Here is a 57,671-nt window from a genome sequence, read left to right as displayed (position 1 = left end):
AATCATCAATTGCACCTGCATTTGCTTCCAGGGTGACGCCTGTTTTCTTACCAAGAGGGAACTGATATAACAGCGCATCTATCACAACTGCATTATTGTTGTTACCACCAGCAAATCGGAGATCACCTTCTGGTGTAAAGGTAGCAGTCTGAGAAAAGGGATCTAGGTTTGTTGCCTGAAGTCGCGTTCTGAGTAAATCTTGACCTGTGAAACTGGTGTCGAGGTTCAGACGCACCCGATCTGCAAGGACGGTATTTTGGTTGACTTTTTGACCATTAACTGTATTTCCACTAATGACACTGGCGATCGCCATTACCACTTCCCCATTCAGCTTGGTTGTGGTCGAAAACTGATGTGCTTCCAATTCAGCAGTGTGTGTTTCTACTGAGTCTACACGACCTCGGAGTGTCGCCAGTTCGGCTGAAAAGTCTTCTCGCAGCTTTTGCAATGTGGCTAAATCTTCTTTTTTAACTAAATCGCCAGTGGCTGTAGCAATTAGTTCGTTAACGCGGTTAAGACAAGCATTCAAACCAGCAGCAAACTCATATCGCGTTAATGCCCGATTACCCCGATAAGTGCTATTTGGGTATCCTGCAATACAGCCATAGCGCTCAACTAAGGACTGCAATGCTTGGAATGCCCAGTCGGTGGGTTGTACGTCGGAAAATTGAGACACGGAGGTAACTTGCGCCATTGTCTGATTTGGCACTATGTTCGTAGCTTTTGTGTCTGGATTAGCTAAAACTTGCGGTTGATTGATTTCAGACGTGCTGGATGTTTCACCTGCAAATGCAGCAGTATTCACAAATAGCATTACACCGCAGACTGCTGGACTAAATAGCAGATATTTACAGAATTTTTGCATTTTTTTCCTCACACCGAATCTCCAATTCACACCCAAACCACGTTTTTTTAAACGTGTGCTTTCTAAGAATATTTGTCAGTAATTTTATCAGAAGTTAGGAAACTTTTTCACAAAAAAAGTCAATAAATCCTAATTATTCAGGGAAAACTAAATTTCAGAGAGCTGTACCGTCTGAAAAAGTTTTGTTGTTACTCATTACACAGCAAACCCAGAATGATATTATATGTCTAGAATGAGAATGAGAATTATTATAGTGTAAAATGCCGAATAGAAATTGTGACAGAGGTAGACTTGCATCCGTTTTGAGGAGAAAACACCGTGATTGTGAATTGCAGAGGACTTAGAACAAGCAGACAAGGAAGCGGCATCTTGCCCATAGTTGCTTTGCTAATGTTGTCAATGGCTACTGGCTGTAGTCAATCGAATCGGAATCAGGGAAAAACTTCCGAACAGTCGCCGCAAGCACAGGAAGCTGCATCTACCCCACGGTTGCAGCCGGGAAAAACTAAAGTAGTGACGACATTTTTACCGATATATTTGTTTACTAAGGCAGTGGCTGGAAATGTGGCAGATGTAGAAATTCTAGTGCGACCTGGTACGGAAGTACATGAATACCAAGCGACACCAGAAAATGTCAAAGCGATCGCCACTGCGAATGTGTTAGTCAAAAATGGGTTAGGTTTGGAGGTATTTCTGGAAAATACTGTCAAAAATGCCCAAAATTCCAAATTAACTGAAATTGATGCTAGTAAAGGCATTAAACCCTTAAATGAAATTTCACCTGTTGTGAAAACGACGCAAGAGGAAAAAGACCACGAACATACTCAAGGTAATCCGCACGTTTGGTTAGATCCAGTTTTGGCGAAACAACAGGTAACTAATATTCGGAATGGATTAATTGCTGCTGACCCCGCGAATAAAGCTACTTATCAGGTCAATGCTGCGGCTTATATTAAAGAATTAGAAAGTTTAAACAGTGAATTTCACCAGACTTTGCAGAAAACTCCTAGTTGTACCTTTATTACTTTTCATGATGCCTTTCCATATTTAGCTAAACGCTATAACCTCAAGCAAGTTGCTGTGGTGCAAATTCCCGAAGATCAACTTTCACCAACGGATGTGCAAAATGCAGTCAATGCCGTGAAAAAGTACAAAGTTAAAGCTTTATTTAGTGAACCAGGAGTAGATAATAAACTGCTGGTCAGCCTCTCCAAAGACTTGAAATTAACTTTGCGTCCTCTGGATTCTCTGGAAACTGGCGAAACAGATCCGCAACATTATTTTCAGGCGATGAAAGCTAATTTACAAACTCTGCAAACAGCGTGTAAATAGGTTTGTCAGTTGTCCTTTGTCCTTTGCAAATGACCAATGACAAATACTTCTCGACGAGAGGCTGCGCCAACGGCTTCTCTACGAGACGCTACACGAACGCTCAGTACAAGTGCCCAATGACTAATCACCAATAACCAATGACCAATGACTAATAATATTTTGAAAGTAGAAGGATTAACTGTCTATCAAGGCAGCTATCTAGCTGTTCGAGATGTTTCCTTTGAATTGTTGCCAGGAACAGATACAGCCATCGTCGGCCCCAATGGCGCTGGTAAAAGTACTCTGGTAAAAGCGGTTTTAGATTTGATACCTCGAAGTGCTGGTACGATTGAAATATTGGGTCGTCCAATTGCAAGGCTGGGGTGTTTACGTCACCTGTTAGGCTATATGCCGCAAAACTTTATTTTTGACCGCAGCTTTCCCATTTCTGTTAGGGAATTAGTGGGACTGGGATGGACTAATGAAAGGAAAAGAAAGGATTCATTTTTCTTCGGGTTGTGGAGACAAGACCGAGAAAAATCGGCAGCAGTAACAGAAGCTTTACGGCGAACCGATGCTTATCATTTACAGCATCAAACTATTGGTACTCTTAGCGGTGGTCAACTCAAGCGAGTTTTATTGGCTTATTGTTTAGTAATGCCTCGGAAACTGTTGGTACTAGATGAAGCCTTTGCTGGTGTTGATGTGCAAGGGACAGCAGATTTTTATGCTTTGCTAAATGAATTGAAGCGGGAAGAGGGTTGGACGGTATTGCAAGTTTCTCATGATATTGATATGGTAAATCGCCATTGCGATCGCGTGCTTTGCCTGAATCAAAGCATTGTTTGTACTGGGAAGCCGGAAATTGCCCTTTCACCGCAAAACCTGTTAGCAACCTATGGCCCAGGTTTCAGCCGCTACCAGCACCAACATTAATGCCCATAAGTATGAATTTATTCAATGATTGTCAGATAGTTTGGCTTGCGATCGCCAGTAGTAATGATTTGCTACAGTTGTTAGAATTCCCCTTTATGCAGCGTGCGATCGTAGGTGCTGTGTTAATGGGAATACTTGGCGGTATGTTGGGCAGTTTTGTCACCTTGCGCCAGTTATCCTTTTTCAGCCATGCGGTTGGTCATGCAGCATTAGTAGGTGTGGCGTTAGGTGTGCTGCTACAAATAAATCCTACTTGGATGCTGTTACCTTTTACCTTGGTTTTTGGGGTTATTGTCCTCTACTTTATTGACAAAACCGACTTAGCTAGCGATAGCGTACTTAGCATAGTGCTATCTGGGGCATTAGCGATCGGTGTGATTCTCACTAGCCTGATTAAAGGATATCGTGGCAACTTGATGGCGGTGCTGTTCGGGGATATTCTAGCGATCGATACTACAGATTTGATTTTGACGCTGTTAGTACTTGTGGGAGGTAGCATATTTTTACTATCAACCCTGCGGCAGCAAATTTTATTGACCCTTAACCCCGATGTAGCGCAAGTTCAAGGCGTTCCCGTCCAATTGTACCGCTATGTGTTTGTGGTCTTGCTTTCACTCGCCGTTGCTGTGGCAATTAAAGCTGTCGGCGTTTTACTGGTGAACGCCTTTTTGGTTATTCCCGCCTCCACCGCCAAACTGATGAGTCACCACTTTAGCCGCTTTCTAGTCATGTCGGTGATTGTTGGTTCCATCAGCAGCATTGCTGGCATCATTGTGTCAGGTATTTTCAACTTTGCTTCTGGCCCAAGTATTGTTCTTGTGCAGTTTCTGATATTTGTAGCCGTTTTCATCTGGTTCAAGTTGAGGTTGAAGGTCGCATAAATATTTTTCTCCAAGGTCTTGCTATATTCTTTGAAGTTTGCTACATTTAGTAATCGTGGCTCACAAAAGCCCCAGCCGGGATAGCTCAGTTGGTAGAGCAGAGGACTGAAAATCCTCGTGTCACCGGTTCAAGTCCGGTTCCTGGCATACTTTAAATAGCTGAAAAGCCTTGATATATCAAGGATTCAAGAAAACCACCCCTACTAACGGGAGCAAAACTAGTGGTGGTTTTTAGATTTTTTAACTTGACTTTGACTATGAATTGACTATGACGATAGTAGAGCAGAGGATTTCCATACTCAATGGAGAATATGGTAATGAAGGTAGAACTTAACAATTCAAAATTCAAAATTCAAAACATTTTCAGATGGGGATTTTAACCCTTTGATTTAGGATAAAGTATCTAAAGGTTCAGTCGGTGTCGAATCATTTCAAGAAAGACTCAGACTATATTTAGCACGTCAGCTTTACAATGGGAAGCAAAAATATCTAACTCTGGAAATGGCAAATAATCCAGAGAATCGTCAGTTAGTAGAAGCTAAGGCAAAGCAAATTGAATCAGATTATGACACTATGCCAAAAGATGGTATCGGCCGACATCTGGTGCAGCAGTCACTAAACCTTCGAGTTTGGCTGCCAACGCTTGGATATGCGGTGAGTCTAGATGAGTATTCAAGGCTTCATCAGAAGTCCACTCCTCTACAAAAGTAAAGTCTGTTGGATCGTACTGGTTTTGCAAAAGTTCATACTCGATCGCACCTGCTTCCTGACGGGTTGGCTCAATCAGTTCCAACAGTACAGCTTTTAGTTCTTCTACTTTGTTAGACAAAGCAATAAAACGGGCAACTACGCGAATCGTTTGGTTAGTCATTTGTTATGGGGCATTGGGTATTGGGCACTTGTACTGACTTGTACTGAGCGATGTCGAAGTAGCGTTGTCGTTGGCGCAGCCTCTCGTAGAGAAGTATTGGGCATTGGGGAAAGACTTGCTGCTCCCCTACTCTGGTGTTTAAATAAATTTAAAACATTTGCTGTAAATATTGCTCATAGCCTAATTGTTCTAGTTTTGCTTGCTTTGCAATTACTGATTCAGATAGAGTTTGGCGATATTGTTGCACTTTTTCTAGTAATTCTGGTTGCTGAGTTGCGAGGATTTGTACTGCTAAAAGCCCAGCATTTTTGGCATTACCGATCGCCACTGTTGCCACCGGAATACCCACAGGCATTTGTAAAATAGAATACAATGAATCAACACCTTGTAAGTTACGAGTAGGTACAGGAACACCGATCACAGGAAGTGGAGTTAAAGACGCTACCATTCCAGGCAGATGGGCAGCACCACCCGCACCAGCAATAATCACCTTAATACCACGTTGGTGTGCAAATTGAGCATATTGCACCATACGTTCTGGGGTACGATGAGCAGAAACGATCGCTACTTCGCTCTCAACCCCAAATTCTTCACAAACTGCGATCGCATCTTTCATGGTGGGCAAATCAGAATCGCTGCCCATAATAATACCAACTAGGGGAGTCATAATAATTCAAAATTCCAAATGACGCTCTCTACGAGACGCTGCGCGTAGCTTGTCCTCCGCAGGAGTACGCGGACTCGCTAACGCTACGCTAACAAAATTCAAAATTGTTTGAGCTAGATATGAAAGCTGTGTAATGCCGATCATCATCTCATCTATTGGCGTTGCTTTATATTGATTCATTGATATTGGTTGCATATAAAATCAGATTTAGCTATCTTCTCGCCAGTGTGATGACCCAAGCAATACAAAATCCTGTAGCCATTATCAATGCTAGAGTACCAGGGTACAAAGATTTGCAGATGCTCTTGATTAATCAACAGGGCATAATTGAGCAAATCTTGCCAATGGGTACAGTAGGGGCGCACAATCGCTCATCCGTAATAGATGTAGCAGGTGACTGGATTTCTCTAGGTGGCGTTGATTTGCAAATTAACGGGGCATTGGGTTTGGCATTTCCTGATTTGACGGCTGAAAATGCTCATATACTCCAGAAAATAAGGCAATTTTTGTGGGATGTCGGGGTAGATGGATTTTTACCGACACTTGTGACAACTTCAGTCGAAAATATTCAGCGATCGCTTGCGATTATTGCTGATATTATCCCCACTCAACAAGCCGGTGCCAAGATTCTCGGAGTACATCTAGAAGGCCCATTTTTGAATTTCCAAAAGCGCGGCGCACACCCAGCAGAGTATCTGTTACCCTTAACAATTGACGAGGTAAAGCGGGTTTTGGGTAATTATGCTCATGTTGTGAAAGTCATCACCTTAGCACCAGAGTTAGATTTCACTGGTGAAGTAATTCCATATTTGCGTTCTCTGGGGATTATTGTCAGTTTAGGGCATTCTCAAGCAACAGCTGCCCAAGCGCAACGTGCCTTTGAACTCGGTGCAACGATGGTAACTCATGCTTTCAACGCCATGCCAGCATTACATCACCGCGAACCAGGATTATTAGGGACAGCAATTACTCATCCTGATGTAATGTGTGGTTTTATTGCTGATGGTAAACACGTTTCGCCCAGAATGCTGCAAATTTTACTTCGGGCTAGCTATCAAGAAAAAGGGCTGTTTCTTGTCAGCGATGCCCTTGCACCTTTGGGGCTACCCGATGGCGTGTATCCTTGGGATAGTCGGCAAATTGAAGTTAAAAACGGTACGGCACAATTGGCGGATGGCACCTTGTCGGGGACGACTTTACCGTTGTTGGTGGGAGTGCAGAATTTAGTAAAATGGGGAATTTGTGAGGTAGAAAGTGCGATCGCTTTAGCTACTAATGCACCTAGACAAGCGATTGGTTTACCAGGAATTGCCAACAGCCAACCCGCTAATTTATTACGCTGGCATTGGGATGAGACTACAAAAGAATTAACTTGGCAACGATTATTGACTGTAGCCTGAAATGTCGATTTGAGATATGAATGACTTCCCTTGTCTACGGTGTACACACAATTCATCTAATTACCCAAAACAAAAACCTCACCCTGTCCGTCAGGACAGGGTGAGATTTCTTTAGGCTATTGGATAAACCGTAAATTGCGTCAACAAAGACTTGTATTGGCAGTTGGTTCTCCTAATTGAACTATGCAGGGTTAGGTTGGGTTCGGCTTTGAAGTAGCTGGATAATTGCAGCTTTTTCTAAGATTCCAACTAGGACGCCATTCTCACGAATTACGGGGAGGACAGACAGCTTTTGTTGTTCGAGTAACTGCATGACTTCCAGCAGAGGTTGATCGGATTGGACTGTGGTAGATTCGGTAAGTGGTCGCATAACTTCTTTGATTGGAGTTTCTGACCACAGTGCTGTCGGGATGGTTCGTAAATTATCAACTGCGATCGCACCTACTAATTGTCCATGATCATCAGTCACTAAGAACCGATGCCAGTTTTGCCCACTTATGACTCGCTCATCGGCAAACTCTCTCAAGCTAAGATTAGCAGATACAATCGGGCTATCGTGAGTTACACCATCTTCGGCTGTCAAACCTGTGAGCTTTTCTTGCACTCTGGCAAATTGAGCTGCATTACCAGCATTTTGTAACAAGAAGAAACCTACTAACAAGTTCCAGAAGTTACCGAAGCTGCCAAATAATAGTAGGGGAACTATACCAGAAAGAATTGCTACCCAACCAAAGATTTGCCCAACTCGACTCGCAAAGGTGACACCTTTATAAGGATTACCTGTAATTTTCCAAACTATGGCTTTCAGTATATTTCCGCCATCTAAGGGCAAGCCAGGAATCAGGTTAAACAGCGCTAATGCCAAGTTAACAGAAGCTAGAACACCAAGAATTGCAGCTAACGGCCCTGATGCGGCAGTAGTAACACCAATAGCTGTAAAGATACCGCAGAGTAGTAAACTAACTATTGGCCCGGCGATCGCTACCCAGAAAGCTTCACCTGGGGTTTTCGACTCTTTTTCTAAGCTAGCCAAACCGCCAAATATAAACAGTGTGATCGATTTGACATCAATACCCTGACGAATCGCAACAAAGCTGTGGCCTAATTCATGGGCGACGACAGAGGCAAATAACATCAGTGCTGTCATCAGCCCTAGTAGCAAAGCTAATCCCGCAGACAATTGGGGAAATTGCGCCGCCAGTCCACTGCTATAGCTCCAAGTTACTAAGCCCAGAACTAAAAACCACGACGGATGGATATAGAAGGGAATTCCGAAGAGATTACCAACGCCAATTGTGCCATTCATGTCGTTCACCTTTGATTTCAGCTTCGAGAGGTTTGCTTTCGTCCTTCTCGATGTCTTTAGTGTAACGAAATGTTAAGAGGTTTTAATCTTGATAACGGTAGTGGTGTCCGTCCGTCAAGGTGCGGTTATTGGCTGCTGCGGTGAGTAATACCATCTCACACAAACCCTGATACATATAGATTTTTCGTAGAGAACATTGCTGTGCCCCTACCAACGTATCTGCCTTTTTCCGGTCAATAGTATTAGGCATCCACCTATGCTGCAATTATCTCCAGATGCTGAAAACTCTTCTCCAACATTGGGGCAATTATATCAGCAGGTACAGGACGACTGAAGTAGAAACCCTGACCTTCGTCACATCCACGCATTTGCAGATACTCAAGCTGTTCTTGGGTTTCCACACCCTCTGCCGTGATTTTTAATCGGAGGCTTTTTGCGAGGGCAATGATCGCATCGGTGATAGCGGCGCTATCAGGATTTGACATCACATCCTGGATAAATGACCGATCAATCTTGAGCATGTTTACAGGAAAGCGCTTCAAGTAATTAAGGGAGGAATAACCGGTGCCGAAGTCGTCTAGAGCCAACCATATACCCAGTTCTCGTAATTGTTTTAAGGTTTTAACTGATCGCTCAATATCACCCATCAAGAAGCTTTCTGTCACTTCAAGTTCCAGGTAAGATGCTTTGAGTCCAGTTTCCTCAAGGATTTGGCTGACGATCTCAACCAGATTCGGTTGTTCAAACTGTCGAGCTGACAGATTTACAGATATCCGAATTGGGGTAAATCCAGCAAGCTGCCAAGCACGGTTTTGGGCACAAGCAGTTCGCAAGACCCATTGATCAATTGGTACGATTAAACCATTGGCTTCGGCAATGGGAATAAACTTTGCTGGAGAAATCAAACCTAAAGTAGGATGCTGCCAGCGAACCAACGCTTCCATCGCTGTAAGTTGTCCACTGTGTAAATCAATCAGAGGTTGATAATAAACCAGCATTTCGTTGCGCTCAAGCGCCCCATGTAATTGATTTTCTAAACTTAGTCGCTCCTGCAACTGAGCATTAATTTCGGGCAAATAGTATTGGTATTGGTTACGCCCTTGCTGCTTCGCCTGGTGCAGTGCCATGTGAGCCTGTTGCAAGAGTTGAGCTACGCTATTACGATCATCTAGTCCATTAATTGTGATGCCGATGCTGACGGTGATATGAATCGAGTTACCCTCTAAAGAAAAAGGTTTTCTCAGCTTACTTAACAGCAGCTGAGATAGCTGAATCACACTTTCAAAAGAAACAATGTCTATGCGGGCAAGGACAAATTCATCTTTACTCAAATGGGCAAGAATATCTGTTTGCGCTATGCAGGTTGATAACCTCTGGGCAACTGCTCTTAACAACAAATCTGTTGTCTGATGCTCTAACCCATGACTTATAGCAGTGAAATCATCAATAGCCAGCAAAAAGACAGCTACAAGACGCTGGTTGTTTTCAGGTTGAGATAGAGTTTCATGGAGGCGATCGCGGAATAAATCACGATTGGGCAATCCAGTTAGATCATCATAATTAGTAATGTAGTGAATTAACTGATCTAATTTGTGAAGCGTTTGTGAGGTATCCGCCATTAATGTACCCGCTTCATCAGCAAATTCTGTGGGCAATTCAGGTAGGATTTTGGTGTTCAGATAATTTTGTAATGCAGCAGATGTCAAAATAACCGGTTTGAGCAGGTGGTTTAGCGCGTAGAGGGTGGCGGCCGTACCCGCTAACGTCGCCAACAGAGCAATGCTCATAACTCGGATCGTCATCTCCAAGGAATAGGAGTTTGAGATCACGAAACTCAAGAGTAAGGTCAGAAGTGGTACATGAGTGCCCAAAAATGCCACCAACATGATTTTAGCGGTGTAACTTTTCTTGAGCCATCTGAAATTAGCGAGGAATGAGTACAGGTAGAGATTGTGATTGAGCTTCATAAATTCTGTTCGATAGTTGGCAAATTAGTTCCGAGCTATCCTGACAAAAGAGTATTTTTGATTCATAATCCAGTGGAATTAGCTCTCATGGAACCCAACCCTGATCAGGTTATATATTATGCTTCCCAATATCGTTTTATACTCGATATCTCTAAGGATAAAGTTTCTGTAAAGCTTATTCCACAAGCAATTTCCGAACTAAAATTTAAATATATTTATTGTTACATTCTTTGTGTGTGTAGAAGAGGATATACACGTTTAATCACTTAGAATATGCTAAAAAAGTACGGATAAATCCGGGTAAGTTTCAGTGTTTATCTGTAGTTCGATTTCACAAATTTTGAAACCCAGAGAGTGATTAAAGCCTTATGTAAATAAGGTTTCTAAGGGACTTCCAACAAATAAATTCTCCATCTTGTGGCGTGGGCATCCTGCCCACCCTGAATATAGGACGGGTGAGGACACCCATCCCACAAGAAAATTTCGGATGCTTTTTTATTTGGAAGTCCCTAATAGGACTTACGCAAAACTAAACGCGGTAGGGGCAATACCCTGCGGTCAGCTAAAGCTACATGTATTGCCCCTACCTAAAAATCATTCTTTTCAGTTATTGTTTAGTTTTGTCTAAAATCAGTCAGCCACTGCCTTAGACGGATCGCGTTTTCGCAGGATAGCAACTGGCGTCTGATCTAGTGATTCCCCAACAGGTGATTAAAGATCAGCAAGTCACTCGCTTGGATGAAGCACTTCGGAATGTAAGTGGTGTCACATTCGCGGGAAATAATGACAATCGAGGTATTAGATTTAGTTTGCGAGGGTTTGGAGCACAGGCATATTCAGGTAGTGTTCCGGTGTTGCGAGATGGCTTCAGGGTATACGGAAGTCAGGGGTTTCCAGAACTTTCCAATTTGGAGCGTGTTGAAGTTCTCAAAGACCCTGCTTCTATTCTCTACGGTGAGATTGACCTTAATAATAGTGACGAGAGCGGCAAGACTAACTTTGGTGGCTCGGATACGATTAATATTTTTAATCCTGTTTATGGTTCTGAACCGTGGCATATCATTTGGAATTTCCACTATTTATCTCGCTACTGCTGTCAGGGACAATGGCGGCGGTATTGTTGTCGGCACTGAAATTGTGCATGACAAAGTTGTGCAAGCCAGAAAAAACATTACAGAAGCAGGGTTGGAAACTTATGTTGATATTCGTGAAGGGGATGCGCTAGAGACACTAAAAACCTTCAATCAAACAGTTGATTTGGTCTTGATTGACGGCTGGACACACTTAGCTTTAGATGTACTCAAAATAATCAATCCGCTAATTAGAATTGGCGGAATTGTTGTCTCTGATAATGTCAATACCTTTAAAGACGGGCTGAAATCCTATGTGGAGTTTTTACAAAACCCAGCTAACGGTTATCGAACATCTACTTTGAATTTCAAAGGAGGAACAGAATTTTCAGTCAAGGTAGCGTTTATTTGGTTGCGATTGCGAACTATTCTATAGTTTGGATAAAGCAGAACAGTGGTTTAAAACTCGTAGCCAAAGCAGATAATAGGGATTGGGAATTGGGACAGGGCAAACGTACCTAATTTCACCAAAAAGCCTCATTTTTCAATGAGGCTTTTTGAATTTTTAATTAGGAAATAAGTCAGCAGTAAGCTATTGGACATTTAACTTGCATATTACCTAGAAGTAAAACTCTTGTGGGGTAGGCTGGAAAGCTCGCTCTAGTTATGCAAATTAAAAGTACATTAGCTTACTAGCGTAGCGCTCTGAGGGTAACAGACCGTTGTAACTGAGCTAAAGCACGGTTGTAATTCAAAATTGCTGTTACCCGATTACCTTCAGCTGTTGTGAGGTCATTTTCAGAGTTAATTACATCAGTTTGAGTACCTACACCAGCTTGGAATCGCAAACGCGCTAAACGTAGAGCTTCCCTAGCCTCTTCTAAACCAGTATTAGCGGTTTGAACATTGGTCAAACTAGATTGCTGGCTAGAATAGGCTTGTTCTACCTGAAAGCGAATTTGGTTGCGCTGTTCGGCAAATTGAGTTTCGGCGATCGCAATATTAGCTTTTGCCTGATCTGCCCTTGCTACTGCTGCTCCCCCATCATATAAATTTAGGCTTGCCCTGACTCCTACCGCATAACCATCAGTGACGCTGATATTATCATTGAACTGATCTAGTAGGCTATAGCTGGCTACCAAACTAACTTGAGGGCCTAGTGATGAAAGTGCTTGCCGTCGCTGTTGTTCGCCAATGTTACGTTGCGCCAACTGCTGTTGCAGTTCCGAACGGTTTTGAAAAGCCAGGACAATAGTTTGTTCTAGTGACTGGTTCCAAAGACCAGCTAATTCTACAGGGTCAGCTGCGCTGATATTCACTGACTGCGACAAACTTATGCGAGTAGCCAACTGACGACGGGCAACTTGCTGCTGGGAGATAGCATTAATCAGGTTTTGTTGGGAATTTGCTAAATTCACCTGCGATCGCAACACATCAAACCGCGTACCAACCCCAGCTCGCTCTAAAGCTTGTGCATCACGCAAACTAGCTTCGGAGTTCTGCACAGCCGACTGGGAAATACGTACTTGTTCATCCGCTTGTTGCAGATTGTAGTAGTCAGTGGCAACATTCAAACGGATTGTCTCAAACTGAGTTTCTACAGCCAGTTGATCGGAGCGCTCCTGTTCCTCTGCCTGTCTGATGGTAGCTTCCCGATTCCCAGAAGTATAAAGGTTATATGTCAGTTGTGCAGATCCGTTGAAAGCTGTATTAGGTGCGCCTGCGTTAGGAGAGACTAAACCTTCCTGTTGGTATAATTTGTCCTCAAGCTGACCAGAAGCAGACTGACTGCGAGTGATATCACCACTAAGACCAAGAGTCGGAAGCAAGGCAGCTTGTGCCTCGCGGACAGAAGCGCGACTACGTTCTAGCTGCAATATCGACACTTGTAGATCGTGATTGTTCCGCCGTGCTAGCTCTAGAGCCTGTGCCAAAGTAATCGCCTGATTTCCCTGAAGTCTTACTTCCTCTGGCTTGCTGGGAAATTGCAGGGGATTTGCATTGGGAGTGAGGTTCTCTGGAACTTGCACCGAACCTACCGATGAAGGAATGACATTTCCTGGCACATTCTGAGGTTGCACCGAACCTGCCGGTGCAGGAGTTAAGTTTCCTGGAACAATTTGAGGTTGCACCGAACCTGACGGTGCAGGAGTATTACTCTGAGCTAAAAGTTCCCCAGACCCATTTTGTCCTAAACAGGTGCTTGATACTAGTAGCAAAGAAGCCGAGGAGTCAGTTTTGCTTTTCCCCAACTCCTGTGGACACCTCTGCGCTGACAACAGTTTTGCAGCTCCTGCACCTGTAGTTGAAGCTTGTAAAAATGTCTGCAACTGATTAACAGCATTTACCTGTTGAACCACTGGCGGCTGTAAAGAAGACAGCGACAAAATTTGTTTTTGGACAGAATGAGGTTTTGAAGTGTAGTTAGGAACTACTACGCTCTTTAATTTCTGCCCATTCGGGTCTGAATTACTGTTTTTTTGATCATTTTGAGCAGAACGGCTGACATCAGGCTGTTGGGAAGGATTAGAGGTAGGTATCAAACTGAAAAATCTACCTTTATCTTTCTTAATAACTTGTTCTATGGGTACACCAGTAGTTCCAGTGATTAACACTGGGATACTGTTATTCCTTAAAGGCTTCAGACTAAGTTTAGTAAAACCAAAAGCAGGTACTAGGATTGGAACACTAACATCTGCACTATTAGGCAGTTGCCTATTCATGGTGTCCACAGCCAAGTCTTGACCAGAAGTAGAAGTCAAAACACTAGGAGAAGACGCCAGTTGTACCCCTGTTAGTTTCACAGTATCAGCCCAGGCGGGCCCAGTTGTTAAGACTGCTGCTGTCAAACCAGGTAAGAAGCTATAAAATAATTGCTGTCCTTTCACCGCATCCCCTCACACGAAAATCACTCTAGCGGCAGAAAACCTTTCTTCACCACAGAATATAGCACGATACTAAACTTAGGAAAGAATATACTACGACACTAAATTTAGGGTTCGGAACTCTGTTTGTCTTCAAAACGTCTAACAATGCGAGAAAGTTCCGCCTTTTCATCGATATTAACGCGAGTAGGAGCACCGCTGATAATCCGTTCGTAGTTTCGGAAAGAATCTTTAATATCGGGACCATCAGCAGTAATATTATACTCACGAATGCCCTTGTCATGCCAAGAGCCTCTCATTTTGAAGACGTTAATTACGCGCGACATTTCTCCGCGAATTTCTACGTACTGTAACATCAGAATTGTATCGGTAATCGTGGAAATATGGGAATCAGTAATCAAATGCGCTCCCAGAAATTGCTCAGTTGTGTTGGTAAAGAAACCAGTAATTTCTTCTTGTTTAGCATAACCCGTCACACCAATTACAAACTGCCGAAATGCATTATGGCTGACTCCTCTCGCTAGTGCTGAAAGCGAATCAATGGCGATGCGAGCTGGTTTGAATGCAGCAATTTCTGATTTAATAATTTGTAGGTGGTCTTCTAAACCAGTTGATTCGGGATAGGTACAGATTATTTTCAGTAAACCTTGATGTTCTAATTCTTCAAAATCAATTCCCCAAGAGGAAGCATTACGAGATAGTTGGGCGCGTGATTCTTCATAAGCAAATAATATTACCTGTTCTCCATTCACGCAGCCCTCTTGAATAAACTTACTAACTAACAAGGTTTTACCAGTACCGGTGGCTCCTGTTACCAAAATAATTGAATCTTTAAAGAAACCACCACCGCACATTTCATCTAAGGTTTGGACACCAGAAGATACTCTGACATTAGAAGATCGTTGAGTTAAACGCATTGCCCCCAGTGGGAAGATGTTAACTCCTTGAGTAGTAATTGTGAAAGGATACTCACCTTTCATGTGAGTTGTGCCGCGCAATTTGAGGATTTCAATTGTGCGACGGCGGCGTTCTCCTTCTAAAATGTTGCGAACAATTACGACATTATCGGAAACAAATTCTTCTACTCCGAAAGAGGCAACCGGCCCATATTCTTCACTACGTTCAGTAGTAATTACAGTGGTGACACTTAGTAGTTTCAGACGTGCTACTAGGCGAAAAATCTCGCGTCGCACTACTCCCATCGCTTCATACTGCTGAAATACTGCTGTTATTGAGTCGATTGAAACTCGTTTAGCTTTGTATTTGCGGACGGCATATTGCAAGCGCTCAATCAGTGCAGAAAGGTCAAAATTCCCCACAATATCTTGACCTTCTGGATCTGGAGATGCATCAAGAATAAACAACTTGCCTTCTTCGATTAGGCGTGGCAAGTTCCAACCAAAAATATAGGAATTTTTAATAATATCAGTGGGTGATTCTTCAAAGGTAACAAATACTCCTGGTTCATCAAAGTAGGTGATACCGTTATAGAGAAACTGAAGAGAGAATAAAGTTTTGCCTGTGCCGGATGTGCCACTAATCAAGGTAGTTCTACCAATTGGGAAACCACCATGAGTAATATCGTCAAATCCTTCGATCATTGTCCGAATTTTTTCTACACCCCCAATTTTCGATGGTTGCTTTGGTTCTAGTTGCTCGTTTTCACTCATTGCTTGATCACAAAAGGGCATTAAACCCAGTTTTTTTATTACTAAAGTTTGGACTCAATTTTTTGATGATTAAAATTCTACTCTTCAAAATCTTCTTCACTGAGTTCTTCATAGAGCAAATCTAATCCAATCAATACTCTTTCTCGATCTGAAAGATCCCCAATAATTTTGCGAACGGGTGGAGGCAAAATTTTAGATAATGTTGGCGTTGCCAATATTTTATCTTCTTCTGCGAGTTGCGGGTTTTTCAGGACATCGATCACTTTTAAAGCATAAACACCTTCAAACTCCTCTTCTAAAATGTTTTTGAGTGTTTTTAATGCCCGGACTGAATTCGGGGTGTTCCCTGCTACGTAAAGCTTGAGAACGTAGGTTTTTCTGACTTTATTCATCTACTTAATCGCTAGTCATGCTCAGATAAATATAATATTTTTTCGCGGATTGGGAGTCACTAACAGCAGTAGCTTGTTCCCAGTTGAATATCGATAAATTTAATTTATTTAGAAGTTGAACTCCTATAGACTTCGCACAGGTGAGCCAGGATATCTATCAATGTTAGGCGGTAATCAAGTAAAGTTTCATTGCTCCTTCCTTCTAATTTTAGCTGGCGAGAAAATTCTTCAATTACCTCCATGTGAATTTCGATGATTTGGGGCACAGGAATATGAGCATAAAATATAGTATTGATAAATTTATCAATTTTTTCTGGGAGTGTTTTGTCTGTGGTAAAATAATATATAAGAATCAGGCTGTAATCTGATTTAAGCTGTTTTAATAATTTTTGCCTTTCTGGTGTAGTCATCTCCTGAAAATGCTGTTGGCTTTTTTGCGTGTGACTGGCAAATATTTGTATGTATTTACCAGTGTATGCCTTACTGGGATTTTGTCGCGGCCAATTTGGTAAGTAGTTGATTTTTCCCCAGGTAGTTGCAGCAACAGGTAAATAGCAAAATTGGGCAATAATTGCGTCAATCAATTTCCCCACCCAGGCACTCAAACCTTTTTGGTTGGCTAAGTGAACTCGATTATCTAAACATTTGTTAATATCAGGTTGCAGAATCAAGATCGGTAATAACATCTATTTTTGAATATATCCCTTTGATCGCCCTGACCAATAAACGTGGGTTGATAAGTTTGGTAAACGCTTCTAGGGTAATGCTGGGTGTGCAGTAAACTGGTGATTCTATCCCCAAAATACACTATGTGTTAGCAGATAGTGCTAGCCACTCAGCAACTTAGTTGGAGGACTTAGTAGGTCTTTGATGATCAGGTAGATGTCGGTATAGCAACACACAGGAGCTAATTTATTATTTACATATCTCTGTATCTTCTAAATAGATTTTTTTATTTTGCTCATTGATAAAATACTTAAACGAAGTTAAAGGTTTGTCGCATTCTAAATCATTATAATTCCTCAAGGTTCTAAAGCGAATCTTTGGGGTGATAATTGTTTTAACCGTCGCTATCGATCAGGAGTTTAAATACCAGTAAGAGATTGGGGAGGCTAGTTGCGAGAAATCAGAAACGTCGCCTCTTTGGAAAAATGCACTTGTCTGCAATTCCCGTGTCCATGAGGGGAAATCCCGTTGTTTTAATGGCGTTGAACTAACCAGAGTTGCTTAGATGAGTCTTCTGAGAGGATATGGCTTCAGGCGAAAAAACCATCAACTGGCAGATGGAAATGCCGGAGGTTTCCAGAGGAAGAATGACCCCCAAAGCCCTATGTTAATGCTACATTACCCGCTTTATGACTTTCAGGCAACCGTACCTAGCTGCCCCCAAACAAGTTCTCTGGCAGTGGTGTTGGAGATTTTTGAGCAGGAGCAGTGCGATCGCTTGGTAGTAGTGAATCAACAGCAATGCCCGATCGGATTGCTGTATTCTGCCCGTTTAATCCCAAAATTATTAGCAGATAGTGACGATAAAAATCTAAATTTACACCAATCACTCTCAACTTGGGGTCAAGCTCTAATTGAGCCAATACAAACAATATCAGCTTCTGAGTGTGTAGAGCAATTAAGCTTGCGTTTGGGTTATCTTCAAGGCGAAAAACACTCCTCCTTAGATTGGGCGTTGATTGACTCTGATGGTCGATATTTGGGACTGCTGGATAGTTCTCGCCTGTTGCGATCGCTGGCTAAGGAACGCATGGCTGGGTTACAAAATTCAGATGAGCATCGCCATGAACATGATCCTAGTGTGCAGACACCAAATGAACCCAAGTCATTGGGACACAAGCCACTAGTACACTTGCTGGAAAGACTGCCTTGGCCTTTGATGTTGCAAACGGGTAATGGCGAGGTGGTAGCACGAAATCCCGCCTGGTGGCAGCAATTAGGAGCCTTGAAAGATCCAGAAGGAGTTAGGGAACAGGTGGAGGCAATACTTGTTCCTAAACCCTCCGAAAAACCAGAATATACCACCCAAGGAGCAATCAAGGTTCATCGCAATGATCGGGAGAATCAGCTTGAGGGTGAAGAGGAACCGACTCAGCAAGAAGCATCACCACAGGCTGTATACAGTCGCTGCTATTTGGATAGTCAGGTGGGGACTTGTACCTGCGTTCTCGAAGTGCAAAATGGTCAGGAGCAAATCTGGCAATTTGCCAAAATTCCCTTAGATAGTCCTGAGTTTAAAGTCATGAGTGCTGAAGAGGAGATTGCACTCAGCAATGATTTGTGGTTAATTTTAGCTACTGATGTGACTGAGCAGCAACAGCTTTGTAAAGAACTGGCAGCAAAAAATGCCGATTTAATTCAACTAAATCGGTTGAAAGATGAGTTTTTAGCTTGTATTAGTCATGAACTCAAAACTCCCCTAACTGCCGTTCTGGGATTATCGCGGTTGCTTGTGGATCAACAGATGGGAGAACTCAACGAGCGTCAAGCCCGTTATGCGGGACTGATTCATCAAAGTGGACGCCATCTGATGAGTGTGGTTAATGACATTTTAGATTTGACCCGCATGGAGACGGGACAAATGGATTTGACGCTAACTCCGGTGAAAATTCGGGCTGTGTGCGATCGCGCCCTATCGGAAGCTAAAGCCATCCACACTCAAACTACCAAAGCTACATCTGCCTTGCCAACTCAAAATGCCCGTTTATCTGCTCCCCAATTCTGCCTTTCCATTGAACTAGGCTTAGATCAGATGGTGGCTGATGAATTGCGCTTACGCCAGATGCTAGTACACCTACTTTCCAACGCCTTTAAATTCACCGAAATATCTGGGGAAATGGGGCTGCGGGTGAGTCGTTGGGAAGGATGGATTGCCTTTACCGTTTGGGATACAGGCATTGGCATTCCTGAACACCAGCAACACTTAATCTTTCAAAAATTTCAACAACTGGAAAATCCCCTCACCCGCCAATTTGAAGGCACCGGTCTGGGGCTGGTATTAACTCGCGCCTTGGCTCGTCTTCACGGAGGAGATGTCAGCTTCTTATCTCGTGAAGGAAAAGGTAGCCAGTTTACACTACTTCTGCCGCCCAGTCCCCCCAAAACAGGCTTTTCGGAAGCAGATATGGGAATCAGAGAAGAGGAAGAAACACGACATCAACAGACACGGCAAAACCCCGTAGTATCGTCTACTTCCACACAGCATCATCCGGTTAGTTCGCAAGGGTTAGTCTTGGTAGTCGAGGCAGTAGCCCGATATATTGAAGACTTGACTGAACAACTCAAAAGTTTAGGATATCGCGTAATGATTGCGCGATCGGGGACAGAAGCAGTTGAAAAAGCTCGGCGCTTGCAACCAATAGCGATATTTTTGAATCCGTTGCTACCCCTGCTATCAGGCTGGGATGTGCTGACTTTACTAAAATCTGACACCGTGACCCGTCATATATCTGTAATTGTGACCGCGACGGGAGCAGAAAAGGAGCAAGCATTTGCTAACCGAGCCGATGGTTTCTTAAGTTTGCCAGTAGAGCATCAGGCTTTAGCACCACTTCTAGAAAAATTATGTACTACACAAGCCGTTTTGCAGCTAGGATTAACCAACAGCGCAATTATCCCAACTAAAACTCCACTGCGAATTCTCAGATTGGTGAATCCCCAGTTGGAATCGGTGAATCCCCATCTCTCACTTCGAGAACATCGGGTGATTGAAGTAGATGATCTAGATCAGGCAGAACTTTTGGCGCGGGTATGGCAGTTTGATGTCATTTTGCTAGATGTCGAAAGTACCACTGCCCAAATTTATCTGCAACAACTAATTGGGCATCCACGTTTGGCGGCTATACCACTGGTTACTTGCGATGTTGCAACTACCCTAATAGCTTCTAAAATACCAGAATTATCTGTATTTCCTTACTTAACACCATTTGCTAAAGACAACAGTAGTCGCACCGAGAAAACAGATGCCTTACTATCAGTACTGCAAATTGCCTCTGGTATTTGCTGCCCTCCGAACATCTTGGTAGTGGATTTGACAATGCTGCGTGATTTTCCCCAGGTAAGACGTAAGCAAGTTAAAGGTTATCAGACTGAAAAAAATTCCTTAATTAGTAGTGATGCTGTACGGGGTTCTGAGTGGTTCCAAGCTTTAATTCAGTATCTACAAACAGCAGGATTTAAAGCGGCGATGAGTCCCTGTTGGGCAGAAGTGTTACAACAAATTCGCCACCAAAGCGTTGACTTACTGCTAATTTGTTTAGGAGAATCAGCTATCCACAAAGACCTACTAAAAGCACTGAAAAGATTGGGAGATTCGCCTTTAAAGTTACCACCAATTTTGGTACTGAATCAGCGATTAAATCACCCAAAAACCAGTTTTCAGACTGGGGTAGCTTACAAGGAAATTGACAAGCAGAAGAAGAATATTTTGGAATCGATAGAAACTGTTGTTGGTGCGATCGCTACTCAAATATTACCGCGATCGATATCAATGGAAGACCTCTTAAATCAGATTAATCAAGCTTTAGTTGCCAATGGGTATGAAAAATGTTAATGAGGTCATTGGTCATTGGTCATTAATTATTTCCCAAGGACTAATGACTAATGACTAATGACAATTTACGATATGTCTATTTTTTCATTTTTCTTTTTCTTAAAAGGAACTCGAACCAAGTTATAAGCACCCTTGGTCGATAAATTCTTGTAATCATCTGGCTGTAAGTCCATTTGTAAAAACTTTTTCTGTTCTGCCAACAGCAGTAGTGAGCGAGGTTTTAGCCCCTTGGCAGCCTGTTTTTTAATATGCTCTACAGCCTCTTGGGGAAATCCTAAATAATTTACGTGAATGTGGCTGTAAAAGACTACACTAGGCTTTTTGAAGCCAAGCATGATCAATTCTTCATCTGGTTGTTTTGCTTCTAGGATGATCGCAGACAACTCTCTTAAGGGTAATTGACGTTCTTGATCAATGAAAAAGGAAGCAGGTGATAAAACAAAAATTAAAAACGCCGCAAATCCTAGCAAGTTAATACTGATAATGTAGTTCCAACGGCGATTTAGTAAAAAAACCGCAACCAAAACAGCACAAACAAACCAAATTACGCCGGCTATGACTGGTAAACCAGATTGTTGAATTACTTCGTGGAAGTTGGTTATCGCTGGATCACTACCTAATATATGGGTTATGTTAAACAGTGCTGTTGCCAAAAATGATAAAAACACTACATTCACCCAACCACTCCAGACGAGTAAGGGAGAGATGGAAGAAGACGCGGGGAGATGATCAAATACTCTCTCTGGAGCATTTTCATTCTCCATATTTGGTAAAAGGTCGCTCCACAAGAGGGCTACCAGGATTGCTGCTGCTGGCATTAAAGGCAAGACGTAACTAGGGAGTTTGGTAACAGCAATGGTGAAAAAGCTAAAGATGCTAGCAAACCAAAACCAGGCGAATAAACCAAACTGCTGAAAACGTTCAAGGGATCGCCAGTGCGATCGCTGCCAAAACTTTAGTCTAATTATAGAGGCTGGTAAATACACTGAGTAGGGCGTAAAACCCAGCAACACTACTATAAAGTAAAAATACCAAGGTGCTGAGTGACCATTAACTACTTCTGTAAAGCGTTCCAGGTTGTGATAACCAAAAAAGGAGTTAATGTAATTCCAGCCATTGCGCCAAATTACTAAAGCATACCAGGGCACTGACAAACCGATAATTATCAGTATACCCATGAAGAGGCGCATTTCCCGCAATACCTCTCGAAACTTTCCCACGTAAAGCAAAAAGGCACCAACAATTAGCCCTGGCAAGACAATTCCGACTGGACCTTTAGTCAAAATTGCGCCAGCAATCAGCACATAAAAAGCTAAGTACCATTTATTAGGGAATGGCGATTGGGGACTTGTACTGAGCGTTGCCGTTGGCGCAGCCTCTCGTAGAGAAGTATTGGTTATTAATTCTGTTCCCCCTGCTCCCCCGCTCGCTTCCTTCCCTGCGTACCCTAGAAAGAAACATAATAAAGCTGATGCCATGCATCCGGTGAGCAACATATCAGAAACACCCGTTCTCGCCCAAATAATGGTTTCGACATTGAGTGCCATCAGGGCTGCTGCTATAGAAGATGTTAAGTAGCGGCGAGTCGGACGTGAAACTTGCTCTAATTCGTCTTGTTTAGCCAAATACCAGTGTACGGTGTAAAAAGCTAAACAAATTAAGCCGAAGGCCGCGATCGCAGAAGGAAGGCGTACTGCCCACTCATTCACCCCAATAATTGCATAAGCGATCGCCTGACACCAGTAAATTAAAGCAGGTTTATCGAAACGAGTGTCACCATCAAAAAATGGAGTTATCCAATCACCTGTAACTAACATCTGGCGGGAAGCTTCGGCAAACAGTGGCTCTGTCTCATCAACCAAGCCAGTATTGCCCAAATTCCACCCAAAAGCTACCCAGGCAACCACTATCAACCACAAAATCGACACAGTTATACCAAGGGCTGGATTCTTTTCTATTTTGTGGAACCACTGATCAACAGTGCGCTTAACACTCAATTTCATTCTCATTAGTCAATAGTCAACAATCACTAATCAATAGTCGTTGGTTATCTATCTTTTGTTCTTCGGAGTTTTAAATTTAATAATTTTCCTCTACTCAGTACTTTATTGGACTTTGGACAAAAGTCCAAATTCTGGGAAGCTTGTAGCCGGAGAAAATGATTTGTTGTAGAGGGGATAATTGGTTCTATTGTAGACAGAGCGATCGCACATCGACGATCAGTTTTCAGTAACGCCACCCGCGCACCTTCGACTATCGAAGGCGGAAATCTCCACCACTTTTGTTTTAAGGGATGAAAATAGCCAAAACGCCACGTGATGAGTTGTCCGACAAATTATCTACTTAAGGAACAGTCTGCAAACTCAGGAACTGCGACTTACATACACAATTGTTCATACCACTTAAGCGATGAATTACTGCTTTCAAGGAATTATATTCTCGTGGCGTAATCTCTCGAAGAGATCAAGGAAGGACAGCAGCGTTTTTTGATAATCGAGAAATCCAAGGCCCCTGCTCTTCGACATATCGTGGAGGCATTCGATTTCCCGACCCAAATCTGCATCGGTATGCCACCAAGAGGCAAGTTGGGTCAACAAATGCGGCTTGAGACCGTATTGAGCAACAATACCATCCCACACTAGTCCAGCTTCTGTCATCTGCTTAGCCAAAGGAGTCGCATACCCTGGGTAAGGTGCGGCCTCGATGCCAAAGAATGCCGCGAGCTCTGGCCACAGCCAGCGCCAGCGGAAGATATCACCATTGACGATGTTGAAAGCCTGGTTGGCGGCTTCAGGCGTAATCGAAGCCCACTCAAGATGCCGTGCGAGCAGATGTGCGTCAGTGACATCAACCAAGCCGTTGTACTGCTGAGGCGAGCCGGGGAAGAGAAAGGGGCGTCCGGTTTCGCGGCAGATAGTCGCGTACACTGAGAGTGTGACGCCCATGTTCATCGCGTTGCCGAGTGCGTAGCCAATGATCGTTGATGGCCTGTGAACACTCCACTCGAAGCCTCGCTGCGCGGCCTTTTCAAACAGAATGTCTTCCTGCACATAGTAGAAGTTAAGACCGGGGACGCGAGGCTGCTCCTCCCGGAACGGCGTGTCCAACGTGCTTTGTCCATAGGCCTCGAAGGAGCCTAGATAGTTCTTCCCGCCGGTCACAAGGGCAACGTGAGTAAGCCTGGGTGCCGCATCCAGCGCCTCAAGCAGGTTGCGAAGCATCGCACCGTTGACATCGCAGTTCTCTTGCTCGGTAGCCTGGCGGGACCAGGTACAGAAAAAAACGTGCGTCACATCAATTCCTGCCAGCGCCGACTTCAGTTCGTCACGGTCGAGCAGATTTGCCGAAACGGGAAGGATTCCTTGCTCTGTCGATGGGTTGCGGGCTAGCCCGTACACCGTCCAATCGCTCGTCCTTATAAGGTGGTCGCAAAGGTTCTTGCCCACAATGCCTGTCGAACCTGCGACAAGCGCAATCTGTCTGCTGCTCATCAAGATCGTCCTTTCTACTGTAACTGTCAGTTTCAATAGTGCCACAGGTTGAAAACAAGTACCATCTGTGTAAATTTTCTTCGGCTTTAGGCGTTTAACTCAGTTTGAAAAATAGCTGGGGTAATTTATGATGCCTAGATTTTTTGTTCGCCAGAGATTTACGCGAACACTTCTTTTTGTCCAAAGTCCAATACTTTACACTTTCAGGACTTACGCAAAAAAGCTCCGAAGTAGCGGTAATTCATGAATTACCGCTACGACAAATCAGGTTTTTGAGATAATTTTGCATAAGTCCTAACTTTATCAACTGTCGGGTAGGGATGTAAAAATAAAGATATCAGCGAACGGGAAACAATGCCCCTTCGGTACGGGCTAAACCTAGCTGTCCGCTAACAGCAGTATTTATGGACTCAACACTAGTTGCCATTCTCTGTTTTGGGAATTCCACTTAGGTAATTGAGTTTCGCCGACAACATAGGGACCCCAGTAACGACGCGAACCATCTTGTGCAAAAGCAACTAGAATATCTCCCTTCTCCAGCTTTAAATTATTCTCAGGTAGGGATAGAATCAGCCCTTTATCACTACCTTCTTCGGGAGCAAAATCCCAATGTGCCGGTAGATCATAGTTCGCCTGTTTAGTACCAGAGCCTTTTGCTACCGATCGCGCCAGTAGAGCCAGGCGCACAGGCTGATTTGTTTGATTGCTCATCCGCAAAGTCCCTTGATATTTGACTTTGCTAGCTGATTTATCACGATCTGCCAAGACCGGATGAGTATTCTCTCTACTGTTATGTTCTACTTGATTGGTTAAGGGGGAAATACCTTTTTCAGGTGAAACGGGTGTAGATGAAGTTCTTTCCAACTGGGTAGTTTCATTTGGCAGTTGTGAAGATGTATCTGGGTTTGTGGACTCAAAGGATACGCTCACTCCAAAGTATCCCACCAAAGCAACAAATAGTCCCAAGCAACAAGCTGTAACACCGACGTTACGATACACTGAATATTTCATATTGATAGTTATTAGAAATAAATATTTTGTCTAGGCTTGACCAAATAGTAGCCTATTATCACAAAAGGCAATCATAAAAAGTAACTTAATATAGATTTTCTTAAAATTAAGGGCGCAAGTGTATTATAAGTATCATTTGAAAAAAACACATTTTAAGTAAGTGATTTCTTTGATCTTTGACAAACAAGGGATATCACCCATTGCTTCGGATCTTGACCGTAGGCTTGGATAAAAACAAAAAATTAGATACCGAGCCTGCTAATTCATTTTGATCAAAAAATAAAAGTTTCCTGAAACCGCTAACGGTTTCAATCAGGTGTCCTTGGCCACAGTGGAAGCCCAGCACATATAGAACTCATACTTGATTTTTGTAATACAGGTATGGTGCGTTCCCATAGCGTAACGCACCTCTGTAGGGTTTTAGTGCCGTATTCTCGGCGATAATACACCCTACATATACTTAAGTTTTTTCAAAAATCAAATTGGATTGCTATATGTATAATATTAACAAACAAGCTTAGGCTAAAACCAATATCTTCTTTAATATAGAGATATCTTGACTTTGCCCCAGAAGTCTATCTGATGCAAAACACTCGTCTGAATAACTTGTTCGATGCCATTGCTAGAGGCTTGGGGCAATGGTTTTTAAATCCTTGGCGGCGACTATCGTTGCTGATAATTAGTTTTTTGTTCGGTTTTTTTCTGGGAAACGCAGTTTCCACTACATCTGGTCAACAGGGTGTATTGGATGTTGTGGTAGCTGGTTTTTTAGTACTGTTGACGGAAATTACCAGCAGGATATTTTATAGTCGCAGTTTTTTGTCAAAGCGATCGCTCTTGGTAGAATCACTAAATCTCCTGAAAGTTGGTTTCACCTACAGCCTGTTTCTCGAAGCCTTTAAGCTGGGATCTTAGGGAGACGGGGAATTTATGGATTTGTGGCTGGGTGAAATTTTGGCAACGGATGCGGTGGGGGAAACTTGGCATCAGCAAGCAAGAGAAGCAGCGCTGGTAAATAAGTTAAGGGCTAAAGCTTTTGGGATTACGCCGGAAAATGTCGATGAAGTGATCAAAAGGCGATCGCATTTACTAAAATCTATCCTGCCGGCTTTTAGCCAATTCTGCCAAACTACTCTCCAAGTACAACCCCAGGAAATGTTACAGGTATTGTGGGACTTGTGGCTTCCTTTGGGGATCAAACTCGCATTAGGGCGCCAACAGTTGGGACGCCCCCTGATTCAGGGAATATTGGGAGGACAAGGTACTGGTAAAACCACAATGTGCAAGGTTCTCAGCTTGATTCTCGATCAGTTGGGATACAGAACTCTGAGTTTGTCTTTGGATGACTTGTATAAAACTTACAGCGATCGCTTGCTTTTAACACAGCAAGATCCCCGCTTGATTTGGCGCGGGCCACCAGGAACCCACGATGTAGATTTAGGCTTAAATGTACTAGATCAAATCCGCCAGTCGCAAAGCCCAGTTATGGTTCCCCGGTTTGATAAATCTGCCTACAGAGGCGCTGGCGATCGCACGACTCCAGAAATGGTAACAGGTGTAGATATTGTACTATTTGAAGGTTGGTTTGTGGGTGTGCTACCAATCGTTCCAGAGGCATTTAATACTGCACCGCCGCCGATTCTCACAGATGAGGATAGAGCATTTGCCCGTGATATTAATCGTCGCCTCCACGATTATTTACTACTGTGGGAGCGATTAGACAGCTTAATTTTGCTCTATCCCACCGATTACCGTTGTTCTTTGGAGTGGCGTAAACAGGCGGAACAGCAGATGATTGCTGCGGGGAAGTTGGGGATGAGCAATCCAGAGATAGAGCAATTTGTCAATTATTTTTGGCGATCGCTTCACCCAGAATTATTCATCAAGCCGTTGGTAAAAGATGCGACAGTGGTTGATCTGGTGATTGAGATTCATCCTGATCATAGTTTTAGTGAAGTATATTGCGATCGGATTAATTCATATTATTCTCAATATTAATAATTAAACCGCGTCTATCTTGAAACCTCTAGTTCTTCGGTGATCAAAAGGATTTGCCCTCATCCCCCAACCCCGAATCCCAAATCTGGGATTCGGGGAGCCAGAATTTCAAAGTCCCTCTCCCAGATATGGGAGAGGGATTTAGGGTGAGGGCAAAAACTACGTTTCTCAACTTAGATAAGATTTAAATCTTTGGATTAGGGGACTTGAATTTGTCCACCCTGTGGTTTTGATAATGCTTGTAATTCTTCCCAAGAATAGTGAGGGAGTAGTTCGATAGGTTTGTGATTGGCTCCTAATCCCAATCCACTTGTCGGCTGGAGTTCTGTAATTAATTCTTCAGCGTACCCTACCAGCTTATTGGCTGCAACCCCACCAGTAATTGCCCCTGCAATCCCACCAATTGCAGCACCTAACTTACCACCAATGGAGCTACCCAGTGCGGCTCCTACAACGCCACCTCCCACAGCACCAACACTTGTAGTCAGGGGATGAGGCGAATCTGTCGCTTCTAAATTGTCCGGTTGAGATTGAATCTGTGGTTCCTGTTGTGGTGTAATTTGCTGTTCATCGTTCGTCATAATCTTTGCCCTTTTTGAATCGTTCAGCTATGCGTTAACGTTCGCGGAGGTCTGCTTTGCATTCAGCGTTGCTGCAAGTAGGTCGCCAACGCGCAATGCATTCGCCATAATCGTTAATGTCGGGTTTGCACCGGAATTTGACGGGAAAAAACTACTATCTACCAAGTAGAGATTATCGACATCATGGGTACGGCAATTGACGTTAAGGACTGAGGTTTTGGGATCTGTCCCAAATCGACAACTACCACATTGATGGGCAACAGCTTGTTCAGGTAGGTTAGTACGGGGATAAAGGCTAAATGGCAGGACGTGTTTAGCAGAGTCAGGGATTGACTTAAGTACAGATGTCCAGCGATGGATTAAGCGATCGCTTGCTTCGGTATTATTGAGTGTATAGTCAACGTGAATCTTGTCACCGATCACCCGAATCCGATTATTCGGGTCTGGTAAATCCTCTGTTTGCAACCACCAGCCAACCGATCGCTCGGCTAGCAAATGACGCTCATAATTAGGAATCAGCTTGACAAATGGTGCCATTAGTGGTGGAGCTTCTCCGGGAATCATATCGGCTAGCACATTACCTGTATTTTGTACCATGCCCATCGGATAAGGAAAATCCGGCTCTCCCCAATAAAAATCGTTGACAGCGATCGTTTTTTGAAAGTTGGCGTGATTCACCTCTAGATGTATGGAAACTATAGCTGTTTCCAGTTGCTTCATGAAATTCCGCCCCACCTGATCAGAACTGTTTGCTAATCCGTTGGGATGCTGATCGTTAGCAGACCGTAGCAGCAAAGCAGCTGAGTTGACAGAACCACAGGCAACAACCACAATATCGCTTGTGAACCAATGTTTTTCCCCAGCAATTTCAGTTTCTACTCTTGTAACCTCTCGCCCTGACTCATTGGTATGCAGCCGCAAGACTTTGGCATTAGTTAAAAGGGTCAAATTGGCATACATCTCGCGGGTAGGACGAATGGCGTTAACATCTGCATCGGCTTTTGCGCCTACAAGGCAAGGATATCCATCAAAGGTATCGCAGCGAATGCAGGGACTCTTGGTGCGATCGCTTTCATTCAGCTTTAATCCTAGTGGTAGGTGAAATGGGTAGTAACCTAGTTGGCGGATACCATCAGCAAGTGACTCCATATCTGGCTCATGACTGACTGGCGGATAAGGATATGGTTCGCTGCGAGGTGGTTCTGTGGGATCTTCCCCTTCCTTGCCATGCACATCATACAGCTTTTCTGCCTGTGTGTAGTACGGCTCAAAATCTTGATACTTCAAAGGCCATTCTGGAGAAATTCCTCCCTTGTGAATTACCCTTTCAAAATCTCGCTCTCGGAATCGAATTAAGGCTGCACCGTAGAGTTTAGTATTGCCACCAACCCAGTAACCTGTCTGAGGCTTAAAAGCTTTGCCTTCCTTGTTATACCATTGCTCATCTGTATGGTAGCGATGTTTTTGATAAACCTCCTCTGGATTCCAGTTAGCTTTTTCTCTCGGCAAAAAGTCGCCTCGTTCCAGCACTAGAATTTTTTTACCTGTAGGTGCAAGGCGGTGAGCCAGTGTCCCTCCACCGGCTCCCGTACCGATAATGATGATGTCGTAGCGCTCAGTGATGTTCATCATATATGTAAGATGTTTGTACGATCTATATCGATGGTTTGAGGTAAATTAAAAGTTATTTAATAATTATCTTTATACCAATTACCTGAAGAATTATATAAGTTATGACTTATACACTGCGTTGGGAAAAAAGATGTAAGTATACCTTTATAGCAATTTAATATTAACTTGAACCGACTATTTATCGCCAGTAAGCAAGTTAAATAATAAGATATTCCTATGCCTGAAGCCATTGAGATTTATGACGATCGCATGTCTGCCTTAGTACGCCCAGGTGCTTCACTCCAGGAGCTAGCCAACGGTGCAGTCCATAGCGAAGGCCCTGTTTACTTCCACGAAGATGACAGTATTGTGTGGAGTGATGCTCACGGCAACCGCCTGTTGCACTGGAGTCCTACCAACAAGGTCAGTGTCCTCCGAGATCCGTCTGATTACCAAAGCGGTAATTACCGCGATTTGGAGGGTCGTCTGGTTGGATGTTCCTCCGGTCTGCGTGCGATTATCCGACGCGAACATGATGGTGAGTGGAAGGTTTTAGTCGATCGCTACCAGGGCAAACGCCTTAACAGTCCAAATGATTTGGTAGTCAAAAGTGACAACACAATTTGGTTCACCGATCCGCCCTATGGTATCACTGAGCCGAACCAAGGTTACGGCGGCGAACAAGAGCAACCGGGAAGTTACGTATATCGCTTCGATCCGGCTAGTGGTGAGATTTATCCGGTAGTAACAGACATGGTGCGCCCGAATGGACTGGCTTTCAGTCCAGATGAAAGCCTTTTGTATGTTTCAGATACAGCTGGGTTTAATATTCCTGGTGGACCTCATCATCTTCGCGTCTACGAGGTTGGGGATGATCACCATCTGAAGAATGGCCGCGTTTTCTGTGTCATCGATCCAGGACAACCGGATGGACTGCGGGTTGATCAACATGGCAACATTTTTACTAGTTCTCAAGACAGTGTGCAGGTATACGCCCCCGATGGAACTCAGTTGGGAAAAATTCTTGTGCCAGAGATCAGCACTAATCTAACTTTCGGTGGAAAGGCACGCGATCGCCTTTTGATCACAGCCGGTCATTCCTTATATGTTATCGACCTGAATACCCGTGGTGTACAACTATGATTTATCAATTTGGGCTGGGTGTAGCGTTAAGCGAAGCTATTCCGAAGGAACTCGCCTTTTTTCTAGCTGAATTTAATTACCCACAACTAGGGTTAAACTTGTTAAGTTCACTTTCTCCTGTGTATCCTGACGGATTTCCCGGATTAGCACTTTTACTACTAAGAGTTAGTCTTGGCGGGTTGTTTATACTACACGGTTATCCAAAAATAATGCACCTGCGACGCTGGGCTAAGGCTCTAAAAATGCCTGTCTTTCTTTGCTTTTTATCAGCTGCGTCGATGTTAGGTGGCGGAATTTTTCTCATAATTGGATTCCTCACCCTCTTAGCAACCTTGCCAATTCTCGGCTCAATGATTTATGCGATATATTTAGATATTTCTGGAAGTAAGCCTTTTGTAGCCCAAGATCCCTACTTAATTCCTGAAGAACAGTATCAGGGACCTTTAGGAAAAGGTGAACCGCCAAGTTGGGAAAAAGCGTTTATGTACTGCGTTATGCTGATTGCGATCGCAGTTTTAGGCCCTGGTGCTTATTCGCTGGATGCTTTAATTTTTGGACGATGAATCATCGTTAATAACTGTCATCAAAATCATCAGAATTCTTAACCTGTTCTTGCCAAAAACCTGTAACTCTGGGTTCTAATACATCTTCACTACTCATCACCATCGAGCCATGATTTAAACCCGCTTTTTCAACTGTAGACTCTGCTTTAGACGTAATTTCTAGAGATGTCTATTGTGTGAGAAAATCAAGGCTTAAATCCGCTTCCTATAGGACTCGTATTTGATTTTTGAAAAAAATCAGTACACCGCAAAAAGGCTTCTTCCTTACTCCCCACTCCCTGTCTACGCAAATAATTTCAAAAATCAAAGCAGACTGCTATATATCAGGATTCTGCAATTAGCAAGATTGCATGTCCATCAGGATCTTTAACTAAACACCCCTTACGATAAAGACTTGCACTATCAGTAAACTGCACAATCCGCGATGACACAAACTCAACCCCATTCTGCCGCAGTATCTCTACTGCTTGCTCAATCTCATTGACAACAAGTTCAATTTGCACCTTCGCAATATCGTAACTTTTCCAGTCACTCGGTATAGGACGGCCTTTTCCAGGCAAAATATAGTCTAACAGTTCAATTCCCATACCATCTTGAACAGTTCGAAGTGCTGTAATTCGGACTTTCGCTCCTGGTAAATTATCCAAGCGAGTTTGGGTTGACTGCCAATTAAGACTGCGGTTATCAATTTGCATTCCCAGGAGGTCACAGTAAAAGTGTAGACTTTGCTCGGTGTTAGAAACTGCGATTGCACTATGATCAATTCCCAAAAATAAGCGATGGCTGTTTTGATGCCATTTATCTTTTCCTTTATCAGGCGGAAACCAAATTAACTCTAAATCATGACCGTCAGGGTCTTTAAACTTGAAAGCGCGGACACCAGCAGATGCTTCATTATCAGGTGGCATTGTCTGGGGAGAAAGTGAAATTGGTTGAATGGGAAATGAACGTAAGTGAGCATAAGCGCGATCCATATCACTCACCACAATCGCCAGATGTTGAAACCACAGATCATTACTTTGTGAATCGCTGGGGATGGGTTTACCCTGAATGTTGAGATACTCCATCAACTCAATAAGTTCATCACCTAGTCGTAAAGTGATAATGCGAATTTTTGCCCCAGCCACATCTTGTAGATCGCTGTAATCCTGTCCTTCAACAGTGATGTCGGAGACTAGTTGAAAACCAAGCGCTTCTTTATAGAAATCCAAAGAGCTATCGCAGTTTGTCACAGTTAATCCAATAGCTCGAATTCTTTGTACCTGTATATACGTTTCATTAAGCATCTTCGACAGCCTCTATACTTACAATTAAGGGCAGGCAGACCTAATGCAATTGATAAATTGCCTCTACTTTAAATGCGGATAAAATAACTTAATGTTCTTATATGGTTTTCTTCTTTAGGTCATTTAGATTGATTAACTAAGAATTTCACCTTAACTAATAACCCAAGTCTGAATATACCATAAATCTTTCTTGAGATTGATATGGCAATCATATTTGATTTGTGAGAATTGCAAGCCGCATATCCCAGACTTCTCAAAGAAGTCTGGGATCTTGTTTATCATGATTCAGGATTGTTATATTAGCTTGAAAATTCAAGCTTTACAAATCTGAAAAAATAAAGACATACTCTTGTCACAGAAATGACAAATAGTTGAAATATTAGTCAGTAAAAAAATATACTGTTTATCTTTCTCTAGATAGATTAGAAAACTCCTCGATATTTCTTAAAATCCAGAAAGGAAAAGTTTTTCTTCTTGAATCTATAATTTAGCGATTATGACAATCTAAATTCCCAAGGTAATACTACGCCCAGAAACCAAAATTCTCATCCAAATGCAAGTTTGAAGAATATCGAAAGCATTATGAGCTATTCCCCTTACTTACTCAAAGGTCAAAAAGCACTTGTGACGGGTGCTAGTTCTGGCATTGGTGAAGCGATCGCTCGCTATTTAGCTTTATCAGGTGCAGCTGTAGCTGTCAACTATCATTCTGAAGCCGAATCAGCCCAAAAACTTGTTGATGATATCAAAGCCGCTAATGGTGAAGCATTTGCCATTCAAGCTGATGTCAGCAAAGAAGACGAAATAAAGGCGATGTTCAGCCAGACACTCCAGCAATTCGGCACTCTTGACATTTTAATAAACAATGCGGGTCTTCAAAAAGATTCACCCTTTGTAGATATGACCCTTGACCAATGGAATACAGTCATCGGGGTGAACCTGACAGGACAATTCTTATGTGCCAGGGAAGCTGCAAAAGAATTCTTACGTCGAGGCGTACAGCCCGATATTTCATCTGCCGCAGGTAAGATTATTTGTATAAGTTCAGTGCATCAGGTAATTCCTTGGGCAGGTCATGTTAATTATGCCGCAAGTAAGGGCGGTATAAATATGATGATGCAAAGTATTGCTCAAGAACTTGCACCCCACAAAATTCGCGTTAATAGTATTGCCCCTGGTGCAATCAAAACTCCAATTAATAAATCAGCTTGGGATACTCCAGAAGCAGAGGAGAAGTTACTAAAACTGATTCCAGCCAAACGTGTGGGAGATGTAGAAGATATCGCCAAAGCAGCAGTTTGGTTGGCTTCTGATGATTCTGATTATGTTAATGGTATAACACTGTTTGTAGACGGTGGTATGACCTTGTACCCCGGTTTTACAGAGAATGGCTAAAATAATTCGTAATACTTCTCTACGAGAGGCTGCGCCAACGGCTGCGCTCAGTACAAGTTCGTAATTAAGTTTTGTAACTGGAATTTAGAAAGAGCCACAAAACTTGCTGCTTGTTAGAAGCGGGGGAATTAAAATCACATAATTGGCTAATTGAGAATGCCTACAAAAGTTACTGTCAATCCTGGTTTGATAACCATCAACGATGGTTCCTCTTTTCTAGTAACAGCTAGTGATGGTTCCATCGACGAAAATTTAGCTCAAGGTTTTTTTGTTTGGGACACACGCCTAATTTCTTACTACGAAATTTCTCTGAATCGCTACCCCCTTTCGCTGCTAGCCTCTAGCAATATCACCCATCATAATGCGCTTTACCAATTCACCAACCCGCAACTTACTACTATCAATAGCTCTTTACCTCCAGGTAGTTTGCTTGTAACTGTTCGGCGTGACATAGTGGAAGGTATGCATGAAGATATTGATATAACTAACTATCACAATGAAGTTGTTAAGTTTCAATTAATGCTAGCTGTGCGCTCAGATTTTGCGGACATTTTTGATGTCAAATCACAGCAACTCTTGACGCGGGGTGAAACAGAAACCAGATGGGAAAATGGTGTACTCAGAACTGAATATCGGAACGGTTCTTTCTTCCGAGGTATTGTGATTGAACCAGTTTGTGGTACTTCTGAGCCACGCTATGCCAATGGTCGTTTAATGTTTGATGTAGCGATCGCTCCTGGCAAAACATGGCACACTTGTATCAACTTTACAGCCTTAGCTGATGGAAATGTCTTCAAACCTCAAGACACCTGTGCTGTACCTTACAATACAAAAGCCGGAAAAGTCAGGGATGAGTTTCTAATTAATGCCACAAAGTTGCGATCGTCTAATGCTGAAATTGCCGAATATTATCAGCAAGCGATCGCGGATATGGGAGCGCTACGGATTGAGGTGGATGATAATGGGCATCAATTTTGGATGCCTGCTGCTGGTATTCCTTGGTTTGTCGCCGTTTTTGGCCGCGACTCAATAATTGCTAGCTTGCAAGCGATCGCAGTTTATCATGAATTTGCCCGTGGCACGTTGCTAAAACTGGCTCAACTCCAGGCAACTGAGTTGGATGATTGGCACGATGCCCAACCAGGCAAAATGCTGCACGAAATGCGGCGCGATGAGTTAACCACACTAAACTTACTTCCATATCATCCCTATTACGGAACAGTAGATACTACCATCCTTTGGATTGTTACTTTATCTGAAGCCTATAACTGGAACGCCGACCTCAGTATGCTTGATGAGTGCCGAGAACCACTGGAAAAGGCGCTAAATTGGATTGATAAATACGGCGACTTGGACGGGGATGGATTTGTTGAGTACTTAACTCATTCGTCAAAAGGATTACGCAATCAAGGTTGGAAAGATTCGGGTGACGCAATAGTTTACCCAAATGGTGAGTTAGTTGAGCCGCCAATCGCTTTATGTGAAGTCCAAGGCTACGTTTATGATGCGTGGCTGAGGGCAGCTTTAATTTATGAAGTCTGGGGCGAAAAAGAACAAGCGAAAAAGCTGCGTCAAAAAGCCGAAGAACTTTATCAACGATTTAACGATCGCTTTTGGATGGAATCAGTTGGCTTTTACTGTTTAGGATTAGACGATAAAAAGCAGCAAATTCAATCAATTACCTCAAATCCGGGTCATTTGCTCTGGTCTGGTATCGTCCCAGAGGAACGAGCAAAAAAACTTGTTAACCGACTTTTTCAACCAGATATGTGGTGTGGTTGGGGTGTGCGGACTCTTTCATCTGAAAATCTGGCATATAACCCAATTAGTTATCAACGCGGTAGTGTTTGGCCTCATGATAACTCGATCATCGCTGCTGGATTAAAAAAGTATGGCTATCACAAAGAAGCTAACCGCATTGCTGAGGGGATTTTTGCTGCTGCTAGTTATTTTCAAGCTGGGCGAATGCCAGAATTGTTTGCGGGAATTGATCGCCAAGATGATAACTTTCCAGTCCCCTACCCAGACGCTAATATACCCCAGGCTTGGGCTGCTGGTTCAATTTTCTTACTGATTCGTACCATTTTAGGACTCAAAGCTGATGCCTCAAAACAACAGTTAAAAGTACAGCCCTCACTCCCAGATTACTTACCGGATTTAGAACTCACAAATTTGTCTGTGGGAGACGCTACGGTGGGATTGCGCTTTTGGCGCGATGGCGAACAAACCCAATGGGAAGTTACCCATCTCGATGGTGAATTAGAAGTTTATAGATAATTATGATTTACTCTTATGCCATCTGATTCATCTAATAAAGCTATATTTGCGGCGATGGGTGCTAACTTAGCGATCGCTATTACTAAATTTCTTGCCGCCTCTGTTACTGGCAGTTCTGCCATGATATCTGAAGGGATTCATTCAGTTGTAGATACTGTTGATCAACTGGTACTTTTGCTGGGAATTCGCAGGAGCCAAAAGCCAGCAGATGCTAGCCATCCCTTTGGTTATGGTCAAGAACTTTACTTCTGGACTTTCATCGTTGCTCTCCTCGTCTTTGCCATTGGCGGCGGTATGTCAATTTACCAAGGAATCATTCATTTAATTAATCCCAGTCCTTTAGAAGACCCAAAATGGAATTATATTGTGTTAACAATAGCAATATTATTGGAGGGTTTTTCTTGGATTGTAGCTTTAAGAGAGTTTTTGCCAACCAAGGGGAAACAAAATTTTTGGCAAGCAATCAAAAATAGTAAAGACCCCACAGTATTGACAATATTATTGGAGGATACTGCGGCAATTTTAGGTTTAATCGTTGCCTTCATCGGAATCTTCTTAGGACATTTATTTAATAATGTTTATTTGGATGGCATTGCCTCGATTATCATTGGTATTATCTTGGCTATAGTAGCAGTGGTACTAGCGACAGAAAGTAAAGGATTATTAGTTGGTGAAAGTGCTGCTCCTAAAACTATAGCTAATATCCGTTCTTTGTCAAAAACCGAACCAGGAGTCAAAGAAGTTATCCGTATACTAACAATGCAGCTGGCTCCACAGGAAGTATTACTCAACTTAGAAATTCAATTTACTCAAAATCTGACAGGTGAAGAAATAGCATTAACTGTAGAAAGTTTAGAAATAAAAATTCGCCAAATGCATCCTGAAATAAAACAAATTTTTATTGAAGCCAAATCCTTAAGTGCGGCTCGCAGATATTTTCAACCTTCCGAATAAATATCAAACACAGCATTTTTAAATAGTAGTTAAAGCTGATAGGTACAATAAATTATGGTAAAAATTCTTGGTCAAGGACAGGCTTTTGGCTCACCGGGTATTGAGCCTCGATGGACTCAGGCGAATAAAGATGGAGTCGGAACAGCTTACTCTACCTCTAGTAACATTTGGTTTACTATCTGGAACGGTGTTGTCACTGAAATCTACCATCCCACAGTAGACAAACCCCAAATTCGGGATTTGCAGTATCTAATTTCTGACGGGAAAAGCTTTTTTCACGAAGAGAAACGGCATCTCGAATCAAAAATTGAACCGATGTGGACTCATGGTTTAGGATATCGCATCACTAATTCCGATCCACAAGGGCGTTATGCCGTAATCAAAGAAGTGATTGCCGACCCGCATTTATCCTGTATTTTACAACACACGAAATTAACAGGAGAGTCCGAGTTTATCTCCCAACTCCAGCTATACGCCTTGTGTGCGCCACATCTGGAAGTTAGCGGCAGAGGTAATAATGGTTACGTCATAGAAGTTGCTGGACATCAGATTTTAACGGCCGAGAAACAAGGAACATGGCTGGCGATGGGTGCAACAGTTCCCTTTACCCATCTTTCTTGTGGTTACGTCGGTGAAAGTGATGGCTGGACAGACCTAGCTGATAATTTTCAGATGGATTGGGAGTTTGATAGTGCTGTGGATGGCAACATTGCTCTGACTGGAAAACTAAATTTAGATAGCACTAAAGAGTTTACTTTAGGACTGGCGTTTGGGACAAATCTGCACAATGCAATTTCCACACTCTTTCAGTCGCTAAATATTCCTTTTGAACAGCAGAAGCAGCTATATAACGAACAGTGGAAGCGATCGCGCGATCGCATCAAACCATTAGAAAATGTTTCTTATGATCAGGGTAAGTTGTATCACAACAGCATTAGTTTGTTGTTAGCACATGAAGACAAAATTTACCCTGGTGCTTTAATTGCCTCTCTGGCTATCCCTTGGGGTGAAGCCAAAGACGACCAAGACCAAGGAGGATATCACCTTGTCTGGACGCGGGATATGGTTAGCAGTGTATCAGGTTTAGTGGCAGCTGGGGAAACAGCGACAGCAGTGCGATCGCTCATTTATCTTGCTACTAGTCAGCAACAAGATGGCGGTTTTCCCCAAAACTTCTGGGTTGATGGTAAACCTTACTGGACAGGTATCCAGCTTGATGAGGTGGCGTTTCCCATTCTGTTAGCATGGTTATTGCACCAACAGAAAACTTGTTTACACTTTGATATATATCCGATGGTTCTGCGGGCGGCGGGTTATTTAATTCGTCACGGCCCGGCGACTCAAGAAGAACGCTGGGAAGAAAATAGCGGTTATTCACCATCAACACTAGCATCCAATATTGCCGCCTTAATCTGTGCTGCTCAATTTGTTCGTGAACGTGAGGATGAAGCAACAGCAAAGTTTATCGAAGAGTACGCTGACTTTTTAGAATCTCACATCGAAGCTTGGACAGTTACTACTGAAGGAACTTTAGTTCCTGGCATCAAACGCCATTATATCCGAATTACTCCTTCAGATATTAATAATCCTCAACCCAACGAAAATCCTAACCAAGGAACTCTTTTTATCAGCAGTCAACCTCCTGGTGAACCGGCAGAATTTCCGGCAAAGGAAATTGTTGATGCCGGATTTCTGCAATTGGTACGCTATGGAATTCGTCAACCAGATGACCCAATTATCGTTGATTCCGTGAAAGTAATTGATGCAGTCTTGAAAGTAGATACAGCCGTTGGGCCTTGTTGGCATCGTTACAACCACGACGGCTATGGTCAGCAAGAAGATGGTAGTGCTTATATCGGTTCGGGTAAGGGACGTGCTTGGCCTCTTTTGACAGGAGAACGAGGACATTATGAACTGGCTGCTGGCGGCGATGTCAAAACATATATCAAAGCGATGGAAGGATTTGCTTCAGACACTTCTTTGCTACCAGAACAGGTTTGGGATGAGGCAGATACACCGAAAATCCATATGTATTTAGGAAAACCAACAGGTTCTGCTATGCCTTTAATGTGGGCGCATGCAGAGTATATCAAGCTGCTACGGTCAAATAATGACGGTCAGGTGTTTGATTTTATTCCAGAGGTGGCAAATCGATATTTGGGCGAAAGACAAGAGTGTAAATCATTGGAAATTTGGAAGTTTAACCGACAAATTAGCCAAGTTAAAAAAGGTTATTCATTGCGAATTCATGCTTTAGCATCTTTTCAATTGCACTGGTCAGATGATAATTGGCAAAGCGTGAAAGATACGCCTTCTACTTCCACAAAGTTAGGAGTGAATTTTGTCGATATCTCTGTTTGTGATCAGCAGCAACAGCCAATCAGCTTTACCTTTTTTTGGATTGAAAGCAGTAAATGGGAACAACGCAATTATATCGTTACAGTTGATTAGTAACAATTACTACCACAATAAACAAGAGCCATTTTTATGCCGAATAACTCATCACCCAAACCAACAATTGACTACTGGCACGTCTGGACTGACCACGACGGTATAAGTCACCAGTCTCGTTGTCAAATTGAGGACTTCATCGAGAAAGGCATAGCTCCAGATACCTCGCCCCAGTGGCTTTCTAAGTTGAAGCAGTCTGGTGCTACAATCACCTTTACTGTGCTACCCGTGGGATGGGTTGGCAACTGGCATGAGAACCCAAAGCCCCAATGGATCATCCCGCTGTCGGGACGATGGTTTGTGGAGACTATGGACGGACAGCGAGTCGAGATGGGTCCTGGCGAAATTTCATTTGGAGAAGACCAGGGTACAAAAGCAGACACTCAAGGTCATAAAGGTCACTTATCTGGAACAGTAGGCGATGCGCCAGCTGTTCTAATAATGGTGCAACTCGAAGAGACTCCGACTATAGGGCAATCCTGTCGTTTTAGGTAATACCGTTTCACTTTAATAATCATACAAATAGGTTGGTAGGGGCACAGAAAAAGCTCATTGGTGTCAACTTAAGCCAAAACCCTTTTAAAACCTCGTTTCCAGCCAGAGGCTAAAAATGCTGCTCGTTGCGGCTCTGCCGCAAGTCTTGAGGCGGCAGCCCTCAAGGACGAGCATTAAGAGTCGGAGACTCTTAACGAGACAATCTTAAAAGCTGCTTATAGACTGGCTTTCACGTTAAGTTGACACGCATGAGCATTGCTGTGCCCCTACGATAAATCTGTATGTATAAAACCTCGTTTCCAGCCTCTGGCTGGAAATGCACCTCATTGCGGTGCCGCAAGTCTTGAGGCGGAGCCTCCAGTATGCATTCCCAGTCAGAGACTGGGAACGAGATAATCTGTAAAAGCTGTTTCTAGACTAACTTTCACGTTAAGTTGACACGTATGAGCTTTTTCTGTCCCAACCTAGAGATATTATTAAGTGTTTAACCGAACCTGATATTACACAAAAGCAACGTATTTTAGTCATGGCGAGGGAAGCAAAGCATTTAAAGCTGACAAATTGCTTTTAGAGCCTGTAATAACTGACTTGAACGCTCTCTTTCCATTAAATTTAATTCTGGCAACAGGTAATAAATCGGAGGATTTCCTTGTTCAATATAGACAAACTGATAACTTCTACCATTAGTTGTTAATCCCCAAACTGATTTTTGATTATCTAAATCTTTATAAGCATAAGTGAGTAGCTGAGGTAAACCTGTTGATATATCAATCTGACTATTTTTCGATTCAATTAACAATACCCAAAAATATGTTTGAAGTTTTGGATGTTGAGCTTTACTAACAGCTAAAATATCAAATCTTCCTTTAATTTTGATATCTTCATCTTCAACTTCAATATCAGCAATATTTTCCTCTAAAACAATCTCGATAGGATAACGATAAAAACCAGCTAATCTTAGTAAAGGGGCAACTGCAAGAAACTTTACCTGACCTTCAGAAACTTTGCCTGCTGTAAGGTATCTATCAAAGTCATGCTGAATTTGCTTGAGTTCTTGCTGTTCTGCTTGCGTGAGAGGTTCCAAAGATAAGTAGTTAGAAAATGAGTCATTATACTGTTTTTGAAAGCCAAACAAACGCTGAACTTCTTCTAAGGATAAATTACGAGCGTTGAGAATTGTCATATATTTTTGGTTAGAACTTTTGTAGTTTCTTAGCCAAGCCTTCTTTTAACTTCCTCAGCCAAATCTACCAGTAGCACTTCTACTTGCTCACCTGTTTTCAAATCTTTCAGCGAGGACTTTTCTGTTGCTGCTTCCTCAGAACCAATAATTACACAAAATTGAATTCCTTGTTTGTCAGCTAGTTGAAATTGTTTACCCAAAGGGCGCTTGTCAAAGTTAGTTATCACATTAATCCCAGCCTGACGCAGATGTTGAGAAACTTTTAAATAAATTGGCATTAAATCATCTTGCATATTCACTACCATCACCTGGGCTGGTGTAGCAGCTAAGGTACTAAGAATTCCAGCTTTTAGTAAACGACTAATTAAGCGAGTTAAGCCGATAGAAATGCCTACACCCGGCATTTTTTCACCCAAGAATACTCCGACTAATTCTTCATATCTACCGCCAGAACAAATACTACCTAAAGCTTCATGTCCTAATAAGGTTGTTTCGTAAACAGTGCCTGTATAGTAATCAAGACCACGGGCAATAGATAAATCAATACAGAAACGATTTTCGGCAACTCCGAGATTACGCACGCCTGCAATTACCGTTTCTAATTCGGTAACTCCCAGGCTCAATTGCTCAGTTTCTGATAGATTTTCTGCGAGGTGATTGAGCTTATCTAATACTTCATCAACCGAACCATCAATTTTAATAAAATCAATAATATTTTGCGCCTGTTCTGCTAAAATACCTTCTTTTTCTAAATCTTGTTTTACCTTAGTTTCACCAACTTTTTCGAGAGTATCAACGATACCAATACAGGATTTAATTTGGTTTTCAGGAATTCCCACTGACTTAAAGAAACCAGTCAGAACTTTGCGATTATTGATGCGAATTAGAAAATCACCAATATTAATTGCTTCAAATATCTCAGTGATAATTGCAGGCATTTGAGCATCATAGAGCAAGCTGAGTTCCCGACGGGCAACTACATCAATATCACACTGGCGAAACTGACGAAAACGCCCATCTTTTGCCCGTTCTCCCCGAAAAACTACATCCATTTGATAGCGAGCAAAGGGAAAGGTTAATTCATTCAAATGACGGGCAATATAAGCCGCCAAAGGAACTGTTTGATCAAACTTTAAAGCTCTTGCTTCCGAACCAGTTTCACCCGATTTATCTCTCTCGGCTTGTCGATTTGGTGGCAGGATGGGATCAATGCCATAGATGATATTGTCGCCTTGATTTCCTTTAGCTTGCAGTACTTCTAAACGTTCTACAGCAGGTGTTTCGATGGGCGTAAATCCATAGCTTTCAAAAACTCTACGGATGATATCTAGTAAATATAATTCTAGACGCTTTTCACTAGGAATAAATTCTGGAAAACCGCTAGGAGTAGAGAAGTTGATTTTGTCACCTTTGGCCATGCGTATACCTTACTAAGTTTAAATTTGAGATGAGCATCTCACTTTTGTAGAAAGTTCTTTAAACCTCACCCCAACCCTCTCCTTATTAAGGAGAGGGAGCAGAAATCTTGTTTCCCTGCTTGCTAAGGGGAGAACTTACTATCTTAGCCGTTCTTCTTGAATTAGGGTGCGTTGAAAGATTTGATTATTCTTAAACCAATGCCAAGTGCGGGCACGATTGTTATTGTCAGGACTAATGTAGATCATTTCATATAAGCTCATTTCTGGGTTTGTCTTATAACTAAACCACAAAATAACAACTGAATCATCGACTTCCCAAGCTTTTCCTTGAATACGATCGGTGTCAAACCAGAGCTTATTATCTTTATAGGTTCCGGGAAATTCATGCTCCTCTTGTTTACCATCAGACCACTTGTAGCGATTTATTTGGTAGTAGGGATGAAGGCCATTTTCTGGAAATTGACAACTTAAGTGAGACTCATGCTTGTCAAGGATTTTTCCTGCTGTATCAATTAATGTATAAGTTCCTACCCAATCTCCTTCATGACGGGCAAGTACAGGCATTCCTTCTCGAATATTTGACATTGCAATTCACCTTTTATTGTTCTAACATCTGGAAAAATCGAGTAAAGTAATCGGGAAAAGTTTTCGCTGTACAACCAGAGTCTTTTATTACAATGCCTGGAACCTTTAAGCCAGTGACAGCAAATGCCAGTCTTCACTAAATAAGGCATTTTCTAAAATCGAGTCACCTGGCACTAAGTCCGCAACAAGTAATGCCCGATTGGTAATACTTTTAGAAACAGAAATTTCTACTGTGGCATCTACTGAGCGATTCAGAACAGGGATTGCAATGGTATCCATTTTAAACCTCTGTGCAGATAGTCAGCTACAACTTAATTATGTTCGCATATTATGAGTGGGGAAGGTATCAAAGACGGCTTTAATCATCGCTGGCGTAAATTCTTTAGAAGATAAACTGGCAAAACCAGTACCACGCGCTGCCATGACATCACTGTGGCCGCCAAAAATTGAGAGGGCTTGCGCGGGTAGCGATCTCCTCTAGAGAAGGTGCGGAGACTGGCGCTGATACCAAGGATGCGATCGCTGACTCAATTTCTGCTCCTGGTTCAGGAAAGGTTTCCCGACGGTTAAAGCGGTCTACAATTACTCCAGCAAATAGAGAAACTACAATGCCAGGCAATAGGGCAAAGAAACCAACTAAATAAGCTTAGGCACTCGCGTATAAGTAGATAGGGCGAGTCAGATACCCACCCCAGGAAAATAAATATTTTTTAGAAGTCAATGTAGTGCCTACAAGACCTTACACTGCCCATGATGCCGTAACAAATGGTCACATAGCACCAACGCTACCATTGCCTCAACCATTGGAACTGCACGCGGCAATACACAAGGATCATGGCGTCCTTTGGCTGCTAATAGTGTTTCTTCGCCCTCACGAGTTACAGTTTTCTGCTCTTTTCTAATTGTTGCTGTCGGCTTAAATGCAACTCGCAAAATGATATTTTCCCCGTTGGAAATACCGCCTTGAATACCACCAGAACGGTTTGTTAATGTGCGGATTTCACCATTTTGATCAATATAAAATTCGTCGTTATGCTCAATTCCCGTTAGTAGCGTTCCGCCAAAACCGGAACCAATTTCAAAGCCCTTGCTAGCAGGGAGAGACATTACACCCTTAGCGATATCAGCTTCCAATTTATCAAATACTGGTTCGCCCAAACCTTTCGGCACATTTCGCGCCACGCATTCGACGACACCGCCGATAGAATCACCTTGTCTACCTGTTTGCTCAATTAATTCAATCATGCGATCGCAGCATTCAGCATCGGGACAACGGACGATATTGCTTTCCACTTGTTCTAAGGTGACAGTATTTGGATCAACTACACCTTCCAAATCTTTGATGCGCTTAACGTAAGCGATAATTTCGACATTGGCGACTTGACGGAGAATTTTTTTAGCGATCGCACCTGCTGCGACTCTTCCAATTGTCTCACGCGCTGACGACCTACCCCCACCTTGCCAATTGCGAATCCCATATTTTGCATCATAAGTTGCATCCGCGTGAGAAGGTCGATATTTCTGGGACATCTCGTCGTAATCTTGGGGACGAGTATCTTGATTACGTACCAAAATTCCTATAGGCGTTCCTAGTGTTTTGCCTTCAAATACCCCTGATAAAATCTCGCAGGTATCCGCTTCTTTGCGAGGGGTAGTAATTTTACTTTGTCCCGGACGCCTTCTATCTAGTTCTGCTTGAATTTCTTCTGCCGAAATTTCTAGTTGTGGAGGACAACCATCAATCACAACTCCCACACCGCCGCCGTGAGACTCGCCAAAAGTAGTTATCCGAAATAGATCACCAAAAGTGTTGCCCATGATTTTGACGAAAAAGGATGAGGCTTATGTATTTTACCTAGAGTTTTTGCAAAAGTTAAATTTATTTTTAGTAATTACTTATATTAAAAAATGACAGACTTATAAAAAAGGGTATGCGCTGCCAAAAATGGATGTTTCGCCTGTGTTGAGCAAATATATCAATTGTTTATGGACTACACGCTGCGAATTTTGTCCACCCAGCAATATGTTTGAAATTCTACCTGATAGTTACATTGAGCTTGTTTTTTGTTTTGGCTCTCAAGTTTATCTAACTGTGGCAATTTTGTCTGCGGCTGGAGATTCTACTGAGATATAGCACCATTCCTGTAAATACGAAAAGTTAAAAAAATAGCTTGCACTAGCAAAAGCAAACTATTCTAAATTTTAGGGCTGTTAGGAGGTGTTGTTATGACTACCGATGTACCTAAAAATTTTTCCCAAGACCCAAGCATTAACCCTGTCCATGACATTGTAGACGGACAAACTACAGATTGTTGCATTGTGGGTGGGGGGCCAGCAGGAGCAGTATTGGCACTGTTGTTAGCGCGTCAAGGCATTTCTGTGATCCTGTTGGAAGCACACAAAGACTTTGATCGCGATTTTCGTGGCGATACGATTCATCCATCGGTGATGGAAATTATGGAGGAATTGGGATTAAGTACAGCTTTGCTAGAACTTCCCCATACCAAAATGCGCCAAATTAGTATTCAAACTCCTGAAGATACTGTCACATTCGCAGATTTTAGTTATCTGAAAACCCATTATCCCTACATTACAATGCTTCCCCAGGTGAAATTCCTGGAGTTCATCACCCAAGAAGCGCAAAAATATCCTAATTTCCATCTGGTGATGGGTGCGAATGTGCAGGAATTGATTACCGAAAATGGTGTGATTCAAGGTGTCCGCTATCGAGGAGGCGGCGGTTGGCATGAAATTCGGGCAATACTGACAGTTGGTGCAGACGGTCGCCACTCACGTTTACGCCATCTGGGTGAGTTTGAATCAATCGAAACCTCGCCGCCAATGGATATCCTCTGGTTTCGCCTACCGCGTCAGCCAGAAGACCCTGAAGGAGGAATGGGGCGCTTCGGTCAAGGTAAGCTAATCGCCATGCTTGACCGTGGTGATGAGTGGCAACTTGCCTATATTATTCCTAAAGGAGGCTATCAACAACTAAGAGCTGCGGGTTTGGAGGAATTAAAAAAATCTGTTGCCGAAGTGGTGCCAGAATTCCAGCAACGCCTCCAAAATTTAGATGATTGGTCACAAATAGCTTTTCTCTCAGTCGAGTCCAGCCTTGTCAAACGCTGGTATCGTCAGGGACTGTTACTGATCGGTGATGCAGCTCATATAATGTCCCCCGTTGGTGGAGTTGGGATTAACTACGCGATTCAAGATGCTGTAGTCGCGGCGAATGTACTCGCCAAACCGCTCAAGAACCGACAAGTACAACTTAGGGATCTAGCAAAAGTACAACGTCAACGCGAGTTGCCCACACGCATCATTCAGGCGTTTCAAACTTTTATCCAAAAGCGGGTATTAGCCCCGGTTCTCACCTCAAATCGCACCTTTGTACCACCTGCGTTTTTACGCTTACCCATCTTGCGCGACCTACCAGCAAGGTTAATCGCCTTGGGTGTTTTTCCAGTTCACGTCAAAACTTAATTTTTGCTGAGAATTTTTGATATTTCCTCACTCGATGGTACAATTATACTATTCAAGAGAGAATTCAATGCTCATTTAGTCAAGCGAGGGTGGCGAACAGCATATTTAAGGCTGTTCAAAGCGATCGCTTGGCTTTTATGCTAGAAATGACTAAAAACTCAGAGTTGATCTAGAAAATTTATTCAGGCATCATTAAAAAATGCAAACAATTAAACATATTTTGATATTAATTGGCACTACATAGAAAAACCTCCACTTTTTCAATCAACACTTTTTGCACTCAGGAGTAATTTTAATGAACAGCTGCGTTTTGATGGCGGAAATTATTGACGAGCCGCAACTCCGCTATACGGCGGATAATCTGGGAGTCACGGAAATGCTGGTGCAGTTTCCCAATTCCCAGAAACCAGAAGATCCACCAGCCACCTTAAAAGTTGTCGGCTGGGGGAATTTAGCAACGGAAATTCAGCAAAACTACCACCAAGGCGATCGCGTCATCTTGGTAGGACGTTTAACTATGAATACTGTTGAGCGTCAAGAAGGTTTTAAAGAAAAACGCGCTGAATTGACGGTGCAACAAATTCAATCTGTTGGAGGTAGTTTTAATACTGATCCATTGCCTTCAGCAACCGTAACTCCATCATTTACTGAAACGTCGCCACGACAAGCATCACCAGCATCTCGTCCGCCACAGAAAGACGTTCCCACTTACGAATCACCACGTCCAGCGCCTACCCCAGCTAAAAATGCTGTTGGTGTTACTCCCCAAGCGACAACTTACGAACCCGTACCGCAACCCACAAATTATGAGCGAACCACTAATCCAGCAGTGAAAGCGGAAGAACCAGATCCAGATGATATTCCGTTCTAAAGTTGGTAGTTGAACGTGTATTCAATCGCAAAAAATATTACGATTAGACAATTTCTACAAGTAGCCATCCTTTAGGATGTGCTATTTTTTTGTCTGCGTTGACGCTTTACGTTTTTTCGTGAGACATCGCTTAGTTTAGCGATCGAGTGGCTTAGGGATAAAGAATTTTAATCTCTAAATCCCAAGCTTCAGCCTCTATTTTACAATTTAATAAATTTCATCATGGCTGCCAATATCAATCAATAAAATAACCATTTATAACAACTTCTCATCCTCAGAGAAATTAAAGATAATTCTACAATCATAAGCAACAGAACAAGACCACAAGCCCGCTAAATTTCCTGTTAACTTATGAGGCTTCAAAGACGGTGTAAATGGATCATCTGCCAAAAGCCTTAATACCTTAATAATTTGATTCTTTAATTGCCGGTTTTTCTTTGTAATCTTCCCAAAAGACCGCTTAAATCCACTACTCCAGACAACTTCCATCATCATCTCCTAGTAAATCAGCGATCAAATCATCAACGCTTCCCCTATGAGCTGTCCCATCCTTAAAAGCCTGCATCACTTCCTGAGCATTAGCCAAAATTCCAATCCGCCGATTCTCAATTCGTTGCTGGCGAAGAAACTCAAATAAATACTCTCGATCTTCTGTGGGCAAACTTTCAATAGAATTAATAATTTCTTGTAAAGTCATCAGAGAACCTCCTAATCAAGTAAACTCTACCTTTACTAACTCTATTTTAATCTCTAAATCCAAAGCCTCAGCCTCTTGCATTTAGACAATTTATGCAAAAATAGGATACTATATTGGGCGCAATGGGGACAAATGTTTCTGGAGGGCAGAAGCAGGTAAACTAGCTTGAGAATTAATTCCCGATTCTGGAAGTATTCCATCTATGGAGAAACCCTTTCGTTTCCAGAGTGTAGTAAGTTGACTTATTCGCTCTACATAATTAAGCCTACCACCACTTTTTTTGCCACTTGGTAAAAAACTTGTCCATCTTAATTTCACTCCCCCATTCGGGGATTTTTTAGGGCAACGATCGCTGGAGATGTCAAATCAGAAAAACGAGAACAACCACTGCAAAAGCATAATTCAGCATTGCAGACAGCCGATCGCTCCTTAACCAATTTACGGATTTGCTCTCCTGGCTGTTTTGTTCGTGGTGGCAAGTTACTGTAGTTAATACTGTTATGTAAAGACTAGAATTCTGAAAAGAGAGCGATACCATGAGCAGATCGCAGTTTGCAGAGATGAGAAGCAGTAATACATCGCAAATGCGTGTATATTGTGGAAGTATGCGATGTCAGAAAAACTGCCAAAGAGTGTAAAAACCAAATTTACCGACACATACATCAAAACTATTGTTAAAATCAAATAATTTTAAGTTAATATTCCTACCCAACTCCTATGAGAGAAACTATCCTAGAGGTTCGCAATCTCCAAGTTGAATTTCCCAGTGATGGCAACATTAACAGAGCTTTGGATGGTATTTCATTTGCGCTGCATCGAGGTGAGACTCTAGGAATAGTAGGAGAATCGGGGAGTGGTAAATCAGTGACAGCCTTAGCTGTGATGGGTTTGTTGCAAACTCCCGGTCTAGTTACTGGCGGTGAAATCTGGTTTCGTCCGCAAGAGAATGCTAACGCCATCGATTTGGTAAAATTGCCTCCTGAGCAAATGCAGCTACATCGGGGTGGCGACATTGCGATGATTTTTCAAGAACCGATGAGTTCGCTTAATCCGGTTTATAACATCGGGTTTCAGCTAACAGAAGCGATTATGCGGCATCAAAATGTGTCAGCATCCCAAGCACGACAAATTGCGATCGCAGGTCTGCAAGAGGTAAAACTTCTACCTAGCGATGAAGAGATACAACAGCAGTATATCGATTCATCGAAACTAGATCCATCAAAGTTGCCACAGGTGGTTAAAGAACACAAAGAAGCGATGCTAGAACGCTACCCCCATGAACTTTCTGGGGGTCAGTTGCAACGGGTGATGATTGCAATGGCAATTTCTTGCAACCCATTAATCTTAATTGCCGATGAACCAACTACAGCCTTAGATGTGACAGTACAAGCGACAATTTTGGAGTTAATCCGAGAATTGCAACAAAGCCGTGACATGGCAATGATTTTCATCACCCACGACTTGGGGCTAATTTCAGAAATTGCTGACGAAGTAGCGGTGATGTATAAAGGCAAAGTTGTCGAGTCTGGTGCTTCTGAACAAATTTTCAGCAGTCCTCAGCATCCATATACTAAAGGTTTGATCGCTTGCCGCCCCACACTTGACCGCCGTCCCCAAAAATTACTCACTGTTTCCGACTACATGAGTGCAGAAGAGACACCAACGGGACAAGTAGTAATTCAGGCGAAAGAACCCGCGCAACCCACAGAAGTCACCAGCGAAGAGATTGCTGCAAGATTGGCAAACTTCAATGAAAAGGAACCCCTGCTGCAAATCCGCAACCTGAAAGTTGGTTTTCCAGTGCGCGGGGTGTTTGGTGGTACAAAACGCTACAATATGGCAGTCAATGGCGTTTCCTTTGATGTCAAACCAGGCGAAACATTAGGTTTGGTGGGAGAATCTGGTTGCGGTAAAACCACCCTTGGCAGAACCTTGATGCGATTAATTGAACCGATGAGTGGTCAGATTATCTTTGAGAAACAAGATATTACTAGCCTCAAAGGAGAACCGTTGCAAAAACTGCGCCGGGAAATGCAAATAGTCTTCCAAAATCCTTTTAGTTCCCTTGACCCACGGATGAAGGTTGGGGACGCGGTGATGGAACCCTTGGTAATTCACGCCGTTGGTAAGACCAAGCAACAACGACGCCAGCGAGTAGTCGAACTCTTAGAACGGGTGGGCTTGAGTGCAGATGCGATTAACCGCTATCCGCATCAGTTTTCTGGCGGTCAACGCCAACGGATTTGCATAGCCCGTTGTTTGGCGTTAAACCCTAAATTTATTATCTGTGATGAATCAGTTTCAGCGCTGGATGTTTCAGTACAGGCGCAGGTATTAAATCTTCTCAAAGAATTACAGTCAGACTTTCAGCTTACTTATATTTTTATTTCGCATGATTTAAGTGTAGTGAAATTTATGAGCGATCGCATTTTAGTGATGAATCGCGGTCAAATTGTTGAAGAAGGGACAGCCGAAAGTCTTTACCTGGAACCGAAAGAGGAATACACGCAAAAATTAATTGCTGCAATTCCTACTGGGAGTGCCGAACGTGTGCGAAATCGTCATCTGAGGGCTTTATAGAAAGGGCGGTTAGAAACCGCGTCTACACAGACAAAACCCACCTCCGTGGGTTTAAAACACTCAATTTTTTTTAGTCCGCGCAGGCGGACTTGGTTTGTGTAGCCGCGAATTCCATTCGCCCTGGCTCTAACTTCTCATTTTTCTAACAGATATTTATGCAAACAAAATTAATTACATCTGCAAGTCCTGACTGAGTTTTCAAATTAGTAAAAATAAAAGGTTTATCACCGCGCATTTTTTTAGCATCTCGTTCCATCACACTTAAATCTGCACCAACATAGGGTGCAAGGTCAGTTTTGTTAATCACCAACAAATCAGATTTTGTAATACCGGGGCCACCTTTGCGGGGAATTTTATCGCCAGCCGCAACATCGATGACGTAAATTGTTAAATCCACCAATTCGGGACTAAAAGTAGCAGCCAAATTATCGCCGCCACTTTCTAAAAATACCAAATCCAAATTGATAAAACGTTCCTCTAACTGTTCAATTGCCGCTAAATTCATCGAAGCATCTTCGCGGATGGCAGTGTGAGGACAACCACCAGTTTCTACACCCAAAATGCGATCGCTTGTCAACGCCTGAGAACGCACTAAAAATTGAGCATCCTCTTGAGTATAAATATCATTCGTCACCACCGCAATCTGATACTGCTCACGCAACCCCTTACACAAAGCATCCATCAAAGCCGTCTTCCCCGAACCCACTGGCCCAGCAACTCCTACTCGAAATGCATTCATAACTCCTCACTCCTGTACAGACGCGATTAATCGCGTCTCTAACTCCTAAATAACCTTGTATACTGGGTTTCATGCTGCATACTCGCCAGCGACAAACCCCAAGTACAACAAGCGAGTTGATCATCCTCCAACGCGAGAATTTCTAACGCTGCAGCGATGAGTAATGGTTGCAAATCTAGCAATAACTGCTGTCCTGCTGTTTGTCCAAGGGGAATAAGTTTCACGCCAGCAGTAATCAAATTACTTGCCCAACTATGCAGATATCCGAGTAATGCGGCTTTGATACTAATTTGCCAATGGGCACCGGCAATACCAAAAGCGATCGCATAATTACCAGGATTACCCACAGCATTGACAATAGGCACAATCTGTGGTTCTAGTTTACCAAGTAATTGGATCAGCGATCGCCCCATCTGCCAACTAGAAGCGCGTAACTCTTCTGTTTCCCTAGCAGCAGATAACCACAGATTCCAACGGCATAGCGACTCAACATCACCCATTTTTGCAGCTTGCTGCGATCGTACCATCACCGCCGCCTCTAACCGAATTGCCCCGTAGAGCAACTCTGCTTCTAGCCAATGTTTGAGATGTATCTGGTTAGCGATCGTACCATTTTCCACCAGCATTTCCAAGCCTTCAGAATAACTATATGCTCCCACAGGCAAAGTAGGGCTAGCCAGCTGCAAAATACTCAAAAGATGGCTGTCAGTGAGCATGATAGTGTTGTCCATAAGCTCCCAATTCTGGTTGAAATGGTAAAATTTCCTCTTTAACTTCTAACCCCAATTGTTCCAACATCGTGCGTAAAACCGAATCTGAAGATAAGCGTAAATAAGTCGGAGTAATTTCTACAGGTACATGGCGATTTCCCAGATGGTATGCTGCACGTAATAATAAAAGTGGTGTTTGGGCAAAGGCAGTCAGCACTAATTCTGGTTTGGCAATAATTCTGATTAAACTGCTATGGGTTTCTTCTTGCAGAATATCGCCATCGTGTAACACAGTTCCTCTGGGTAAATGGAAAAACACAACCTTAGCATCTGCCGTTTCAAAGCGATGACGACTGCGGGTGCGTTCTTCTGCTGTTAGCGCCAGAGTAAAGGTAACTGCGGCATCGCTATTAGGTGGTTTAAGTTGGCTAAATATCAGCATACACAGTTTCGCCTGATCTTCCGCTTTTGATTATGGTTCTATTTAAATACCATAGTTGCCTTGCCCGAAGAAAGATAAAATTAAACAAAGAAAAGCAACCAGCCAAACGGGGACAATCATGAACCAAGCCATTGAGGGAGTACGCTGGACAATTCACGATTTAGAAGTTCTACCCGAAAATGAGTGGACGCGCTATGAAATTATTAATGGAGAACTCTTTGTGACTGGCACTCCTCACCGCCGTCATCAACAAGTTTGTGGCAAAATTTCTCGACAACTCGATGTTTGGTCAGATTCGAGTGGTTTAGGGGAAACAATTGTGAGTCCCGGAGTGATTTTTTCGCAATTAGATAGCGTGATACCGGATGTAGTTTGGGTAAGTCGAGAACGACTGGCGCAAATTGAAGATGAAGCAGGACATTTGATCGGCGCACCAGAGTTAGTTATAGAGGTTTTATCCCCTGGTAAACAAAATGAATTTCGAGACAAAGAAGCAAAGCTGAAACTTTATTCAGAGCGAGGCGTGCGTGAGTATTGGATTGTCGATCGCTTCAGTCAAAAAGTCGAAGTTTATCGGCGAGAAAAAGCACAGTTGGTTTTAGTTGCTACTTTGTTAGGCGATGATGAAATTACATCGCCACTTTTACCTGGATTTTGTTGTTCTATCCGTTTGTTTTTTCCTGAATAATAGCAAATTTAAGAAGGTTTATAGAAACCTAACCGCTAGATATAAATGTAAATATTGATTCCAAAAGTGATGGTATTGAATGTGAAATTTTACGGGCGAGATTGATAGCCGCAACATTAAATCATGCCCCTTGTCGGTCAACTGGTTTCAACTCATAACCTTTTGCTACTATTTTACATAACCTTTTCTTAATATTTTACTCGTATCTTGAGATTGAAAATACCAGGGTTTCTATTGAAGTTTTAGTAGTCTTTTGTGAAGCTTTCTTGACATAAGATCAACTGTGCCTATCAAAAATAACTTATAGAACTCTGTTTACACAGTATATACAAATATCATGATACCAATTCAACACTTACATCCTACAGTAATCAGATATGACTATTCCTCGCCCATTGTCAGAATAGCTGATGGTCGCAAAAAGGATGATAAACCCTTTTATAAGCATCCTGGTAAGTTTAAGAGTGTGCTGTTACTATCAATTGATGGTTTGCGTCAAGCAGATTTGGAAGATCGCAAATTACAACAGTATTTGCCAAACATCAATAGTTTGAGACAAACGGGTATCAGTTACACTAACGCTTTTACTAGCACTCCCTCCGATTCCTTCCCTGGTGTATTAAACTACTTAACAGGAGCAAGTCCCAAAACTACTGGGGTTTATTATGATGATACATATAGTCGGATATTATCAGACAAACCAGGATCTCCTGCTGGTATAGAAGTTGAATTTGCGGAAAACATTGATAAAAACTCCGATCTTCTCAGTGGTGGGGGTAATTTCGGGATAAATAGTATTGACGCCAGCAAATTACCAGTAGACAGTAATGGAAATCGTGTTTATCCTCACAACTATTTGAAAGTAAACACTATTTTTGAGGTAGCAAAAGCTTCAGGTTTGCACACTGCATTTATTGATAAACATCCTGCTTATGACATTGCGAATGGTTCTTCTGGGAAGGGAGTTGATGACTTCTACGCTCCAGAAATCAATGCCAAAGTTGCTTTAGAAAATGGCAAACTTGTAGACCAATCGACAGCGCAGAATCCTGCTAATCTCACATTTAAAACGACAACTAAAGACACCAAGCTCACGGAAGCTTATGATGATCTGAAGGTAAATGCGATATTGAACCAAATTGCTGGAAACAATTCACTAGGCATAACTAAACCCGGAACTCCCAACCTTTTTGGGATGAATTTCCAAGCTCTCAGTGTAGCCCAAAAGGATGCCAGCAATAATGGTGGTATTGCCACCAATGGCACACCTTCGTCAGGATTAATTGATGCTCTAGAACATTAGTAAGTAATACTCTTAATTTCACTTCATGCGATCGCATCTATTTGTTTGAGCGATCGCATCTATTTATAAATCTCATTACGCAGATTTATGCAAACAAAAAAAGGAAAGTATTGCTACTCTCCTAACGTAATATGAGGGAAAATTTTCAGCTTAGTGATTAAAATGGGCTTGACGTTCACGCAATTGACGAGCGCGTTGTTCACGAGCTTGACGTTCACGCAATTGACGAGCGCGTTGTTCACGGACTTGACGTTCGCGTTGAACTTTACTGTTATTAAAAGCTACAGTATCACGATTAAAATGATCATGCTCAGATTTAAATTCAGCAGCATTAGCATTTTGAGAAAGAGCAGCAATTGAAGCAGCTGCTAATAAGCCTCCAAGTTTCTCAAAACTCTAGATGATGAACCTGAGAAAAAATCAAAGTTAGGTGAGTGTTTAGTCTTAATTATTGACCGTATTGATGATTTAGATAAAACTCAAATACTAGCTGAGTTATTTTTAAATCTCATCAAAGAAAAAATTAATCTAGAAACTTTCAGGCGGTTAGCATCTGCTGTAAATATTGCCTTTGTCGAAGACTTAAAAAAGTTAATCAAGAATACTAAGAATAGTGAGGATTTAGGAAATTTAATTGGATCGGGATTGACAGAAGTATCCTCAACTGGAGTTATACTTAGTGGATATGATGTAGTTCATAACAGTGTTCGTATTTCTGCATTAGGTAAGTTATTCGTGAAGCTGATGAATGATAAAAATTAGAATTGTTCCTCTTCTATTTCGCCACCAAATTACTTCTTGTCTTCCTGGTTCGTTAAAAAAATATTTTTGGTAACAAAAAGGTTTAATTAGCAACTTCATCCTGTAAATGGGCTACTAATAGGTAATGTAAACCAGAAAGTCGCCCCTGCATCCAATGCACTGTTTACACCAATTTCGCCACCGTGAGCATGGATGATTTGCTTAGATAAATACAAACCCAATCCTAAACCTACAGAATTGCGGATATTTGCACCCCGAAAGTAAAGCTCAAAAAGCCGATCGCTTTGTTGTTGACTAATTCCTACACCGTTATCACTAACAGTACAATACATTTTGTCATCCTTACGGATAGCGTTGATTGTCAAAAGCAATCCAGGGGGATTGTGTTTCAGAGCATTAACAATTAAGTTAGAAAAAACCCGCCATAGTTGCGTGGGATCAGCATTCACTAATGGCAAATCTGCGGATACCAGATTTGTCAAGATTGCTTGATTTTGTCTCAGCAATGGCTCTAAATCTGCGATCGCTGCTTCGACTATTGATAGTAATTGTACGTATTGACGTTGTAAAATAACACCTTGTACCTCGCTAATATGAGCTTCCATCAAGGAATTGATTAAGTTCAGTTGGCGATCGCTACTTTGAATCATCCGCTCTAAAATTGAGCGTGAAATTGAAATATTTTCCTCTGGATGTGCAAGCAAATTTTTCAGCACCATTAAAGTACCCAGCACCGGGTTACGTAAGTCGTGGGAAACTGCATGAAAAAATACTCGTAGTTCTTCTTCAGTTTGTTTGCGCTGGGTAATGTCTTCAATCAAACCTTCGTAGTAAAGCAGTTTTCCTTGTTCGTCATGCACTGCGTAGGCTTTTTCCGAAATCCAGACAATACTCCCGTCTCGGCGATAAATTTGGGACTCAAACTCGGAAACGCTGCCATACTTTTCCATCAGGCGCACAAATTCTAGCCGACGGTTTGGATCAATATACAGTTGATGTTCTATATCAGTGAAATTTGCTGTCACCTCCTCCGCTAAGGAGTAGCCATAAATACGTGCTAAAGCCGGATTTGCCGTAATGTAACGTCCATCGGGACTGCTTTGAAAGATCCCTTCAACAGCGTTTTCAAAAATGGTGCGATATTTAGCTTCTGCAACCTTGAGTTTTTGATAGGCAGATTCCAGTTCTTGACGGGCGTAAAACTCAGAACGTTGCAGGCGATCGTACAGATAAACACCGATGTCACATATAGCACAAAACCAAAAAATGTATAAAATCAAGGTTACATTATATATTTCTGGGTGTTCGGGGATTGGTGTTTTTAGTCCAAGTACCGTATTCACACCAAAATAGTAAACCAGCACACCCACTTGACAGAGCAAATGAATAATCCAGCAGACAGGCATCAACACAGCTTGGCTTAAAAACAGCAGCGACCAGCCGATAGTGTCAGGTAGTGCGAAACCTCTGATGGTTGCAAACAACTGCGATCCTAGACTAATTGACCAAGAAGACCCCAAAAATAATAAATCTGGACGATGACGACCTAACTTAGTCTTATGTAAGGCAAGATAAATAATTATACTTATGACCATTGCAACATTGATCACAAGGCTTTTAGCTGTAAGTGCTTCTGGCAGCCTTTCCAACTCCTTTAAGGGGAAAAACAAGCCGTAAATGTCTCGCAAAGTAAAAGACAAAAGACAGATCAGCACCAGCCATAACCATAAACGCAATCTCTGCCACAAAAAGCGATCCCTATGGGCCAGCCACTCCTGATCTACGCGCCGAGCTTTGTAAAAACTAGTGATTTCATCTGCTGGCGTAGAAAAGGTTTTTCTCCACCACCTTTGCACTGTTGTAAATGGGGTAGCCATTAGCATCCGATTAACTTTGCCCATACCGTCGAAGGTGTTTCCCTTATTCAACATTGCCACAAATAACACCTTCGCATTTTTCTGGTAACTTATGGGCGACTTGTTGCGGATGGAGTTGGTGAACTACCCAACACTAATCGCTAAGAGCAATATAGTGTGGGCTTCCAGCTTCATAGACAGTCGCCTCTACAGATGTCTTGCGACCCCGTTTTGGTCTTACACTCTCTCCACTGGCAGTAGCGCTAGGGCGTGTTTTCAAACTCGTTATATCCTAGAAAAAAGGCGATCGCTATATAGT

The 57,671-nt window shown here is 42.5% G+C and carries 52 protein-coding genes, 1 tRNA gene and 1 pseudogene (1 of these 54 running past the window's edge); 23 read left to right on the top strand and 31 right to left on the bottom strand.

Annotated features, from left to right (window positions below):
- Window positions 1–865, bottom strand: the 5' portion of a protein-coding gene (locus tag HWQ38_RS20565) for an iron uptake porin (protein ID WP_292797104.1). It extends 761 nt beyond the left edge of the window; only the first 865 of its 1,626 coding nucleotides appear in the window; its start codon is at window positions 863–865; the stop codon falls past the left edge of the window.
- Between the two features lie 390 nt (window positions 866–1,255).
- On the opposite strand from HWQ38_RS20565, the gene HWQ38_RS20560 reads away from it, so the two are divergent.
- The 4 genes from HWQ38_RS20560 (at window position 1,256) to HWQ38_RS20545 (ending at window position 4,140) form a co-directional block, all read left to right on the top strand.
- Window positions 1,256–2,197 (top strand): metal ABC transporter substrate-binding protein, encoded by a 942-nt coding sequence (locus tag HWQ38_RS20560; RefSeq protein WP_292797199.1) that lies wholly within the window; start codon window positions 1,256–1,258, stop codon window positions 2,195–2,197.
- Between the two features lie 144 nt (window positions 2,198–2,341).
- A complete protein-coding gene (locus tag HWQ38_RS20555; protein ID WP_292797101.1) occupies window positions 2,342–3,112 on the top strand; it encodes an ABC transporter ATP-binding protein in 771 nt (256 codons plus the stop codon).
- An 11-nt stretch (window positions 3,113–3,123) separates the two neighbouring features.
- The gene (locus HWQ38_RS20550; protein WP_292797196.1) at window positions 3,124–3,993 is read left to right on the top strand and encodes a metal ABC transporter permease; all 870 of its coding nucleotides are present in this window, start codon (window positions 3,124–3,126) and stop codon (window positions 3,991–3,993) included.
- Window positions 3,994–4,067: 74 nt separating this feature from the next.
- Window positions 4,068–4,140 (top strand) — tRNA-Phe (locus HWQ38_RS20545).
- A gap of 424 nt (window positions 4,141–4,564) precedes the next feature.
- Here HWQ38_RS20545 and HWQ38_RS20540 read toward each other — a convergent pair.
- From HWQ38_RS20540 to HWQ38_RS20530, 3 genes are all read right to left on the bottom strand, one after another.
- Window positions 4,565–4,864 (bottom strand): putative quinol monooxygenase, encoded by a 300-nt coding sequence (locus tag HWQ38_RS20540; protein WP_292797099.1) that lies wholly within the window; start codon window positions 4,862–4,864, stop codon window positions 4,565–4,567.
- A gap of 148 nt (window positions 4,865–5,012) precedes the next feature.
- Complete coding sequence (purE, locus tag HWQ38_RS20535; RefSeq protein WP_292797097.1) at window positions 5,013–5,531, bottom strand: 5-(carboxyamino)imidazole ribonucleotide mutase; 519 nt, start codon at window positions 5,529–5,531, stop codon at window positions 5,013–5,015.
- 6 nt (window positions 5,532–5,537) lie between these two features.
- Complete coding sequence (locus tag HWQ38_RS20530) at window positions 5,538–5,711, bottom strand: hypothetical protein (RefSeq protein ID WP_292797095.1); 174 nt, start codon at window positions 5,709–5,711, stop codon at window positions 5,538–5,540.
- A gap of 50 nt (window positions 5,712–5,761) precedes the next feature.
- Here HWQ38_RS20530 and nagA point away from each other — a divergent pair, with 50 nt between their 5' ends.
- On the top strand, window positions 5,762–6,931 hold the full coding sequence (gene nagA / locus HWQ38_RS20525; RefSeq protein ID WP_292797194.1) for an N-acetylglucosamine-6-phosphate deacetylase: 1,170 nt from the start codon (window positions 5,762–5,764) through the stop codon (window positions 6,929–6,931).
- A gap of 181 nt (window positions 6,932–7,112) precedes the next feature.
- Here nagA and HWQ38_RS20520 read toward each other — a convergent pair whose 3' ends face one another.
- From HWQ38_RS20520 to HWQ38_RS20510, 3 genes are all read right to left on the bottom strand, one after another.
- Window positions 7,113–8,237 carry a site-2 protease family protein gene (locus HWQ38_RS20520; RefSeq protein WP_292797092.1) on the bottom strand — a complete coding sequence of 375 codons (1,125 nt, stop codon included), beginning with the start codon at window positions 8,235–8,237 and terminating at the stop codon, window positions 7,113–7,115.
- A gap of 82 nt (window positions 8,238–8,319) precedes the next feature.
- Window positions 8,320–8,487 (bottom strand): hypothetical protein, encoded by a 168-nt coding sequence (locus HWQ38_RS20515; RefSeq protein WP_292797090.1) that lies wholly within the window; start codon window positions 8,485–8,487, stop codon window positions 8,320–8,322.
- Window positions 8,488–8,491: 4 nt separating this feature from the next.
- The gene (locus HWQ38_RS20510) at window positions 8,492–10,204 is read right to left on the bottom strand and encodes a bifunctional diguanylate cyclase/phosphodiesterase (protein WP_292797087.1); all 1,713 of its coding nucleotides are present in this window, start codon (window positions 10,202–10,204) and stop codon (window positions 8,492–8,494) included.
- A gap of 692 nt (window positions 10,205–10,896) precedes the next feature.
- Here HWQ38_RS20510 and HWQ38_RS20505 point away from each other — a divergent pair.
- Window positions 10,897–11,337: a Plug domain-containing protein gene (locus HWQ38_RS20505; RefSeq protein ID WP_292797085.1), complete on the top strand. Its 441-nt coding sequence runs from the start codon at window positions 10,897–10,899 to the stop codon at window positions 11,335–11,337.
- Window positions 11,243–11,710: a class I SAM-dependent methyltransferase gene (locus tag HWQ38_RS20500; protein WP_292797083.1), complete on the top strand. Its 468-nt coding sequence runs from the start codon at window positions 11,243–11,245 to the stop codon at window positions 11,708–11,710. Before HWQ38_RS20505 ends, HWQ38_RS20500 begins: the two co-directional genes overlap by 95 nt.
- A gap of 256 nt (window positions 11,711–11,966) precedes the next feature.
- On the opposite strand, the gene HWQ38_RS20495 is transcribed toward HWQ38_RS20500, so the two are convergent.
- From HWQ38_RS20495 to HWQ38_RS20480, 4 genes are all read right to left on the bottom strand, one after another.
- Window positions 11,967–14,162 (bottom strand): TolC family protein, encoded by a 2,196-nt coding sequence (locus HWQ38_RS20495; protein ID WP_292797081.1) that lies wholly within the window; start codon window positions 14,160–14,162, stop codon window positions 11,967–11,969.
- Window positions 14,163–14,266: 104 nt separating this feature from the next.
- Complete coding sequence (kaiC, locus tag HWQ38_RS20490; RefSeq protein ID WP_292797079.1) at window positions 14,267–15,829, bottom strand: circadian clock protein KaiC; 1,563 nt, start codon at window positions 15,827–15,829, stop codon at window positions 14,267–14,269.
- Window positions 15,830–15,906: 77 nt separating this feature from the next.
- A complete protein-coding gene (kaiB, locus tag HWQ38_RS20485; protein ID WP_292797077.1) occupies window positions 15,907–16,221 on the bottom strand; it encodes a circadian clock protein KaiB in 315 nt (104 codons plus the stop codon).
- Window positions 16,222–16,325: 104 nt separating this feature from the next.
- Complete coding sequence (locus HWQ38_RS20480) at window positions 16,326–16,907, bottom strand: KaiA family protein (protein ID WP_292797074.1); 582 nt, start codon at window positions 16,905–16,907, stop codon at window positions 16,326–16,328.
- Window positions 16,908–17,551: 644 nt separating this feature from the next.
- Between HWQ38_RS20480 and HWQ38_RS20475 the strand changes: the two genes are divergently transcribed.
- Window positions 17,552–20,779, top strand: a complete 3,228-nt coding sequence (locus HWQ38_RS20475; RefSeq protein WP_292797192.1) for an ATP-binding protein — start codon at window positions 17,552–17,554, stop codon at window positions 20,777–20,779.
- 65 nt (window positions 20,780–20,844) lie between these two features.
- Here the strand turns inward: HWQ38_RS20475 and HWQ38_RS20470 are convergent, their stop codons facing one another.
- The 3 genes from HWQ38_RS20470 to HWQ38_RS20460 all read right to left on the bottom strand — a co-directional run bounded on the left by HWQ38_RS20470 (window position 20,845) and on the right by HWQ38_RS20460 (window position 25,281).
- Window positions 20,845–22,788 (bottom strand): glycosyltransferase family 39 protein, encoded by a 1,944-nt coding sequence (locus HWQ38_RS20470; RefSeq protein WP_292797072.1) that lies wholly within the window; start codon window positions 22,786–22,788, stop codon window positions 20,845–20,847.
- Window positions 22,789–23,202: 414 nt separating this feature from the next.
- Entirely contained in the window at window positions 23,203–24,270 is a 1,068-nt protein-coding gene (locus tag HWQ38_RS20465; RefSeq protein WP_292797070.1) for an SDR family oxidoreductase, read from the bottom strand.
- Window positions 24,271–24,672: 402 nt separating this feature from the next.
- A complete protein-coding gene (locus HWQ38_RS20460; RefSeq protein WP_292797067.1) occupies window positions 24,673–25,281 on the bottom strand; it encodes a hypothetical protein in 609 nt (202 codons plus the stop codon).
- Between the two features lie 582 nt (window positions 25,282–25,863).
- On the opposite strand from HWQ38_RS20460, the gene HWQ38_RS20455 reads away from it, so the two are divergent.
- Both HWQ38_RS20455 and HWQ38_RS20450 read left to right on the top strand, forming a co-directional pair.
- Complete coding sequence (locus HWQ38_RS20455; RefSeq protein WP_292797064.1) at window positions 25,864–26,196, top strand: DUF565 domain-containing protein; 333 nt, start codon at window positions 25,864–25,866, stop codon at window positions 26,194–26,196.
- A gap of 15 nt (window positions 26,197–26,211) precedes the next feature.
- Window positions 26,212–27,279 carry a glycerate kinase gene (locus HWQ38_RS20450; protein ID WP_292797062.1) on the top strand — a complete coding sequence of 356 codons (1,068 nt, stop codon included), beginning with the start codon at window positions 26,212–26,214 and terminating at the stop codon, window positions 27,277–27,279.
- A gap of 197 nt (window positions 27,280–27,476) precedes the next feature.
- On the opposite strand, the gene HWQ38_RS20445 is transcribed toward HWQ38_RS20450, so the two are convergent.
- Together HWQ38_RS20445 and HWQ38_RS20440 are read right to left on the bottom strand one after the other, a co-directional pair.
- Entirely contained in the window at window positions 27,477–27,860 is a 384-nt protein-coding gene (locus HWQ38_RS20445; RefSeq protein ID WP_292797059.1) for a hypothetical protein, read from the bottom strand.
- A gap of 27 nt (window positions 27,861–27,887) precedes the next feature.
- Window positions 27,888–29,492: a GMC family oxidoreductase gene (locus tag HWQ38_RS20440; protein ID WP_292797057.1), complete on the bottom strand. Its 1,605-nt coding sequence runs from the start codon at window positions 29,490–29,492 to the stop codon at window positions 27,888–27,890.
- A 216-nt stretch (window positions 29,493–29,708) separates the two neighbouring features.
- Here HWQ38_RS20440 and HWQ38_RS20435 point away from each other — a divergent pair, with 216 nt between their 5' ends.
- Both HWQ38_RS20435 and HWQ38_RS20430 read left to right on the top strand, forming a co-directional pair.
- Window positions 29,709–30,614, top strand: a complete 906-nt coding sequence (locus HWQ38_RS20435) for an SMP-30/gluconolactonase/LRE family protein (protein ID WP_292797054.1) — start codon at window positions 29,709–29,711, stop codon at window positions 30,612–30,614.
- Window positions 30,611–31,177: a DoxX family protein gene (locus tag HWQ38_RS20430; RefSeq protein WP_292797052.1), complete on the top strand. Its 567-nt coding sequence runs from the start codon at window positions 30,611–30,613 to the stop codon at window positions 31,175–31,177. Before HWQ38_RS20435 ends, HWQ38_RS20430 begins: the two co-directional genes overlap by 4 nt.
- A gap of 323 nt (window positions 31,178–31,500) precedes the next feature.
- Here HWQ38_RS20430 and HWQ38_RS20425 read toward each other — a convergent pair whose 3' ends face one another.
- The gene (locus HWQ38_RS20425) at window positions 31,501–32,463 is read right to left on the bottom strand and encodes a VOC family protein (protein WP_292797049.1); all 963 of its coding nucleotides are present in this window, start codon (window positions 32,461–32,463) and stop codon (window positions 31,501–31,503) included.
- Window positions 32,464–33,045: 582 nt separating this feature from the next.
- On the opposite strand from HWQ38_RS20425, the gene HWQ38_RS20420 reads away from it, so the two are divergent.
- The 5 genes from HWQ38_RS20420 to HWQ38_RS20400 all read left to right on the top strand — a co-directional run bounded on the left by HWQ38_RS20420 (window position 33,046) and on the right by HWQ38_RS20400 (window position 40,035).
- A complete protein-coding gene (locus HWQ38_RS20420) occupies window positions 33,046–33,858 on the top strand; it encodes an SDR family oxidoreductase (protein WP_292797046.1) in 813 nt (270 codons plus the stop codon).
- Window positions 33,859–34,014: 156 nt separating this feature from the next.
- Entirely contained in the window at window positions 34,015–36,135 is a 2,121-nt protein-coding gene (locus HWQ38_RS20415) for a glycogen debranching N-terminal domain-containing protein (RefSeq protein ID WP_292797043.1), read from the top strand.
- A 15-nt stretch (window positions 36,136–36,150) separates the two neighbouring features.
- On the top strand, window positions 36,151–37,089 hold the full coding sequence (locus HWQ38_RS20410; protein WP_292797041.1) for a cation diffusion facilitator family transporter: 939 nt from the start codon (window positions 36,151–36,153) through the stop codon (window positions 37,087–37,089).
- Window positions 37,090–37,143: 54 nt separating this feature from the next.
- Window positions 37,144–39,540, top strand: a complete 2,397-nt coding sequence (locus HWQ38_RS20405; RefSeq protein WP_292797039.1) for a glycoside hydrolase family 15 protein — start codon at window positions 37,144–37,146, stop codon at window positions 39,538–39,540.
- A 36-nt stretch (window positions 39,541–39,576) separates the two neighbouring features.
- Window positions 39,577–40,035: a cupin domain-containing protein gene (locus HWQ38_RS20400; protein ID WP_292797037.1), complete on the top strand. Its 459-nt coding sequence runs from the start codon at window positions 39,577–39,579 to the stop codon at window positions 40,033–40,035.
- Between the two features lie 547 nt (window positions 40,036–40,582).
- On the opposite strand, the gene HWQ38_RS20395 is transcribed toward HWQ38_RS20400, so the two are convergent.
- From HWQ38_RS20395 to aroC, 7 genes and pseudogenes are all read right to left on the bottom strand, one after another.
- On the bottom strand, window positions 40,583–41,218 hold the full coding sequence (locus HWQ38_RS20395) for a restriction endonuclease subunit R (RefSeq protein WP_292797034.1): 636 nt from the start codon (window positions 41,216–41,218) through the stop codon (window positions 40,583–40,585).
- A 29-nt stretch (window positions 41,219–41,247) separates the two neighbouring features.
- Complete coding sequence (gene hisS / locus HWQ38_RS20390) at window positions 41,248–42,636, bottom strand: histidine--tRNA ligase (RefSeq protein ID WP_292797031.1); 1,389 nt, start codon at window positions 42,634–42,636, stop codon at window positions 41,248–41,250.
- Window positions 42,637–42,774: 138 nt separating this feature from the next.
- Window positions 42,775–43,221, bottom strand: a complete 447-nt coding sequence (locus tag HWQ38_RS20385) for a DUF3598 family protein (RefSeq protein WP_292797029.1) — start codon at window positions 43,219–43,221, stop codon at window positions 42,775–42,777.
- A gap of 129 nt (window positions 43,222–43,350) precedes the next feature.
- Window positions 43,351–43,500 (bottom strand): annotated as a pseudogene (locus HWQ38_RS20380) (3-phosphoshikimate 1-carboxyvinyltransferase); the annotation flags it as partial.
- Between the two features lie 36 nt (window positions 43,501–43,536).
- Window positions 43,537–43,668, bottom strand: coding sequence for a hypothetical protein (locus HWQ38_RS20375; RefSeq protein ID WP_366933332.1), 132 nt, complete (start codon window positions 43,666–43,668; stop codon window positions 43,537–43,539).
- Complete coding sequence (locus HWQ38_RS20370) at window positions 43,649–43,840, bottom strand: hypothetical protein (RefSeq protein WP_292797021.1); 192 nt, start codon at window positions 43,838–43,840, stop codon at window positions 43,649–43,651. Before HWQ38_RS20370 ends, HWQ38_RS20375 begins: the two co-directional genes overlap by 20 nt.
- A 110-nt stretch (window positions 43,841–43,950) precedes the next feature.
- On the bottom strand, window positions 43,951–45,039 hold the full coding sequence (gene aroC, locus HWQ38_RS20365; protein ID WP_292797018.1) for a chorismate synthase: 1,089 nt from the start codon (window positions 45,037–45,039) through the stop codon (window positions 43,951–43,953).
- A gap of 408 nt (window positions 45,040–45,447) precedes the next feature.
- On the opposite strand from aroC, the gene HWQ38_RS20360 reads away from it, so the two are divergent.
- Both HWQ38_RS20360 and HWQ38_RS20355 read left to right on the top strand, forming a co-directional pair.
- Complete coding sequence (locus HWQ38_RS20360) at window positions 45,448–46,704, top strand: FAD-dependent oxidoreductase (protein ID WP_292797016.1); 1,257 nt, start codon at window positions 45,448–45,450, stop codon at window positions 46,702–46,704.
- Window positions 46,705–46,999: 295 nt separating this feature from the next.
- Window positions 47,000–47,575: a single-stranded DNA-binding protein gene (locus tag HWQ38_RS20355; protein ID WP_292797013.1), complete on the top strand. Its 576-nt coding sequence runs from the start codon at window positions 47,000–47,002 to the stop codon at window positions 47,573–47,575.
- A gap of 255 nt (window positions 47,576–47,830) precedes the next feature.
- Here HWQ38_RS20355 and HWQ38_RS20350 read toward each other — a convergent pair whose 3' ends face one another.
- The 3 genes from HWQ38_RS20350 to HWQ38_RS20340 form a co-directional block, all read right to left on the bottom strand.
- The gene (locus tag HWQ38_RS20350; RefSeq protein ID WP_292797010.1) at window positions 47,831–48,064 is read right to left on the bottom strand and encodes a type II toxin-antitoxin system mRNA interferase toxin, RelE/StbE family; all 234 of its coding nucleotides are present in this window, start codon (window positions 48,062–48,064) and stop codon (window positions 47,831–47,833) included.
- On the bottom strand, window positions 48,045–48,272 hold the full coding sequence (locus tag HWQ38_RS20345; RefSeq protein WP_292797007.1) for a hypothetical protein: 228 nt from the start codon (window positions 48,270–48,272) through the stop codon (window positions 48,045–48,047). Before HWQ38_RS20345 ends, HWQ38_RS20350 begins: the two co-directional genes overlap by 20 nt.
- 314 nt (window positions 48,273–48,586) lie before the next feature.
- Entirely contained in the window at window positions 48,587–48,751 is a 165-nt protein-coding gene (locus tag HWQ38_RS20340) for a hypothetical protein (protein ID WP_292797004.1), read from the bottom strand.
- Window positions 48,752–48,989: 238 nt separating this feature from the next.
- Here HWQ38_RS20340 and HWQ38_RS20335 point away from each other — a divergent pair, with 238 nt between their 5' ends.
- The gene (locus HWQ38_RS20335) at window positions 48,990–50,852 is read left to right on the top strand and encodes an ABC transporter ATP-binding protein (RefSeq protein WP_292797002.1); all 1,863 of its coding nucleotides are present in this window, start codon (window positions 48,990–48,992) and stop codon (window positions 50,850–50,852) included.
- A 142-nt stretch (window positions 50,853–50,994) separates the two neighbouring features.
- On the opposite strand, the gene ureG is transcribed toward HWQ38_RS20335, so the two are convergent.
- Genes ureG through ureE form a run of 3 tightly spaced genes read right to left on the bottom strand, consistent with a single transcriptional unit; the run spans window position 50,995 to window position 52,743 of the window.
- Window positions 50,995–51,591 carry an urease accessory protein UreG gene (gene ureG, locus HWQ38_RS20330; protein WP_292796999.1) on the bottom strand — a complete coding sequence of 199 codons (597 nt, stop codon included), beginning with the start codon at window positions 51,589–51,591 and terminating at the stop codon, window positions 50,995–50,997.
- A 38-nt stretch (window positions 51,592–51,629) separates the two neighbouring features.
- The gene (locus HWQ38_RS20325) at window positions 51,630–52,322 is read right to left on the bottom strand and encodes an urease accessory protein UreF (RefSeq protein ID WP_292796996.1); all 693 of its coding nucleotides are present in this window, start codon (window positions 52,320–52,322) and stop codon (window positions 51,630–51,632) included.
- Window positions 52,297–52,743: an urease accessory protein UreE gene (gene ureE / locus HWQ38_RS20320; RefSeq protein WP_292796993.1), complete on the bottom strand. Its 447-nt coding sequence runs from the start codon at window positions 52,741–52,743 to the stop codon at window positions 52,297–52,299. Before ureE ends, HWQ38_RS20325 begins: the two co-directional genes overlap by 26 nt.
- A 118-nt stretch (window positions 52,744–52,861) precedes the next feature.
- Here ureE and HWQ38_RS20315 point away from each other — a divergent pair, with 118 nt between their 5' ends.
- Window positions 52,862–53,431, top strand: coding sequence for a Uma2 family endonuclease (locus tag HWQ38_RS20315; protein ID WP_292796990.1), 570 nt, complete (start codon window positions 52,862–52,864; stop codon window positions 53,429–53,431).
- A 337-nt stretch (window positions 53,432–53,768) separates the two neighbouring features.
- Window positions 53,769–54,734, top strand: a complete 966-nt coding sequence (locus HWQ38_RS20310) for an alkaline phosphatase family protein (RefSeq protein WP_292796988.1) — start codon at window positions 53,769–53,771, stop codon at window positions 54,732–54,734.
- Window positions 54,735–55,591: 857 nt separating this feature from the next.
- Here HWQ38_RS20310 and HWQ38_RS20305 read toward each other — a convergent pair.
- The gene (locus HWQ38_RS20305) at window positions 55,592–57,373 is read right to left on the bottom strand and encodes an ATP-binding protein (RefSeq protein WP_292797189.1); all 1,782 of its coding nucleotides are present in this window, start codon (window positions 57,371–57,373) and stop codon (window positions 55,592–55,594) included.
- A 91-nt stretch (window positions 57,374–57,464) separates the two neighbouring features.
- Between HWQ38_RS20305 and HWQ38_RS20300 the strand changes: the two genes are divergently transcribed.
- Window positions 57,465–57,671 (top strand): hypothetical protein (locus HWQ38_RS20300; protein ID WP_292796985.1); only part of this gene is annotated, 207 nt, incomplete at its 3' end.

The organism is Nostoc sp. NMS7, assembly GCF_017115085.1.
Taxonomy (GTDB): domain Bacteria; phylum Cyanobacteriota; class Cyanobacteriia; order Cyanobacteriales; family Nostocaceae; genus Nostoc.
This window is presented reverse-complemented; position numbering and strand designations above follow the sequence as displayed.

Bases quoted from the DNA above. Each gene is read 5' to 3' on its own strand.
- HWQ38_RS20475 (WP_292797192.1), top strand. From the start codon at position 17,552: ATGTTAATGCTACATTACCCGCTTTATGACTTTCAGGCAACCGTACCT.
- HWQ38_RS20385 (WP_292797029.1), bottom strand. From the start codon at position 43,221: ATGTCAAATATTCGAGAAGGAATGCCTGTACTTGCCCGTCATGAAGGA.
- kaiC (WP_292797079.1), bottom strand. From the start codon at position 15,829: ATGAGTGAAAACGAGCAACTAGAACCAAAGCAACCATCGAAAATTGGG.
- HWQ38_RS20530 (WP_292797095.1), bottom strand. From the start codon at position 5,711: ATGAATCAATATAAAGCAACGCCAATAGATGAGATGATGATCGGCATT.
- nagA (WP_292797194.1), top strand. From the start codon at position 5,762: ATGACCCAAGCAATACAAAATCCTGTAGCCATTATCAATGCTAGAGTA.
- HWQ38_RS20355 (WP_292797013.1), top strand. From the start codon at position 47,000: ATGAACAGCTGCGTTTTGATGGCGGAAATTATTGACGAGCCGCAACTC.
- HWQ38_RS20440 (WP_292797057.1), bottom strand. From the start codon at position 29,492: ATGATGAACATCACTGAGCGCTACGACATCATCATTATCGGTACGGGA.
- HWQ38_RS20515 (WP_292797090.1), bottom strand. From the start codon at position 8,487: ATGCCTAATACTATTGACCGGAAAAAGGCAGATACGTTGGTAGGGGCA.
- HWQ38_RS20435 (WP_292797054.1), top strand. From the start codon at position 29,709: ATGCCTGAAGCCATTGAGATTTATGACGATCGCATGTCTGCCTTAGTA.
- HWQ38_RS20445 (WP_292797059.1), bottom strand. From the start codon at position 27,860: ATGACGAACGATGAACAGCAAATTACACCACAACAGGAACCACAGATT.
- HWQ38_RS20450 (WP_292797062.1), top strand. From the start codon at position 26,212: ATGGATTTGTGGCTGGGTGAAATTTTGGCAACGGATGCGGTGGGGGAA.
- aroC (WP_292797018.1), bottom strand. From the start codon at position 45,039: ATGGGCAACACTTTTGGTGATCTATTTCGGATAACTACTTTTGGCGAG.
- HWQ38_RS20395 (WP_292797034.1), bottom strand. From the start codon at position 41,218: ATGACAATTCTCAACGCTCGTAATTTATCCTTAGAAGAAGTTCAGCGT.
- ureG (WP_292796999.1), bottom strand. From the start codon at position 51,591: ATGAATGCATTTCGAGTAGGAGTTGCTGGGCCAGTGGGTTCGGGGAAG.
- HWQ38_RS20540 (WP_292797099.1), bottom strand. From the start codon at position 4,864: ATGACTAACCAAACGATTCGCGTAGTTGCCCGTTTTATTGCTTTGTCT.
- HWQ38_RS20460 (WP_292797067.1), bottom strand. From the start codon at position 25,281: ATGAAATATTCAGTGTATCGTAACGTCGGTGTTACAGCTTGTTGCTTG.
- HWQ38_RS20550 (WP_292797196.1), top strand. From the start codon at position 3,124: ATGAATTTATTCAATGATTGTCAGATAGTTTGGCTTGCGATCGCCAGT.
- HWQ38_RS20310 (WP_292796988.1), top strand. From the start codon at position 53,769: ATGATACCAATTCAACACTTACATCCTACAGTAATCAGATATGACTAT.
- HWQ38_RS20305 (WP_292797189.1), bottom strand. From the start codon at position 57,373: ATGGCTACCCCATTTACAACAGTGCAAAGGTGGTGGAGAAAAACCTTT.
- HWQ38_RS20560 (WP_292797199.1), top strand. From the start codon at position 1,256: ATGTTGTCAATGGCTACTGGCTGTAGTCAATCGAATCGGAATCAGGGA.
- hisS (WP_292797031.1), bottom strand. From the start codon at position 42,636: ATGGCCAAAGGTGACAAAATCAACTTCTCTACTCCTAGCGGTTTTCCA.
- HWQ38_RS20410 (WP_292797041.1), top strand. From the start codon at position 36,151: ATGCCATCTGATTCATCTAATAAAGCTATATTTGCGGCGATGGGTGCT.
- HWQ38_RS20555 (WP_292797101.1), top strand. From the start codon at position 2,342: ATGACTAATAATATTTTGAAAGTAGAAGGATTAACTGTCTATCAAGGC.
- HWQ38_RS20425 (WP_292797049.1), bottom strand. From the start codon at position 32,463: ATGCTTAATGAAACGTATATACAGGTACAAAGAATTCGAGCTATTGGA.
- HWQ38_RS20520 (WP_292797092.1), bottom strand. From the start codon at position 8,237: ATGAATGGCACAATTGGCGTTGGTAATCTCTTCGGAATTCCCTTCTAT.
- HWQ38_RS20510 (WP_292797087.1), bottom strand. From the start codon at position 10,204: ATGAAGCTCAATCACAATCTCTACCTGTACTCATTCCTCGCTAATTTC.
- HWQ38_RS20470 (WP_292797072.1), bottom strand. From the start codon at position 22,788: ATGAGAATGAAATTGAGTGTTAAGCGCACTGTTGATCAGTGGTTCCAC.
- HWQ38_RS20405 (WP_292797039.1), top strand. From the start codon at position 37,144: ATGGTAAAAATTCTTGGTCAAGGACAGGCTTTTGGCTCACCGGGTATT.
- HWQ38_RS20455 (WP_292797064.1), top strand. From the start codon at position 25,864: ATGCAAAACACTCGTCTGAATAACTTGTTCGATGCCATTGCTAGAGGC.
- purE (WP_292797097.1), bottom strand. From the start codon at position 5,531: ATGACTCCCCTAGTTGGTATTATTATGGGCAGCGATTCTGATTTGCCC.
- ureE (WP_292796993.1), bottom strand. From the start codon at position 52,743: ATGCTGATATTTAGCCAACTTAAACCACCTAATAGCGATGCCGCAGTT.
- HWQ38_RS20415 (WP_292797043.1), top strand. From the start codon at position 34,015: ATGCCTACAAAAGTTACTGTCAATCCTGGTTTGATAACCATCAACGAT.
- HWQ38_RS20465 (WP_292797070.1), bottom strand. From the start codon at position 24,270: ATGAGCAGCAGACAGATTGCGCTTGTCGCAGGTTCGACAGGCATTGTG.
- HWQ38_RS20360 (WP_292797016.1), top strand. From the start codon at position 45,448: ATGACTACCGATGTACCTAAAAATTTTTCCCAAGACCCAAGCATTAAC.
- HWQ38_RS20315 (WP_292796990.1), top strand. From the start codon at position 52,862: ATGAACCAAGCCATTGAGGGAGTACGCTGGACAATTCACGATTTAGAA.
- HWQ38_RS20500 (WP_292797083.1), top strand. From the start codon at position 11,243: ATGGTTCTGAACCGTGGCATATCATTTGGAATTTCCACTATTTATCTC.
- HWQ38_RS20335 (WP_292797002.1), top strand. From the start codon at position 48,990: ATGAGAGAAACTATCCTAGAGGTTCGCAATCTCCAAGTTGAATTTCCC.
- HWQ38_RS20420 (WP_292797046.1), top strand. From the start codon at position 33,046: ATGAGCTATTCCCCTTACTTACTCAAAGGTCAAAAAGCACTTGTGACG.
- HWQ38_RS20480 (WP_292797074.1), bottom strand. From the start codon at position 16,907: ATGTTATTACCGATCTTGATTCTGCAACCTGATATTAACAAATGTTTA.
- kaiB (WP_292797077.1), bottom strand. From the start codon at position 16,221: ATGAATAAAGTCAGAAAAACCTACGTTCTCAAGCTTTACGTAGCAGGG.
- HWQ38_RS20430 (WP_292797052.1), top strand. From the start codon at position 30,611: ATGATTTATCAATTTGGGCTGGGTGTAGCGTTAAGCGAAGCTATTCCG.
- HWQ38_RS20400 (WP_292797037.1), top strand. From the start codon at position 39,577: ATGCCGAATAACTCATCACCCAAACCAACAATTGACTACTGGCACGTC.
- HWQ38_RS20325 (WP_292796996.1), bottom strand. From the start codon at position 52,322: ATGGACAACACTATCATGCTCACTGACAGCCATCTTTTGAGTATTTTG.
- HWQ38_RS20350 (WP_292797010.1), bottom strand. From the start codon at position 48,064: ATGGAAGTTGTCTGGAGTAGTGGATTTAAGCGGTCTTTTGGGAAGATT.
- HWQ38_RS20345 (WP_292797007.1), bottom strand. From the start codon at position 48,272: ATGACTTTACAAGAAATTATTAATTCTATTGAAAGTTTGCCCACAGAA.